This is a genomic window from Actinoallomurus sp. NPDC052308 (assembly GCF_040679195.1).
Classification (GTDB): Bacteria; Actinomycetota; Actinomycetes; order Streptosporangiales; family Streptosporangiaceae; genus Actinoallomurus; species Actinoallomurus liliacearum.
The window spans coordinates 151,806-206,520 of record NZ_JBFAUM010000002.1; the positions used below are offsets into that span (position 1 = coordinate 151,806).

Here is a 54,715-nt window from a genome sequence, read left to right on the forward strand (position 1 = left end):
TCTGGGGCGCGTAGCCAGGACCGCCCTGCTCGAGGCCCGGCCGGCCGTTCTGGCCGGCGTAGGCCGGACGGCCCTCGTCCAGGCCCGGCTGACCGTTCTGGGGCGCGTAGCCAGGACCGCCCTGCTCGAGGCCCGGCCGGCCGTTCTGGCCGGCGTAGGCCGGACGGCCCTCGTCCAGGCCCGGCTGACCGCCCTGGGCCGCGTAGCCCGGACCGGCCTGCTCGAGACCCGGCCGGCCGTCCTGGTCCGGCATGGTCGTCGGACCGCCCTGACTCGGAACGCCGGCCGATCCGTACGGCCGGCCCTCCTCGCCGTACGACGACGCCTCCGGGTCCGGCGGCGCCATGCCCTCGTACCTCGGCGGACCGGACACCAGAAGCTGGTCCGTCAGGCTCGGGGCGGCGTCCTCGTCCCCGGCGTTCGGCCCGTGCACACGCCCGTCATCCGGCGTGGCCCCCCCGGGCGCGCGGCTGTCATCCGTCATCAACAAGCTCCTTGCGTACCGCGCATGGACTTTGCTTCAGCGCTCCACACTGCCGGGCATGGCATGTGGCGAGCATAAGCGACCCCGGCCACCAAACCATTCGGGTCACGGCTTTACCCCACCCGAGACCACATCCACCTGAACGCCCTAGAAAACGCGATCTTCACCGATCAGTCAAACGGGTTGGCCCAGGATGTCAGCCGGTCGAGGCCCCGGCCGATGCGGCCCCAGAACCCCGTGTCACCGTGCGGCAGCGCCGCCACGGCCTGGTCGACGACCGGAGGCGGCGCGTCCGCCACGATCGTGTAGACGTAGCCCCGGCTCGCCCACACGGCCCGCTGCTGGACGGTGTCGCGGAGGTAGACGGTCCGGCCGCCGCGAGTGGTCTTGTGCCAGTGCTGCACGCTGCTCGGATCGAGCACGCCGCGCTGCACGAACACCGAGACGACCGAGAGCCCGTCGGAGTAGCTGAGGTGCACGACGGGACCACCGGTGTCGTGCTGCCGCGCGTCGTACAGGCTGAGGTGCCCCGGCAAAGCGGACGCCACCGGCCAGCCGCGGTACCGAAGCGCGCCCAGGTCGGCGCCGACGAGCTGGTGCGTCCAGGGCGCCTCGATCGTCTGTGGCGTGGAGGCCGCCACGAACATCGTCTTCGGCACCGACGGCCGCATCTCGGTGAAGAACGTGAGGTTCACCGCGCGCCCCTGCTGGTCGAGCAGCTCGCGGCGGAGCATGAGGCCGGTGGCGCGGTCGATGTGGAACCGGCCGGCGGCGGTACCGTCGGCGCGGCGCGCCTCGATGATGGTGGTCGGCCGCCCGCAGACCTGCCCCTCACCGGCCTGGACGACGGCGTAGTTGCGGGCGAGCAGGTCGAGCATCCTCGACGTGTACCCGGTGAGACCGCCCTGGGCCTGCTGGGGGCCGTCCGCCTCGAACATCTGCCCGCCCTGCTCGGCGGTGGTGCTCTGCACCCGCATCCGGGTGCCCTGGCCGGGCACGTGGGCGACGTTGACCAGCGACGTGGTCGACATGCCGCTGCGGCTCCAGGACGTGATGTACTGCACGCCCTCGTACGAGGTGTCGCGCGCGGCCCCCTCGGCGCCGCGCAGGAGCCGCAGGGCCTCCGGGTCGGAGCGCAGCCGGGCGCCGCTGGCGGTGTCACCGGTGGTCACGAACCACAGCAGCAACAGCGCGGTGGCGAGGCCACCCGCCAGCCACGCGTTGTGCGAGGTCCGGCCGCTCACGGCTGATCGCCGGCCGTGACCTCGGGCCGCGGGTCGGTCAGCGGGACGTCTCCGGAGGTCAGGGCGTGCTCGACGGCGAACTGCTCGACGGACGGGGTGACGCGGGGCAGGGAGCGCGGGTCGGCGCCCGCGGCGAACGCCGCCGAGCCGACGCCGAGGACCGCGAGCGCCGCCGCGCCCGCGACGAGATAGCGCCCGCGCGGCAGCCGGCGCCGCGCGGCGGCCGCGCGACTGGGCCGGTTGTCCGACGGCCGGGTCCTGACGGGACGCACGTCACCGGGGCGCGCGACGGCCGGGGAGCGGGCCTGGCCGGGCAGCCGGGGAACGGGCGGCGGAAGGGGATCCCCCGGCTCGCCCATGGCCTCCAGACGGCGCAGGAGGGCCTCGGAGGGCATCGTGTCGTTGAGCGCCCGCAGACGCTTCTTGAGGGAACGCAGCGCCTCGGCCTCGGCGCGGCACTCCGCGCAGGCGGCGAGGTGGCGATGCGCCTTCTCGCGCTCGTGGTGTCCGAGCTCACCGTCGATCAGCGCGGTGAGCCGCTCCCCCAAATGATGCCCACTCATGGGGCCTCCTGCGTCGGGGAGGTGACCAGAGACGCTGCGCTTACGATTCGCTCGCTCATGGGGCCTCCTGCGCGGCGCGGCGGGGGCCGCGGTGCTCCAGCGCGGCGCGCAACTGCGCCCGGCCACGGTGGATGCGGCTGCGAACGGTGCCGATCTTCACGCTGAGGGTCGCGGCGATCTCCTCGTAGGACAGGCCCTCGATGTCGCATAGGACGACGGCGGCGCGGTAGTCCGGCGCCAGCGCGTCGAGCGCCGCCTGGACGTCGGCGTCGAGCTTCTTGTCGTCGTAGGCCTGGGCGGGTGTGGGCTCCGGTCCGTGCAGGCGCTCGGCCGCGTCATCGGCGAGCCCCTCGAACCGGATGCGCTGCCGTCGGCGCGCCTGGTCGAGGAAGAGGTTGGTGGTGATCCGGTGCAGCCAGCCCTCGAACGTGCCGGGCTGGTAGTTGGCGAGGGAACGGAAGACCCGGACGAAGACCTCCTGGGTGAGATCTTCGGCGTCGTGGGGGTTGCCGGTGAGCCGGAAGGCCAGTCGGTAGACGCGCGCGGAGTGCTCCCGCACGATCTCGTCCCACGTCGGAGGAGTCCAGGCGATGCCGGGGTCGTGCACCGACACTCCCCTTTCACGTACGAGTTCTGCCACCGACATACTGCCCCGATTCTTCCTCTCCGCCTAGCGGTAGCCACGCCCTCTGAAGAACGTGACGGTACGCGGCGGAGTTCCCCCTCCGTACTAGTGTTTGCCCTGCAGGCTCATGCATCCCAAGGAGGAAGTCATCGACGCGGTGAAGGCCACCCTGGCCTACGTGGACCAATACCTCCCGGAGGACGAGCCGCTGCGCGAGGCCCGGCAGCGCGGCATCGACGTCGGGGCCACCCCGATCGGCCCGGCGGGCGGCGCGGTCCTGCGCTTCCTCGCCGCCGCCATCAGCGCGCGCACGGTCGTGGAGATCGGTTCCGGGTGCGGCGTGTCCGGCATCTGGCTGCTGCGCGGGATGCGTCCCGACGGCGTGCTCACGAGCGTGGACGTCGAGCCGGAGAACCAGCGGCTGGCCCGCGAGGCGTACGCCGCGGCCGGCTTCCCGACCTCCCGGGCCCGCATGATCGCCGGCCGCGCCCTGGACGTGCTGCCCCGGCTCACCGACGGCGCGTACGACATGGTCTTCTGTGACGCGGTGAAGCAGGAGTACCCCGAGTACCTCGGCGAGGCGCTGCGGCTGCTGCGGCCCGGCGGCGTCGTCGCTTTCGACAACGCCCTGTGGCACGACCGCGTCGCCGACCCGGCGAACCGGGACCCGGACACGGTGGCGATCCGCAGCCTCGGCCGCATGGTCCGCGAGGACGACCGCCTCTTCCCGCTGCTGCTGCCGGTCGGGGACGGGCTCCTCGCCGCCGTCAAGAGCCGGTGAGCCCACACCACCGGGCATGACCTCGGTCACCGGGACGCGCGCCCTGGCCGCGGTGGCGTCGTGATCAGCGTACGGGCGCGGACCTCGCCGCAGGGCGTCGCCTCGGTCGCCGGGACGCTCGTGCTGACCGGGGTGGCCGTGGCGTTCGCGGTGAGCGGGGCACTGAGCGTGCCGGCCGTGGGCGGCCTGGTGGCCCTCGTCATCGGCGTGCTGGGGCTCGCGCTGTTCGGCGCCCGCCTCGTCGTGGCGGCCGGGCGGGCGGTGAGCGGCCGGCCTGTGCTGGAGGTCGACGAGCACGGGGTGTGCCTGCCGGCGGCGTGGCCGTGGTCGCGCGCCCGGGACCGGAGGCTGTCCTGGCCGGACGTGGCCTCGGTGGTGGTGTGGAACGAGACGCTCCCGCGCGGGCGGATGCGTTCGGTGCGATACGTCGCCTTCCTGCCCACCGAGGAGCGCGCGGCGGAGGCAGGGGCCGTGCCCGGTGTGGAACTGCTGGCGCTGCACCTGGAGGACGTGCCCGGTACGGCGACACCGCACTGGTCCACGGCGTTGCCGCCGCGCGCGACGGTGCCGCCGGAGGCGGTCCTGGAGGAGGTGCGCCGCCTCGGCGGCGTGCGGATCGTGGACGCCGGGTCGCGCTGACACTTCGACGTCGTTTTCCCGTTTTCTCCTTAATTAACGTGGGTTCGCTGAATAAACCCTGACTTAGGACCTCACGCGCCCGACGTAGGCCGCTCACCCCTTTGCGGGGTTCGTACGGGGATAGAGCACGACAACATGCTTTCTGCCGCCCTTTCGGCAATCCCCCCGAAGTGAGGCCCCAAGATGTACATCAGAAGAACGTGGCATTTCGCGGCTGTTCTCCCGAGGCCGTTAATCAAGGTCACCGGGGAGCCCGCGGAGGTCGTCACATGACCGGGCGACGCGAGGGAATCGACGAGCACAGCACCTTGGTCATGAGGCCGACGAAGGAGGCCGCATGACCAGCGCCGCACCGGACCTCGACGCCCACGCCCCGGCGTCCGGCGCGTACGACGTCGCCATCGTCGGGCTCGGGTACGTCGGGCTGCCGACCGCGCTGGCGTTCCACGCCGCCGGCGCCCGCGTGCTCGCCATCGACGCGAGTGCCGAGCGCCTCGCCAGGATCCGGTCGCGCCGGGTCGACCTCCTCCCCTCCGACCACACCCGGTTGGAGACGGCGCTGGGCGACGAGGCCTTCGCCCTGGTCGCCGACCCGTCGTACGCGTCCTGGGCCCGTGCCGTGGTGATCTGCGTGCCGACCCCGGTCACCGCGCACCTGACGCCGGACCTGTCCGCCCTGGACCGGGCCTGCGCGTCGGCGGTCCTGCACGCGGTACCCGGGCAGGTCGTCATCCTCACCTCGACCAGCTACGTCGGCTGCACGGAGGACCTGCTCGCCGGGCCGCTGCGGCGGCGCGGGCTCCAGGTGGGCCGGGACGTCTTCGTCGCCTTCAGCCCGGAGCGGATCGACCCGGGCAACGACCGGTACGCCCATGAGGTCGTCCCCCGGGTCGTCGGCGGGGCCACCCCGCAGTGCACGGCCGAGGCGGTCAAGGTCCTCGCCCACTGCACCGGCAACCTGCACGAGGTGTCCTCCGCCGGCGCCGCCGAGATGACCAAGCTGTTCGAGAACACGTTCCGGGCCGTCAACATCGCGCTGGCCAACGAGGTCGCGGAGATCAGCCGGACCCTCGGCCTGGACGTCATGGAGGTCATCAACGCGGCGGCGACCAAGCCGTACGGGTTCATGCCGTTCTTCCCGGGGCCGGGGGCCGGCGGGCACTGCATCCCCTGCGACCCGCACTACCTGCTCTGGCAACTGCGCAAGACGCGGCTCCCGACCCCTGTCGTCACCCAGGCCATGTCCGCGATCGCGGGGCGTCCCCGGCGGGTCGTCGACCGTGTCCGCGAGGTGCTGTCCGAGGCCGGGATCGGCCTGGCGGGCGCGCGCGTCCTGGTGCTGGGCGTGAGCTACAAGCCGGACGTCGAGGACGTCCGGGAGTCCCCCGCCCTGGAGATCATCGAGGGTCTGCTGGCGGCCGGCGCCCAGGTCGCCTACCACGATCCCCTCGTCCCGGAGATCCGGCTGCCGGAGGGCGGCGTGCTCGGCAGCGTCGACCCGCCGCAGGCCGGTGAGACCGACCTCGTCATCGCGCACACGACGCACCGGTCCCTGGACCTGTCCTGGTTGCCCGAGGACCAGCTCGTCCTGGACGCGACGTACCGCCTCACCGGCGCCGGTCGCCGCGTTCCCCTCTGAGCCCGTTCCCCTCCGCCCCCGCCGTGTCGAAGGGCGGAGGCGGCGCCGAGCGGTACCCGGCGCCGTCCCGTCCCGTCATGCCCATCGAGCACGAGGAGAGTCTTCGTGAGCACGCCACCCCTCCCGGGGGACCGAGCCCGGCCCGGGCGGCTCGCGTCCTTCGGGGCGTTCGCCGGCGTCACGGTCATCTGCCTGGTCATCGCCTGGCACGTCGGGATCAAGGTCGCATTCCTGCGCGGCGACCCGTTCACCCCCACCTACACGATCGCGGTCAGCGGCTACGTGCTGAGCCGGTTCCTGCTGGCGGCCTTCTACCGGCCGCCGCGCGACGTGGGCCTCACGCCCACGGTCGCGATCATCGTCCCCTCCTTCAACGAGGGCGAGGCGGTGGTCCGCACCATCGACTCCTGCATGGCGCTGGACTATCCCCGCGACCGGCTGGAGCTGGTCGTCGTCAACGACGGGTCCAGCGACGACACCTGGGAGCACATGCTGCGGGCGGCCGCCGCCCATCCCCCGGGAGCGGTGCGGTGCGTCGACCTCGGGAGCAACCAGGGCAAGCGCGCGGCCATGGCGGCCGGCATCCGCGCGACGTCGGCGGAGATCCTCGTCTTCGTCGACTCGGACTCCATGCCGGCGCCCGAGGCCGTCCGCAAGCTCGTCCAGGGCTTCGCCGACCCGAAGGTCGGCGCGATCTCCGGCCTCACCTACGCGCGCAACGCCGGGACCAACACGCTCACCCGCATGCAGGCGGCGCGGTACTACGTCTCGTTCCAGCTCCTCAAGAGCGCCGAGTCCGTGCTGGGCGCGGTCACCTGCTGCTCCGGCTGCTTCGCCGCCTACCGCCGCGCGGCGGTCGAGCCGCTGCTGGACGCCTGGGAGAACCAGCGGTTCCTCGGCGTGCAGTGCACGTACGGCGACGACCGGGCGCTGACCAACCGGGTGATCAAGACCGGCTGGATCACCCGGTACGACTCCCGCGCCGAGGCGTGGACCGACGTCCCGGACGCCTACCGGAAGTTCTTCCGGCAGCAGCTGCGCTGGAAGAAGTCCTGGAGCCGGGAGGGGCCGCTCCTGCTGTCGCACATCTGGCGGAGCCGCACCCGTGCGCTGCCGTCGGTCGCCGTGCAGACCTGCGCCGGGCTGCTCAGTCCGATCGTCATCTTCCTCACCGTCGTCCGGGCCGTCGTGGAGGGGCACTCGCCGCTGATCTATTTCCTCGGCCTGTACCTCGTGTCGATGGCGTACGCGTTCGTCTACCGAATGCTGCGCAAAGACGGCCTGTGGCTCTACGCCTTCATCGGAACGTTCTTCTACATCACCTTTTCGCCGCAGTTGTTGTGGGCCATCGCCCGCATTCGCGACGGGAAATGGGGCACCCGCTCGGTGGACCGGCGGCGGCCCCCGGCGTACCGGATCACCCCCTCCCCGCAGGTGGCGCAGGATGGCTGAGCCGACCCGCCTCAGGCGGCTGGGCGAGGGCGTCAACAGCACGGTGTTCATCGCCGCCCTGGCCCTCGTGCTCGTCGTGTGGGTGGCGATGAGCCGTCCGTTCGATCCGCCGCGGCAGGCCCCGGCGCCGGTGCGGCTCGACACGGCGACCGCGCGGACCGCCGCCGGCCTGCCCGGCTACCCCGGCTCGGTGGTGGTGCTGACCTACCACGCGGTGTCCGACGGCGACCACGCCGGCAGCACGCTGACCCGGCGGCTGTTCGGCGAGCACCTGGCCGCCCTGGCCGCCGCGGGCTACCGCACGGTCCGGCTCGCCGACGTCGAACGGCTGATCGCGCACCAGCCCGTACGGCTGCCGCCGAAGGCGCTGCTGCTGACGTTCGACGACGGGACGCTGACCGACTGGACGACGGTCGACCCGATGCTCGAGCGCTACCACTTCACTGCGGTCGCCTTCCTCACGACGTCGAAGGTGGTGGCCGCCGGGACGCCGTCGTACTACCTGTCGACCCGGCAGCTGCAGGCGCTGCGCGCGACGGGCCGCTGGGAGTTCGGCTCGCACTCGCACGCGATGCACGAGCAGGTGCCGGTGCCGGGCGACCTCGCGCCGCCGCTCGGCAACCGGATCCTCCTCCACGGACGGCTGGAGTCCCCGGCGGCGTGGCGGTCCCGGGTGCGCGCCGACCTGGCCCGCAGCCAGGCGTTCTTCCGGCACGTCCTCGGACGGCCCGCGAGCGCGTTCTCGTACCCGTTCGGCGACACCGGCAGCATGGGCGACTCCCCGGCGCTGGCGAAGGAGTTGCCCGGCCTGCTGCGCGACGCCGGGTTCGGCGTCGCCTTCATCGGCGAGAACGTCCCGACCGAGCACGTCAACGCGGTCAGCGCCCAGTCGCCCCGCTGGACGCTGGACCGCATCGGCGTCCGCGCGACGACGTCGGTGTCGGACCTGCTGGAGATGGTCCGCGGGGCGGTGCCGGTCGCGCCGCCACACGACCTGGCGGCCCTGCGGTGGATGGGCGACCTGGCCGACTGCGCCCACCGGTCCGGCGGTCTGGCCGTGCGCAGCGACGGCTACGGCACCTGCCTTCTCGACGGCGGCGTCAACACCAGCCAGTGGGTGGACTACACGGTGCGCACCCGCGTGACCGGCGTGAACCGCCACGCCGCCGCCGTCATCGCCGTACGGGACGGCGCGGGCGCGGGCCACCGCGGCCGGCTCGAGGTCGTCCTCGGGGAGAGCTCGATCGTCGTCCGCCAGCAGATCGGCGACGCGGCACGGGTCGTGCTCGCCAAGGCGGTCCTCCCCGCGAGCCGCACCGGGCGGGCCGTACTGATCCGGGTCCACCGCGACACCGCGGACGTCACCGTCGACGGCCACCGGCTGCGGGCGACCTTCGACCGGCGCCTGCACGAAGGCGGGATCAAGTTCGGCATCGCCGCGGACGGCGGCCGCCGGATCGTCGTGTACGAGCGCCCGACCCTGACCCCGGACCCCGAGCGGAAACGATGAGAGAAGGACCGATGACCCACAGACCTCCCCCGGCGGCCGTTCGCCTCGCGGCGCTGTTCGCCCTGCTGTGCGCGGCGCTCGCCGTGCCCGGCGTGAGCGGTACCGCGCACGCCCTGGGTACGAACACCGTCGTCACCCTCGGCTTCGACGACGGCGTGAAGGACCAGTTCACCAACGCCCGCCCGATCCTGCAGTCCCACCACATGCGCGGGACCTTCTACATCAACAGCGGGCAGACCAACCTCACCAACTACATGACGCAGGCCGACATCGCGGCCCTCGCCTCGGACGGGGACGAGATCGCCGGCCACACCGTCGACCACGCCGACCTGACGACCCTGTCCTCCGACGACGCCAAGCGGGAGGTCTGCAACGACCGGGTGACGCTGCTCGGCTGGGGCTTCAAGGTCAAGAACTTCGCCTACCCGTACGGCTCGGAGAACGCCGCCACCGAGCAGATCGTGCGCGACTGCGGCTACAACAGCGCCCGCGCGGTCGGCGGCGTCGTGTCGCCCGGCTCCTGCGACGGCTGCGGCTACGCCGAGACCATCCCGCCGGCCGACGTGTACAACATGCAGACGCCCGACTCGATCAAGTCCGACACGAGCCTGGCCACGCTCAAGAGCCTGGTCACGAACGCGGAACTGCACGGCGGCGGCTGGGTGCAACTGGTCTTCCACCACGTCTGCGACGGCTGCACGGACACCTACTCGGTCAGCCCCAGCACGCTGTCGGACTTCCTCGACTGGCTCTCCCTCCGTGCCCTGCTCGGCACGACGGTCAAGACGGTCGACCAGGTGATCGGCGGCGCGCAGCAGCCGCCCGTGAACGGCCCGCCGCTGAACCCGCCGACCCACGGCAACCTCGTCCAGAACCCCTCGCTCGAGTCGGCGTCCAACGGGCTGCCGGCCTGTTTCCAGTACGGCGGGTACGGGACGAACACCTACACCTGGACCCGGTCCACCGACGCGCACACCGGCTCGTACTCCCAGCAGCTCGACGTGACCGCTCTGACGAGCGGGGACCGCAAACTCGTCACCAAACAGGACGCCAACACCTGCGCCCCGGTCGCCACGCCGGGCCACGTCTACAACGCGTCGGCCTGGTACAAGGGCAGCTGGGGAGCGGACGTGCAGGTCAAGCTGACGCTGTACTACCGGACCAGCGCCGGCACCTGGGTGTACTGGACGAGCGGCCCCGCGCTGCCCGCGACGAGCACCTGGACGAAGACCCCGGCCTTTACGAGCCCGGCCGCGCCCGCCGACGCCACCGGCCTGTCCATGGGCATCTCCCTCGCGGGCACCGGCACCATCTACACCGACGACTACGACGTCACGGACCCGGCCAACCCATGACCGAGCGAAGCGAGGGAATCGGCGAACACAGCGCCTCTGGCCACTCCTCCGACGAAGGAGGACGCATGAGCAGCAAGAGAGTCCTAGGGGAGCTCGGCCTGGGAGTCGGGCTGCTGGCCCTCACCGCCGGGCTCACGGTCGACGTGCTGTCCCCGCCGGGCAAGGCCGACACCGAGAAGGCCCGTACGGTCGTGACCACTGCCATGCTGCAGGCCGCGCGGACGGACAACCGCTGCACGCGCGGCCGGGTCGCGCTGACCTTCGACGACGGCCCGGACATCTACACGCCGCAGGTGCTGAAGGTCCTGCGCGCGTACGGCGTCCGGGCGACCTTCTTCGTCATGGGCCAGAAGGCGGCCGCGCGGCCCGCCCTGATCAGGGCGGAGGTGGCGGGAGGCCATCTGGTCGAGAACCACAGCTGGAACCATCCGCACATGGCCGACCTCGACCAGGCGCAGATCGACTGGCAGCTGACCGCGACGCAGCGGGCGATCACGGCGGCGGGGGCGCCGGCACCGACGCTGTTCCGGCCGCCGTTCGGCAACACCAACACCACGGTCGACGGGGAGGCGAAGCTGACCGGGATGCGGGTGATCCGCTGGTCGATCGACACCGCCGACTGGCACGGCCGCGAGCCGGGCGACATCGCCGCGTCCGTCCTCGACCAGGTGGTTCCGGGCGCCGTGGTGCTCATGCACGACGGCGTCCGCCAGTCCGCCGCCACGGTCCAGGCGCTGCCCACGGTGATCCGCGGGCTGCGCGCCCGTGGGTTCTGCACCGCCCTCGCCACCGACTGACCGGGAAGGACGCGTCGATGCATCGGCACAACGGGCGTACGCGCGACGCCCTCCGCACGGCGGGCGAGCCGCGTTCCGACGCCGTCCCGCCCGCCTCGGCGCCCCCGGGCCGCCCCCGGCGGCGGCCCGGCGTCCGGACCGCGTTGCTCCTCACCGCGGTCGCGGTGGTCGGGACGGGCGGCTGGGCGGTGTGGTCCCGGCCGCACCCGGCGGCGTTCGCGCCGCGGCTGACGGGGCCGGACCGGCTCGTCACCAACGAGTTCGCGCACTGGAACCCGCAGACGCCGGGCACCCACGTCTCCCGGGACTGGGACGTCAGCAGCGGGTCGCTGTTCGTCCACCGCGGCGTCGCCTGGTCCGGTGTGCCGGACGCGTCGGTCCCGGACGCGGGATCGTCCCGGGGCACGGGGTCGAGCGTGTTCCGGATGACCACGCGGCGCCGGGACTTCGAGGACGTCACGGTGTCCCTGCGGGTGCGGAACCTGGGGCTGACGGCCACCGGGCGAGCGGCCGCGTCGGAGATCGACGGGGTGCACCTTTTCTTGCGCTGGCAGAGTCCGGAGAAGCTCTACGTCGTCTCGCTGAACCGCCGGGACGGCCTCATGGTGGTCAAGAAGAAGCTGCCCGGCGGCGACGCCAACGGCGGCACCTACTACACCCTGGGCCAGGCCCGCTACGCCGTCCCGTACGGTCGCTGGCAGTCGTTCCGGGTCCGGATCAGGACGTCCGGCGGCGGCCTGGTGACGATCACGGCCGCCCAGGACGGCCGTGAGGTGCTGTCGGCGACCGACGACGGCAGCGAGGGGGCGGCGATCCTGTCCCCGGGCGCGGTCGGGTTGCGCGGTGACAACTGCGACTTCGAGTTCGCCGGCTTCCGCGTCACGCGGACCTAGGGCGTGTCTGACAGCGGATCGGTCAGACACGCCCTGGACGATCCGGCTGCGGAGCCGGCCTCAGGTGCTGCGCCCGCTGAGCCAGCGCAGCAGGAGACGGACGCCGTAGCCGGTCGCGCCGCGGGTGACCTCGGCGTCGTCGGAGCCGGCCCGGGCCGGACCGGCGACGTCGAGGTGCGCCCAGGCGCGCCGGCCGGTGAACTCCCGCAGGAACAGCGCCGCGACGATGGAGCCCGCGCGGAAGCCGCCGCGCCCCATGTTCGCGAGGTCGGCGACGTCGGAGTCGATCGCCGCGCGGTAGTCGTCGGTCAACGGCATCCGCCACAGCGGCTCGCCGCTGTCCGCGCCCGCGCCGAGCAGCTCGGCGGCGAGGGCGTCCTCGGTCGCGTACAGCGCGCCGTGCCGCTGGCCCAGCGCCACCTTGGCCGCCCCGGTGAGCGTGGCGATGTCCACCAGCACGTCGGGGTCGAGCTCGGCGTCGGCGTAGGCGAGGGCGTCGGCCAGGACCAGGCGGCCCTCCGCGTCGGTGTTCAGCACCTCCGTCGTGGTGCCGCCATAGTGCCGGATGACGTCGCCGGGGCGCATCGCGGAGCCGGACGGGAGGTTCTCGGCCGCCGCGACCAGCCCGGTGACCCGCACCGGCACGCGGAGCGCCCGCAGCGCGGTCATCGCGCCGATGACCGCCGCGCCGCCCGCCATGTCGGTCTTCATGGTCTTCATGCTCTCGTTCTTCTTCAGCGACAGGCCGCCGGAGTCGAACGTGATCCCCTTGCCGACGAGGACGACGTGCCGGTCTGCGGGACCGGTCTCCGGCTCGTACGTCAGCTCGATCAGGCGCGGCGGGCGGGCCGACCCGGCGCCGACGGCGACGATCCCGCCGAAGCCCGCGGCACGCAGCTCCCGCTCGTCGCGGACGCGCACGGTGAGCCCGGCCTCGGCGGCGAGGCGCTCGGCCTGCTCGGCCAGCCACCGCGGGGTCTTCTCCAGTGACGGGGCGTTCGCCAGGTCGCGGGCGGCCGCCACGGCACGGGCGACGACGGCACCGCGCTCGACGGCGTCGCCGACCGCCCGCTCCACCTCGGTCAGCAGGGTGATCTTCTCCGCGGCCGGTCTCCTCGGCGGGCCGCCGACGCGGAAGTCGTACGACGCCAGCAGCAGGCCCTCGGTGAACGCCGCGAGCGCCGCGTCATCGGCGCCGGACGGCACGGCGACGGCGAGGTTCGCACCGCCCCGCCCGCGCCGCGCGACGGCCGCGCCGGCCCGGCGCAGGGCCGCCGGGGAGCCGTCGCCAACGCCGTACAGCAGCAGGTCGGTGATGCCGTCGCCCAGCCGGCACGGGGCGCCGACGAGCTCTCCCGGACCGCCCTTCGCCTCCTCGTGGGCGAGCAGGTCGGCCGCGCCCAGCGGGAACACGCCGGTCACCTCGTCGGCGTAGGCGGGGTCGATCTCGGGGCCGGCCTGCACGGGCACCGCGACGACCTCGGCGGTCGTGGCGATGTCCCGGATCCTGCCGTGGACGATGTGCAGCTCGGTGGAAACCGGCAAGACCTCTCCTTCGGGGGCGGTCCCGTACGGGTCCGGAAAGGGTCTACGGACAGCGAGACCCCGGCGCGGAACGCCGGGGCCGTCGCGGAACCTCAATGAACGGGTGACGTCGTCTCAGCCCACGACGTCCTTCAGCGCGTCCCCGAGCTCGCCTGCCTCATCCGCCGACAGTTCGACAACGAGCCGCCCGCCGCCTTCGAGCGGGACACGCATGACGATTCCGCGCCCCTCCTTGGTAACTTCGAGCGGACCATCGCCTGTCCGCGGCTTCATCGCCGCCATGCGTGCATCCCCTTCCTGCCTAGGGCCGCGTGGGGCCGCCGGGCTTCTTTGGCCGCTGACCCGTCTGCCGCATCAAGTCAACTGGTGGTGGTCCATTATCCCGTTTTCCGGACGCTAAGTGGTAACGATCAGCTTCGAGATCATGCTGAGACCTGGCAACCGGCCGTCCAGGAGGCGGGCGGCGGCTCCGGATTCCGGGCCCGCGGGCCCGTCTCCCCCACTCCATTTTCTCCCACCGGCCACGGCGCGGCTCTTGCCCCCGGCCTCCGGCTTCACCGATCGTTGGCCTGGAACATCGGACGGACCGAACCGGGGCAAAGGAGCCTGAACGTGTCGGAGAGCGTGCTGTACGACCTGGCGGACGGGGTCGCGACGATCCGCCTGAACCGCCCGGACGCGATGAACTCGCTGACCACGGAGACCAAGAGCGCGCTGCGCGCGGCGGTGGAACGGGCACGCGACGACTCGGCCGTACGCGCGGTGCTCCTGACCGGTAGCGGCCGCGCCTTCTGCGCCGGGCAGGACCTGCGCGAACACGCCGCCAACCTCGAGGCGGGCCGCGGTCTGGACGGCACCATCCAGGACCACTACAACCCCATCGTGCTCGCGCTCGCCACCATGCCCAAGCCGGTGGTCGCCGCGGTGAACGGCGTCGCGGCGGGCGCGGGGCTCTCCTTCGCCCTGGCGTGCGACCTCCGGATCGCGTCGGAGAAGGCGTCGTTCGCGTCGGCGTTCACGCGGATCGCGCTGGCCCCCGACAGCGGCCTGTCATGGACGCTGCAGCGCCTCGTCGGCCGGGCGAAGGCCACCGAGCTGCTGCTGCTCGCCGAGCCGTTCCGCGCACCGGAGGCCCTCGAACTCGGTCTCGTGAACCGCGTGGTGCCCGCCGACCGGCTCGACGCGGAGGCGCGGGAGCTCGCGCGGCGGCTCGCCGCCGGCCCCACCTACGCGTACGGCGCGGTGAAGGCCGCCCTCGACCACGCGGCCACCGCCGACCTGGCCGGTGCGCTGGCCAAGGAGGCGGAGCTGCAGGACGCCTGCGCCGCGACCGCCGACCACGTCGCCGCCACCAAGTCCTTCCTCAAGAAGGAGGAACCCGTCTTCGAAGGGCGCTGACCCGATGGGCGTCGCCGCCCCTCGACCGGCCCGCAGCCCTTAGCCTCGGCATCGTGACCGAACGCGAATGGCTGTCGACCGAGGACTGGTACGCCTCCCTGCCCACCGTCTACCTCGCGGCGGGCGGCCTGATCACCGACACGTCCGGGCGGATCCTGCTCGTCAAGCCGAGCTACCGCCCGTACTGGCTCTTCCCCGGTGGCGTCGTCGAGGCGGACGAGGCCCCGCACCGGGGCTGTGAACGCGAGGTCCTGGAGGAGGTCGGGCTCAGCGTGCGCGCGGGACGCCTGCTCGTCTCCGACTGGGTGCCGGCCGACGCCGAGCGCCCGCGCCCGAACATGTACTTCCTGTTCGACTGCGGCACGTACCACGGGGACGCGCCGATCCGGTTGCAGGAGGAAGAGCTCGTGGACCACGCGTTCGTGACGGTCGAGGAGGGCGTGGGCCTGCTCTCCGCCGCCTCCGCCGCCCGCCTCCCCGCCGCCCTCGAGGCCCGCGCGACCGGCGAGACGCGCTACCTCGCCGCGTCGCGGCCCACCGACGCGGACGTCCCGCGCTGATATCGCAGCCGGCATTCGGCGCGCAGGTCGACCGCGATCTGCCGACCCGGTTCGGTTCAGCCGCGACCGCCGTTCCTTGACGACGTTGGAGATCCGGCCCGCGCACCCTCATCTCTGTACCGAGCCCTGAACATGACCGGCGGCGATGTAACGACCGTGTCACGACCATGCCGAGCAGGTTGCGTTCAACCCATTCCTTTGGACGGTCCGTCGTGCTTCTCGCAAATAAATTCGAGAGGTCGCGGCCTTAACGGCTGCTGCCTGAAACCAGAGAGGATGGCCCCGATGGCCGAGAGGAACTTCTTCATCGGGAACACGCTGGGTGACTGCCTGGGCCACCTCAAGGAGGTGGATGAGAAGGGCGGAGAGGTCGGCGTCCCGATCTTCTACGAGCTGGAGGACGGAGGCCGCGAGGTCACCTACGGGCACGGTTCCGAACCTCGGGATCGCTGAACGACCACAGCCGACGTGCCGGGCGAGCGGTGATCCACTCGGACGGCGTGTTCAAGATGAACCAGGGACGCGAGTACCTGGTCAAGTAGGCGACGGCCTGGTGTTCTGACAGGCCTCCCGACTCGGGGGGCCCGCTGCGCATGCGCAGGCGGGCCCTTCCTTCGCACCGGCTCGGCTCCGTTCGAGGCCTGCTCAGCGGGTTGAGAGCTGACCCCAGGCTCGCGGATGACCAGATCGCGATCCTCTCGGCCTGCCGCATCAGGGACTTGGCACGGGCTATGGACCTGACAGAAACCTCTACATAACCTTGACCGGCACGCTTGCCGATCAAGGGAGTGTTCATGGCCATGTCGTCGGTGCCGCCCGATGTCCTGTCCCCCGAATTCGCCGCGGATCCCTATCCGTTCTACCGAACGATGCTGGAAGAATTCCCGCTGATCAGGCAGGAGTCGAGCGGCGGTTACGTCATCTCGCGCTACGAGGACGTGCAGCGCGCCTTCCGGGACCCGGTCTTCACCACCGACAACTACGAGTGGCAACTCGAGCCCGTGCACGGGCGGACCATTCTGCAGATGAGCGGCCGGGAGCACGCCGTGCACCGCGCACTGGTGGCACCGGCGTTTCGCGGGAATGAGCTGCAGGAGAAATTCCTGCCGGTCATCGAACGCAACTCCCGTGAACTCATCGAGCGTTTCGCGGGCCGTGGAACCGTCGATCTGGTCGCGGAATTCTCGACCCGGTTCCCGATCAACGTGATCGCCGACATGCTGGGCCTGGACAAGGCGGATCACGACCGGTTCCACCGGTGGTACACCTCGATCATCGCGGTCTTCGGCAACCTGGCCGGCGATCCGGAGGTGGCGGCGGACGGCGAGCGGACCCGCCGCGAGCTGGGCGAGTACCTCGTTCCGATCATCCAGGAGCGCCGGGCGAACCCCGGGGAGGACCTGCTGTCGACGCTCTGCGCCGCCGAGATCGACGGCACCAGGATGACCGATGACGACATCCGGGCCTTCTGCAGCCTGCTGCTCGCCGCGGGCGGCGAGACCACCGACCGGGCCATCTCCGGCCTCTTCCGGAACCTCCTCGCGCACCCCGACCAGCTCGCCGCCGTCCGCCGCGACCGCACGCTCATCCCGAAGGCGTTCGCCGAGACTCTGCGGTACACCCCGCCGGTGCACATGGTCATCCGTCAGGTGGCCGAGGACGTCACGCTCAGCGGCGGCACCGTGCCCGCCGGCGGCACCGTCGTGTGCGCGGTCGGCGCCGCCAATCGCGACCCCCGGCGCTTCTCCCGCCCGGACGTGTTCGACGTCTTCCGCGACGACCTCGCCGCCTCGACCGCGTTCTCCGCGGCCGCCGACCACCTGGCCTTCGCCCTCGGGCGTCACTTCTGCGTCGGCGCGCTGCTGGCCAAGACGGAGGTCGAGGTGGCGGCCAACCAGTTGCTGGACGCCATGGACGACATCGCGTTCCGGGACGGTGCCGCGCCGCCTGAGCAGGGAGTGTTCACCCGCGGCCTCGTGACGCTGCCGCTGGAGTTCCGGCCGGCGTCCGTCGGCTCCTCCTCCGCGGCGGCCCCGGCCGTCTCCGGCTGATCAGCCGACCACGTACGACGGGGCGAACCTCACCGGCAGGTCGACCAGGCCGCGCATCCACACGGACGGCGACCACTCCAGATCCGCCGGGTCCACCGCCAGCAGCACGTCCGGCAGCCGGTCGAGGAGCACCTCGACGGCGGCCTCGCAGATCACCTCGGCGAGCTCCGGTGCCGGAAACGGGCACCGGTGCTCGCCGTAACTGAACGACATCATGGCCTGGTTGCCGATCGCCGGGGCGTCGGTGGCGGGCCGTACCCGCGGGTCGCTGTTGGCCGCCGCCAGGCCCAGGACGAGCAGGTCGCCGGTGTTGATCTGCTGCCCGCCGAGGTGGACCGGCCGGGCGGCCCACCGGCCCAGGTAGTTCTGCGTGGGGGTGTCCTCCCACAGCACCTCGTTGAGCGCCTGGCCGACGCTGCGGCGGCCGCCCGCGAGGTTCAGGGAGAACCGGTCGTCGGTCAGCATCAGCCGGACGGTGTTGCCGATCCAGTACGCCATCGGCTGCTGGGCCGCGGTCATCACGAGGACCAGGTCCGCGATGAGCTCCTCTTCCGTCAGGTCGGCGGAATCGTTCATCATGCGCGTGACGAAGTCCGCGCCGGGCCGCTCGGCCTTGTGCGCCACCAGCCGCTCCATGGTCGCGCAGATGCCCTGGTACGCGTCGAGCGCGCCCTCGTCGCCGTTGACCGTGGTCATCATGTCCCGCAGCAGGCCCGGCGTCTCCGCCTCGGGCAGGCCGAAGATCCTGGCGAGGACGAGCAGCGGCAGCGGGTGCGCGTACTCGGCCATCAGTTCGGCCTCTCCCCGCACGGCGAACGCGTCGATCAGTTCATCGGCGATCTTCTCGGACTGGTTCCGCAGGTTGAACTGGTCGACGACGAACAGGCTGTTGCTGATCGCGCCCGCGCGGCGCCGGTGCTCGTCGCCTTCGGCGAACAGCGTGGAGGGCTGGTAGCCGACGAAGGGCCGCAACGGCCAGTCGGGCGGGATGTTGTCCCATTCGTTCCAGCGGCGGCAGTCGCGGGCGAAGACCTCCGGGTGGCTCAGCACGTGATGGACCTCCCGGTAGCCGATCACGAACCAGGCGGGGATGTCCCCCTCGAGCACCACGGGCACGACCGAGCCGTGCTCCTGTCGCATCTCGCGGTACAGCTCCGACGGATTCCGCAGGAACCGCGGCCCGTACAGCGGCAGTACGTCGGCGTGGGCGGGACAGCCGCCCGGCGACACGTCGGCGGAGGCGGTGGCAGGCGCAGGTTCGGTCATGGCCTTCTTCCACTATGGGCTCTGGATCCGCCGACGGCGCGCGCCGGCGGGAGGTCACGGCTTGTTCGCGGGAGACTACGGTCAAGAGTCACCACAGGGCCAGCATCGGGACGAATCTCCCCCGAAAAACACGACCACCCCGCACCCGAAACTTCGCTTTCCGGTCTATTTCGCCGCACGCAGACGGCCCTTCGGAGGCAGGTAGGTGCGATTTATCCAGCGGTACCGGTCGCGGATGCCCGGGGCCCGGAGGACCGCTCAGCGGTCGACGGTCACCTCGAACAACCGTTGCAGCAGAGTGTGCAGCGCGAGCTGCTCGTCGCCGGTCAGGCCGTCGAGGATGTCCCGCTCGATCCCCTCGCCCGCGCGGCGCAGCGTCTCGACCGTGGTGCGGCCTTCCGCGGTGAGCCTGATCGTGTGGCGGCGCCGGTCGGCGGGGTCACGGGTCCGCTCGATCAGCGCCTGGCGCTCCAGGAAGTCGACCACCGAGACCGCGTTCCGCGGATCCACACCGATCAGTTCGGCGAGGTGCTGCTGGTGGGTGACCTTCACGTTCTCCAAGGTCATGAGGGCGCCATAGTGGTGCGGCGTCATGCCGTGCGCGGCCAGCATGCGCGCCCATCGCCGCCGCGACTCGGCGCCGAGCCGGGTCAGCAGGTAGCCCGTACTGGCACGGAGCTCAGGCGGCGCAGCAGAAGCACTCCCTGCTGATTCGTGGCTATTGTCCGCCATATCGGTGATCATACGCTCTTGCGGACATCCACCATGATGGTCGTACTTAATGAGCATTCTGCCGAGGCCGCGTGATCGGAAGTTCAGGGAACGCGGCCCGCGTACGAGCCGTCTCACCGACCATGACACCCAGTTCCGGGACAGCAGAACCCGACCACTCGGCCCCCACGCCCGCCCTGGCGGCCATGCCGGGCCGTGCCTGGTGACGGCCGCGCCCGAACAGGCCGCCGCCGAGAGGGTGCTGCGCAGTTGGCGCACCGGGCGCGTCGCCCTCTCCGTGTACGGGGCGGCCGCGATGGCCCTCCTTTGGATCCTGGCTCCGTTGGACGGCAACGAGTCCGACCTGCTCACGGCGATCGGGATCGCATTGGCCGGTGGGGTGGCCCTCCTGTCGGGAGTCACCGTTCGTAACGGGTGGCGGGGCGAGGATTTGGCGCTTTGGGAACCGGAGCTGCGGGACCCGGCGACGCTGGTGAATGACCGGCGCGTCGCCCGCAGTGGCGGCACCGCCTTCGTGACAGCCCTGTTCGCCATCTCCGGCTTCGCCGTGCTCGTTCAGGTCCTGGGCGCGAACCACGCGGCGAAGGCCGAGGCCGTGGCAACCGTCACCGGCTGCAGTAGCGGCTACAAGGGCAGCTCCTCCTACTGCTACGGGCGCTGGACCGTGGCAGGACGCACTTACTCCGGGAGACTGCCGGGCGTACAGTACGCGTCCTTCGGCGACACCGTGCACATCCGCTACGACTCCGAAGACCCCTCCTCCCTCGGCGACCGGTCGACCACCAGGCCGCTCTTCATCTTCCTCATCTCGAGTGTGCTGTCGGGGACGATGGCCTGGCGGTGGGTCGAACGGGCGCGATACCCCTACATCCAAGAGGTCGAGCGGATCGCCGCGAGGTCCGCCCGGGACACTCCGGCCGACTGAGGCCCTCGTCCCGTTCGGCGGCACCGTACGCCCGAGTCAGAAGCGTCGCAGACAACGCCGCCCTTCCCCATTACCGTCTGCACTGATACACAACAGGACAGATCACAACGGAAGAACGCGGAGCGGACGATGGCCCCTCACCCCCCGGCGCCAACCGTCACAGGCCGACCCGTCGGCGACCGGTATCGCGGCGCCGGTCTGCTGCTCACCATTCCCGCCGCCCTCCTGGCGCTCGTCACCCTGGTCGTGCCGACCGGCCAGACGATCGTGCGAAGCCTCCAGGACTCGCAGATCTTCGGGCCTTCCCACAAATTCGTCGGCCTCGAGAATTACTCCAAGCTGCTCGAGCAGGGCTACTTCTGGCGCGCGCTCGGCTTCTGGCTCCTGCTCGCCCTCGTCCCGGTCCTCGTCGCCGTACTGGTCGGCCCGGCACTCGCCGCCGCCCTGGACGGGGCGGGCACCTGGCCCCGGCGGATCGGCCGGGTGCTGATGTCCCTGCCGCTCGTGGTGTTCTCCCCGGTGGCGGTCGCCGTCGCCTGGCACATGGGCCAGGCCGGCGCCGGCGGGAGCGGGATCGCGAAGATCTTCGGGCGGATCGACAGCCCCGACAAGGCGTTCGGCGTCATCCCGCTGGTCACGGCCGCCGCCACGTTCGGCGCGGTGTGAGGCCTGGCGCTGCTGGTCTTCCTGCCCGTCCTGCGCGGCCGCGGCGAAGGCCGGCGGATCGCCCCGGCCATGCTCGCGGTCGGGGCGATCGTCGCGCTCGCGCTGATCGCGACGAGCATGCAGGCGTTCACCTTCCCGGCGGTGCTGAGCGACTCGCCGAGCTCGACCACGCCCGTCGGGCTGGAGTACAACGTGGCCTTCCTCCGGGCCGAGTTCGGCTTCGGTTCGGCCCAGGCCACCATCGTCGGGGCGACCGTGGCGGTCCTCGGCGTGGCCGCGGCCCTGATCGCGATCAAGACGAGCCTGGGCGTCAAACTCGCCCCGGCTCCCCCGCGCGGAGCACCGGAGCCCGGCCCACAGCCGGACGCGGGCCGTGGAGTGCTCGGACTGCTGGCCGTGGCCCTCGTCCTGATCCTCGCCGTCCTTGGCTCCTGGCCCTGGCTCTCCGCGCTGTTCTCCCACGGGCCCAAAGGCTCGTCCACCGCGTCCACGGCCCGCCTCTACGTGAACACGTGGATCCCGCCGCTGCTGGGCGCCATCGTCTCCGTCGGCGCGGCGTTCCTGGCCGCTCTGGGCATCGGCGGCCTCCGCCCGCTCGGCCGCCGCAGCGAATGGCTCCTCCTGCCGTTCGCCCCGTGGCTGTTCGTGGGCATCGGCCCGCTCGGCATCGCCGACTACCAGAACGAGCGGGACCTCCACCTCCTCGGGAAGTTCCCCTCCCTGTTCTCACCGATCCTCGTGAGCGTCCCCGCGCTGTTCATCCTGACGCTCTTCTGCCGGAGACACGCGGCGCGCTGGCGGGCGCAGCGCGCCACCGGCGCCCCGGCCGGGCCGTCGTTCTTCGCGACGGTCGTCGTCCCGGCACTGCCCCTGGCGGGCCTGCTCGTCGGTGCGATCACCCTGATCGGCGGGCAGGGCCTGCTGTGGCCGTACCTGATCGGCGACCGTCCCGGCACGCGGACGGCGCCGATCGAACTGGTGGTCCGCGTCGAGCAGACGTTCAGCGCGAACGCGAAGGTCGGGCTCACCACGCCGATCGTCGTGGTCGTCCTGGCCCTGATCGCACTGGCCGCGCTGCAGATCCTCTATCTGGACCGGCTCGTCATCACCACCGGCCCCGACGAGGAGGCCGTGGGCCTCTCCCAGCCGGTGCGACCCATGGGACGGCCCGTTCCGGTCCCGGGCCACGGCGGTCCCGGCCTCCCGCCGCCCTCCGGACCGGCGTTCGCCTTCCCTCCCCCGCCCGGCCAGGCGCCGCCGCCGTACGGGCCTCCCCCTGGATACGCGCCGCCACCGGGGTACGCGCCCCCGCCCGGCTACGGACCACCGCCGTCACCCGGGACGACACCGGCCGGGCCGAAGCCGTCAGCCGATTCGGAGCCCCACCCCGGCCCCGCTGCCGAGGAGCGCACGAGAGGCGACGCGGAGACGCCCGCCGCCTCGAGAGAGGACTCGGCTCCGGAGAACACGCCCGCCGACGACCCGCCGCAGGACAAGGACGACTGAGGCGGTCCGCAGAATCGCGCGGCGTCGGATCCGCCGTCTCGGGCCGCCGTCATGCCGTGATCTTCTCGCCGATCCCGTCGGCGGCGGGTGTGCTCGCTTGACCATCCGCGGCGTTCCGCGTGCGCAGGATCGCCCAGCCGACGAGCGCCGCGGCCACGGCCGTGAGGGTGAGGCCGGCGATCGTGACCGCCTCGTGGAACTGCGTGGTCTGCCGCGGGCTCCAGTTCGAGGCCGCGATGTCGCCGGTGAACAGCGCCGCGAGAATGGTGCCGCTGACGGCGATGCCGACTCCGGAGGTGACCTCGGTGGCGGTGTCGGTGAGCGCCGCGCCGATCGAGGTCCGGTTCTTCGGCAGGCCACGGAACACGTTGACCGCGGCGACAACACCGACGACGCGCATCCCGGCGGCCACGAGTACGAGTGCGATCGCCACCCATACGTATCCGAAGCCGTTCAGCAGACCGTAGACGGCAAGCCCGAACACGACCGCTGTGGCGCCGAGCCATGCGGCCCGGCCACCACCGACCCGTTCCACGAGTGGATTGACGAACGGGCCGGCTGCGACCAGGACGATGACCTGCGGCAGCATGCCGATGGCGGCAAGGCCGGGCGTCCACCCCCAGTCGAGCTGCAACTGCAGCGTCACCAGGTAACCGAGACCGGCGGTCGCCAGCCCGGCCGCGGCCTTGTGGGCCAGGCCGCTCGAAACGAGGGGACGAGCGACGAGCCGAAGATCGAGGAGCGGATGGCGCGCCGAGAGCTCGCGGAGGAGGAAGAGAACCGCCCCCACGGCGGCCGCGGCGGTGACCGTCCACGGCTCCCAGGAGCCGGTGCCTTCGTTCACGAACAGCGTGGGCGCGACGAGCGCCAGCACGATCGTCGCCGTGCCCAGCGCCGCGCCGCGCCGAGGAAGTCCACCGGGTCGCGGTGCAGATCAGCCGCTTCGTCCTCAGCGACGCCCGCCCGTACGCCCATGATCGCGAGCACCGCGATCGGCACGTTCACCAGCAGCAGGACCTGCCACGGAGCGATCACGAGCACGAAGCCGCCCACCGTCGGGCCGATCGCAAGACCGACCAGACCAACGGTCGAGACGAGCGTCGTCGCACGGATGCGCAGGCCGTCCTCGTCGAACAGCCGGAAGGCCAGCGCCATCGACCCCGGCGTCGTCATCGCCGCCGCGACGCCCATCACCGCGCGGACCACGATCAGTTGCTCCGCGGTCGTGACGAAAGCGGTCGCCAGGCTCGCGACGCCGAGCAGCACCAGACCGATGAGCATGATCCGCCGTCGGCCGAACCGGTCGGCCAGCACGCCGAAGACCAACATCAACCCGCCGAACACGACCCCGTACGCGCCCGTCACCCACTGCAGCGCGATCGTCGAGGCGTGCAACTCGCGTCCGATCGTGGGCAGCGCGACGTTCAAGATCGAGTTGTCCAGCATTTCGAACAGGAAGACCGCCGACAGTCCGACCAAGGCCACCCAGGCCTCGCGCAACGACCTGGGGCCTCGACGGTCGGGGCCCGCCGCCGTGGGCGCGGATCCGGTCCCGGTGGGAGTGCTCACGAACAGCCGCCGCCTAAGATATAGGGATCTATCTTACGGCGGCCAGAGTAGGGCGTTAGGATAAGATAGGCAAGTCTATCCAAAGGAGGCGCGGATGCCCGAGCGGCGCCGCGGAGCGGCACTGGAGAAGGCGCTCCTCGATGCGGCCTGGGAAGAACTCACCGACAGCGGCTACGCCAGGTTCACCATGGACGCCGTCGTTCAGCGCGCGGGTACCAGCCCTCCCGTTCTCTACCGCCGCTGGTCCGACCGCGACGAGCTCGTCCGGGCGACCATCGTCCACACCCTGCGGGAAAGCCTCCTCGACATTCCCGACACGGGAAGCCTGCGGGAGGACGTCCTCACCCTCATGCGGGAGATCAACGCCACCCGCGTCCGGTTCATCACCGTCATGAGCGTGCACCTGGGCGGCTACTACCAGGAGACCGGGACCAGCCCCGGTGACCTGCTCGACCCCCTCGCGACGGGGCGCACGGAATCTCTCGACGTGCTCTTCGACCGCGCCGTCGACCGCGGCGAGATCAAACCGGAACTCCTCACCGAACGCATCAAGTCCCTCCCCTTCGACCTGCTGCGCCACGAGATCCTCACGACCTTCGCCCCCGTGCCCGACCACGTCCTAGAAGAGATCGTCGACACGCTCTTCCTCCCCCTCGTGCGCTGACCGCAGACCCGGCGCCCCGCCGCCGGGCCGTACGAAACACTCGGCGAAGCGAGTCATAGGCAGGGATGTTTCGGGATGATTCGCCGTCGCCGATCACCTTCACCGAGCACTGCGTACGCCACACCGACCGACCGCCACTACGACGCGAAGGCTGCCCGAGCGATCAGTACGGAGAGGGTCGACGCGCGGGCCGGAGCGGGCAACTCCGACGAGTCGCACGTCTGGATCGCGCCCCACCCACCAGGGGTGTCCATCTAGCCGAGACGATTCATCGCCCAGGTAGACAGCGCCAAGCGTTATGGATCACTCGGCGGGCGAGTGGGCGAGGTAGGCATCGTCGAAGTCGCCTCGGTGCTCGCCAAAGCCACTTTTCCCTGGACAGTTCTCACTAAGACGTCCCACAGCTTGTCGGGACCTAAAGAGGGAGAAGATCAGCATGAGCCTCAAGAAGCACCTCGAGGATTTCGGTGACGCCTGGAGGATGCATTCGGCGATCAGCGGGGCCGAGCGACAGGTCTTCGCCGACAGCGTAGCGGCGGCGCCGAGGAAGGCGAAGGAGAAGCTGTCGAGCCGCTGGGGGAAGAAGCCCCCGAACTCCGGCAGCTGATCCGGCAAGAGGCCCGGCCCGAACTGCGGTGATGGCGGACGCCTGACGGCGTCCGGCTAAGCCGTCGCGGGCGGGGCCAACGCAAACGGTGGCCGGGCATGTCGCCCGGCCACCGTCTTTCGCATGCTGGATCGACCGACCCGTGACTCGCTCGCAGCGATCAAATGATCATTACGCTCGGTCGACTGTTGTCACACTCGTGCCGTCACTTGGGCTGGTCGCCCTGGCGGCCGCTGGGCTGGCGGCCGTAGTTGGGCTGGGGCGCGGTCTTCCCGTAGTTCGCGACGATGCGCTTGAACTCACGGCCCTCGCCGTCGTCCATGGCCAGCGCGGTCTTGACCTTGGTGGGCATGGAAAGCCCCTTTCGGTTGTTGAACGACCTCCGCGAATCCGCGGAGCAGCTGACCCTCTTTTGGGGTGCTACAGAGGGACTGTCCACAGAACCGAAGATCATCAAGGCCGAACCGCCCACTATCGAAGGCGAAAGAGGGGCACTGGCCCCTCCCTCCCTCCGGGCTCAGGAGGGATCCGGGTCGGTGGGGCGGCGTAGGCCGGCGATGAGGAGCTCGACGAGTCGGCGTGCGTCGTAGCGGGTGTCGCTGTCCGCGCCGATGCAGAGGTTCCCGACGCCGCGCATGAGCTCGTAGGCCTCCAGGTCGGAGCGGATCTCGCCCGCGTCGGCTGCGGCGTCGAGCAGTTCGGTGCACACGGGCACGAGCCGATCGAGGAAGTAGGAGTGCAGGGCGTCGAACTGGGCGCTGTCCGACCGCAGCGCCGCGGCCAGTCCGTGCTTGGTCACGAGGAGGCCGACGAACAGGTCGATCCATCGCGCCAGGGCGGCGTACGGGGTGGTCGCGTCGGCGAGGCAGGCCGGGCCGGCCTCGGCGCATGCCTCGACCTGGTGCCGGTAGACGGCGACGACCAGGTCCGCTCGCGTCGGGAAGTGACGGTAGACCGTGCCCAGCCCGACGCCCGCCCTGGCCGCGATGTCGCGTACCGGCGCGTCGACGCCCGAGGTGACGAAGACCGCCGCGGCGGCGTCGAGCAGAGCCTTCTCGTTGCGTCGGGCGTCGGCCCGCCTACGGGGGGCCTGTCCTGCCATGTCCGTCACTGTGCCGCTTCCCTGCTGCTGCGTCATCGTCGGCTTGCCAACCGGAACATTGTTCCGTATGTTTAGCGGAACATCGTTCCGCATAGCTCAGTATGGCAGGCGGACGAGGAATGACACAGCCAGGGGCTGCGATCACTCGCAGCCCCAGTAAGGAACGCGCTCATGCAGTACCGGACCTTGGGCCGCACCGGTGTGCAGGTCAGCACACTCGTTCTCGGCGCGATGAACTTCGGCGCGATCGGGGGCACCACCCAGGACGACGTCACCGCCATCGTCGATGCCGCCCTCGACGCGGGGATCAACCTCATCGACACCGCCGACATGTACAGCAACGGCCAGTCCGAGGAGATGGTCGGCAAGGCCATCGCCGGCCGCCGCGACGACATCGTGCTGGCGACCAAGGCGAACATGCCGATGGGCGAGGACCGCAACCGGCGGGGCAGCTCGCGCCGCTGGCTGGTCACCGCGCTGGACGACAGCCTGCGCCGCCTCGGTGTCGACCACGTGGATCTGTACCAGATCCACCGGTGGGACCCGGCCACCAGTGACGAGGAGACGCTGTCGGCGCTGACCGACCTGCAGCGGGCCGGAAAGATCCGGTACTTCGGCTCCTCGACCTTCCCCGCCTACCGCATCGTCCAGGCCCAGTGGGCCGCCCGCGAGAATCACCTGAGCCGTTACGTCACCGAGCAGCCCAGCTACTCCATCCTGCAGCGCGGGATCGAGGCGCACGTCCTCCCCGTGACCGAGCAGTACGGACTCGGTGTCCTGGCCTGGAGCCCGCTGGCCTCGGGCTGGCTGTCGGGCGCGATCCGGGAGGGCCGGGAGGTCGCCACCGCCCGCTCCACATTCATGCCGGAGCGCTTCGACACGTCCATCCCGGTCAACCGCGCCCGGCTCGAGGCGGTCGAGCAACTGGCCAAGGTCGCCGACCAGGCCGGTCTGACGATGATCCAGCTCGCGCTCGGGTTCGTCACCGCGCATCCCGCCGTCACCAGCGCGATCATCGGCCCCCGAATGCCGGCCCACCTGCACTCGCAGCTCGCCGCCGCCGACACCGTGCTCTCCGCCGACGTGCTGGACGCGATCGACGCCATCGTCGCGCCCGGCGTCGACCTGGCCGCGCACGAGAAGCACGACACGCCTCCCGCCCTGCTCGACCCGGCACTGCGGCGCCGCTGACCGCCCGAGGAACGACGTCCCCCGCCGGAAAGGAGCACGTCCCAATGCCGCATGCCCACTTCGGAATCGCGACCGCCCCGATGCAGGTCGACTACCACGACGTCCTACGGGTCTGGCGCGAGGCCGACACGATCCCGGAGATCGAGCACGCGTGGGTGTTCGATCACCTCATGCCGATCGGCGGCGACCCGGACGGACCGACCTACGAGGGCTGGACGCTGCTCTCGGCCCTCGCCTCACAGACCCGGCGACTGCGCCTCGGCGTACTCGTGACCAGCAACCGCTTCCGGCCGCCCGCGATGCTGGCCAAGATCGCCGCGACCGTCGACGCCGTCTCCGGCGGGCGGCTCGACTTCGGCATCGGCGCCGGCTCACGACCCGGCCACCCGCTGGCCCGGCGCGAGTACGAGGCGCACGGCCTGCCCTTCCACGACTTCGCCCACTCGGTGGAGAGCCTCGCCGAGGCGTGCACCGTCATCCGGCGGCTGTGGACCGAGACCGAACCGTTCGACTTCCACGGCACCCACGTCCGGCTCACCGGAGCGTTCTGCAACCCCAAGCCCGTCCAGCGCCCCCATCCGCCGATCCTGATCGGCGGGCGCTCCGCCGCGACGCTGCGCGTGGTCGCCGAGCACGCCGACCTGTGGAACATCCCCGGCGGCGACATCGACGACGTCGTCCGCCGCAGCGCGCTGCTGGACCGCTACTGCACCGAGATCGGCCGCGACCCCGCCTCGATCGTCCGCTCGATCCACCTGCCGGTCTCCTATGACCGGCCCGGCACCACCCGGGACGCGATCGGCGAAGCGGTCGAGGCCGGCTTCCGGCACATCGTCCTCGGGCTGCCGACGCCCTACCCGCCAGGCGTCGCCCGCTGGGTCGCCGACGAGCTCATCACCCCGTCGGCCTAGTCGAAGTCGGTCAGGAGCCGGGGCGGGGGCGGTCGTGGCGGGGGGCGGGGCCGAACTCCTCCTCCAAGCGGGACAGCAGCGCGCCGAGCAGGGAGTTCAGCCGGTCGACCTGGTCGGGGTCGAGCGCGCCGCCGAACAGGCGCTGCTCCTCCAGCGTCCGCTGGGCGGTGGCCGCGCTCCAGAGGCGGCGCCCCTCCTCCGTCAGCCGGACAGGGCGGCTGCGGCCGTCCGTGGCAGGGACGGGTTCGACCAGGCCGCTGCGGGTGAGGCGGTCGATGCGGACGCTGACCGTGCCGGAGGTCAGGCCCAACGCGTCGGCCAGTTGCTTGGGGGTGCGCTCGTACGGGGGGCCGGAGCGTTGCAGGACCGACAGCGCCGCCCAGTCGCCGACGGTGATCGACTCCCGCCCCGCCGCCCGCTCGAGGATGTGCTCGAAGAGGCGGGCGATCCGGCCGATCCGCTGGCGGGCGGCCTCCACGCCGGGGTCGACGCCGGTGGGCATCTGTCCGATCCACTGGGGCAGGTCGGTGCCCACCGAGTCGGGCGGCGTCTCCCCACGATCTTCGGTCACTGGACACATCCTTGAGTCTCAAGCTACTTTCCCTTGAGTCTCAAGCTATCCGATTCGAAGGATCGACCATGCCTGAAACCGCGAACGACCCCCGCGTGTGGTTCATCACCGGCACCAGCACCGGCCTCGGGCGGGCGATCGCCGACGCCGCGCTGGCCCGCGGTGATCGCGTCGTCGCCACGGCGCGGGACCCGCAGAGCGTCAAGGACCTCGTCGAGCGGGCGCCGGAGCTGGTCCGCGCGGTCGCGCTGGACGTCACCGACCCGGCCCAGGTGACGGCCGCGGTCGGCACCGCCATTGAGGAGTTCGGCCGGATCGACGTGCTGGTCAACAACGCCAGACACGGGTTGATCGGCGCGCTGGAGGAGCTGTCCAGCGAACAGATCGACGCGGTGCTCGCCACGAACGTGCTCGGCGTCATCGGCGTGACCCGTGCCGTGCTGCCGCACATGCGGGCCCGGCGGCGGGGCCACATCGTGCAGATGTCCTCGGTCGGCGGCGCGGTCGGCAACCCCGGCCACTCGATCTACGCGACCTCCAAGTTCGCGCTGGAGGGGATGTCCGAGGCGCTGGCCGGCGAGGTCGGGCCGCTGGGCATCCGGGTGACCATCGTCGAGCCGGGCCCGTTCCGTACGGACTTCGCCGGCCGGTCGATGCGGTTCGCCGACCCGATCGACGACTACCGCGACACCCCGGCCGGCGCGTTGCGGCGGCGATTCTCCGACCAGGACGGCGTGCAGCCGAACGACCCGGTCAAGGCCGCCGAGGCGATCGTCAAGGCGGTCGACGAGCCGGACTCGCCGCTGCGTCTCCCGCTCGGCCCGGAGGCGGTGGAGCGGATCCGGCAGAAGCTTCGGCGGCAGCTCGCCGACCTGGACGCCTGGGAGCAGGTGTCGCTGGACACCCGGTACTGATCAGCGAAAGCCGTCGGCGTGGCGGGCGGCCCATTCGGCGTACGTGTGAGGCGCCCGCCCGATCAGGTCGGCCGGGGCGGGCGACACCTCGGCCATCTCCTTCGACTCCGCGCGCATCGCGATCAGGGCGTCGACGACCGGAGCGGGCACGCGCGCGGCCATGGCGGCGCGGTACTCCTCGGCCGACAGCCCCTCGAACCGCAGCTCACGGCCCAGTACGTCACCGAGTATCGCCACCCGCTGCGGGTCGGTGAGCGCCTCAGGCCCGGTCAGCAGGTAGGTCCGGCCGGCGTGACCGTCGTCGAGCAGCGCGCGGACGGCGACGGCGGCGATGTCGCGCTCGTCGATCGGCGTCCCGGCCGCGCCGTCTCCGAGCCCGCGGACGACCCCGGTGGCCCGGATCTGCGGGGCCCACCACTGCAGATCGTTGGCCATGAACGCGCCGGGCCGCAGGATCGTCCACGACAGGCCGGAGTCCGTCACCGCCTGCTCGATGCCCGCGTGCAGACGCCCGATCGGGTTCGGCCGCTCGTACATGACCGCCGAGGCGGACAGCAGGACCACGTTCCGGAGCCCGGTCTCCCGCGCCGCGGCGAGGAAGCCGGCGGTCCGGTCCGGCACCGGGAACAGGAACGCCCGCTCCACGCCGCGCAGCGCTTCGGGCAGGGTCTCGGGCTCCGCGAGATCGCCCCGGACGACCTCGACCCCGTTCGGCAGGTCCGCCCGGTCGGGCCGGCGGGTCATCGCCCGCACCTCCGCGCCCTCCTCCAGCAACTGCCCGACCACCTGGCGGCCGACGTTCCCGGTCGCTCCAGTCACGAGGATCATGGACGACTCCCTTCGACTTCCCAAATACTTTGGATTTCCGAATATATACACTGGGCGTCGTGACCGAGCACGCACCACCGCAGGCGAGCCGCCGCCCCGAACCCGCGGAGATCAGGGAGGTCCTGGCCCACGTCCCCCTGGTCGCGGCGTACTTCCAGCGAGCGCGCGGCGACATGCCGCCGGAGTTCTACGAGGCGTTCCGGAAGCACGGGCTCACCGCCCGGCACGGCGCGGTGCTCAGCCACCTGTTCGTCGAGGAGTCCCTCAGCGTCACCGAGCTGTCGCGGCGGATGGGCGTCTCCCTGTCCACCGCCAGCGAACTCGTCGGTGATCTGAGCCGGGCCGGCTGGGTCGAACGCCGCGAGGATCCGGCCAACCGCCGCCGGACGCTCGTATCGATGCCGGACCGGCAGCGCCCGGTGATGGAGGAGTTCATCGCGCGCCGATCCGCACCGCTCCTGCGCGTGCTGGAGAGCCTCTCCCCACGGGACCGCGCGGGGTTCGTCGCGGGCCTGACCGCCTGGGCCCACGAGGTGCGCGACTGGCAGAGCACGGGCCCCTGACCCGTGCGCGCCGTCAGCCGCGCAGGTGGGCGAGGACGGCGAGCACGCGACGGTGGTCGTCGGGGGCCGGTGGCAGGTCCAGCTTCATGAAGATCGAGCCGACGTGCTTGACGACGGCGGCCTCGGTGACGACCAGGCGGCGGGCGATCGCGCCGTTGGAACGGCCCTCGGCCATCAGCTCCAGCACCTGGCGTTCCCGGTCCGTCAGCCGTCGCAGCGGTGAACCGTCGTGCCGGCCGGACAGGAGCCGCCGGACGACCTCGGGATCGATCACGGTGCCGCCCTCGGCGACCCGGGTCAGGCCGTCCAGGAACTCGTCGATGTCGCCGACGCGGTCCTTCAGCAGGTAGCCGACGCCGCCGCCGGTCTGCAGCAGGTCGGCGGCGTAGGACCGCTCGACGTACTGCGACAGCACCAGCACCGGCAGCCCGGGATGGTCACGCCGCAGCTCCAGCGCGGCCCGAAGCCCCTCGTCGCGGTGGCCCGGCGGCATCCGCACGTCGGTGACGACGATGTCCGGCGGGTCGGCGGCGACGGCGGCGACCAGGGCCGGCGCGTCGGCGACCGCCGTCGTCTCGTGGCCGAACCGGCCGAGGATCTGGATGAGGCCCTCGCGCAGCAGCACCGAGTCCTCGGCGAGCACTACCCGCACGGCATCTCCACTCGGACGATCGTAGGGCCGCCCGGCGGGCTGGACAGCCGGAGGGTTCCATCGTGGACCGCGACCCGGTCGGCGAGGCCCTGCAGTCCCGTGCCCTGCCCCGGATCCGCTCCGCCGGACCCGTCGTCGTGGATCTCGACGACGAGCAGCCGGTCGAGCATCCGCGCGGACACCCGGGCGTGCCGGGCGTCGCCGTGCCGGGCCGCGTTGGTGAGAGCCTCGGCGACGACGAAGTACGCGGCCGACTCGAGCTGCTCCGGCGGACGTACGGGCAGGTCGACGTCCACCTCGACGGGCACCGGGGAGCGCTCGGCCAGTGCCTGCACGGCCGCGTCCAGGCCGCGGTCGGTGAGGATCGAGGGGTGGATGCCCCGGACGAGGTCGCGGAGTTCGGCCAGGGCGGCGCGCGCCTCGTCCTGCGCCTTGCCGATCAGCTCGCGGTCCCCGTCGAGCCGCGCGAGTCCGAGCAGCATGATCAGCCCGGTGAGCCGCTGTTGCGCTCCATCGTGCAGGTCGCGTTCGATGCGCCGCCGCTCGGCCTCGAACGCGCCGGCCATCCGGGCCCGCGACGCGGTCACCGCGACCAGCCGCTCCCCCAGCTCCGCTTCGCCGGACCGTACGAGGAGCGCGCGGGCCAGCGCGGCCCGGGCGCCCGCGAGCAGCGTCAGCGCGTAGAGGCCGGCCACCGCCACCGCGACCCCGACCGGCACGAGCGCCCACGCCTCGCCCGGCGTGTCCACGGTCACCAGCGAGCCGTACTGGATCCGGTCGCCACCGCCCACCAGCGCCGGCGCGGCGATCTGCACGGCCGTGACGGCGATCAGGTTCGAGACCACGGCGCCGTCGAACACCGACAGCGCCCCGTGCAGGAGTCCGTAGCCGAGTTCCCGCCAGGACGCGGTCTCCCGCAGCCGGTACCGGATCCAGGGCCGTAGTCCCGGGCGCGGCACGGCGCCGTGCGGCGACGGCGCCGGGCGCGGGTCCAGCCAGCGCAGCCTGCGGCGTTCGACCGCGGCCAGTGCCATCGCGAGCAGCGGAACGCAGGCCAGCAGCACCACCCCGGCGACGACGGGCGTCAGGAGCAGGCCCAGGCCCAGCAGCGCGAGGGTGAACGCCAGCCAGATCAGGCCGATCGGCACGCCGGTGACGACGTACGCGAACGCCCGCCAAGGCCACGCCGAGAACAGGAAACGCAGCGGGTTCCGCGCCATCGCCCGCCAGACCGTCGTGCGCCCGCCCGCACCGTGGTCCCCCGTCCCGCTCACGCCACGACCGTACGCGACCATGCCGCCAGCACGGTCGGGTAGAGCAGGTAGCCCCAGCGGGTGGCGGGCAGCAGGCAGATGGCCAGGCCGAAGCCGAGCGCCGTACGGCGTGCGGCGTCCGCGGCGTCCCGGGGCGGGCGGAGACACAGCCAGGCGGCGATCGTCACGCCGGTCAGGCCGAGCAGCGCCAGGGCCGCCGCGTGCCCGACCGGCCCGAGGCCGGCGAGCAGATGCCCCGGCAGTGGGCTGTCCGCGGGCGAGGTCACCGGTGTGAGCCCGAGCGGGAACAGCACGACGTTGGTCAGGAAGGCGGCGGGGTCCAGCAGGGCGGGCACGCCGATGACCGGGACGAGCACGGCGGCCGCGGTGCCGGCGTACCTCGGCGCGCCGGACCGCCCCGTCAGGAACAGCGCCGTCACCAGGACCGGCCAGGCCGTCGGCTTCAGCGTCGCGGCGACGCCCAGCACCGGCCCGGCCCATCCGGGGCGCCGCCGGGCCAGTACGAGGCCCAGGCAGGACAGGCCGAGCACCGGCAGATCGTCGCCGCCCACCGCCACCGGCAGCGCGACGACCGGCGAGACCAGCACGAGGACCGGCAGGCCTCCCCACCCAAGACCGCCCCGCCCGCGGCCGATCAGGCCGGCGAGGACGATCGCGACGGCGAACACGGCGGTGAACAGGAGACGGGGGTCGAGCCCGGTGGTCCCGAACACGGCCATGCCCGGCAGGTACGGGTCGTACGCGGTGTACGCGCCGACCGGCACCGCGCTCGCCGGGTACGGCGTGCCGTGCCGCAGGAGGTGGGCGCCGGACCGGGCCACCACGGCCACCTCCTCCTGCGCCGTTCCGGTGGCGACCAGCACGACGAGCGGGACCAGCGCCGCACCGGCGAACGCGCAGCACCGACCGGCGGTACGGCTCACGGCGGAGACACCGGCGGCCACCGCGTACCCGACCGCCGCGACGACACCCCACGTGCGGTGCGCCGCGGGACCGGCGACGGCCGCGAACACGCCCGCGAACCCCGAGAACGCCGCGAACCAGAGGGGTTCCGGCGGGAGACGACGCGGTGGGCCGCCGGTGGGGCGGGGTGTGGTCCGCCGTGCATCGGGCGGCGGCGCGGTGATCGTCATGCCGGTGCTCTTCCGTCGAGGGTGGGTCACCACCAGCGAACCGGCGACGCGCGGAAAGATCAGTAGAGCGGGATGCCGAGGTGAGGTAGGCCCTGCCGGATGGGGGCAGCCCTACCGGGAAGCTCCAGACCGCGCCAGTGCGGCCGGGCTCCGCCACGGGTTGGCTTGAGGCATGACACAGACGACCGCCCTGCTACCCGTCGCCCGGGCGGACTCACTCGTGAAGACGTACGGCTCCGGGGAGAACACGGTGGCCGCGCTGCGTGGCGTCTCGGCCGCGTTCGCCCGCGGCCAGTTCACCGCGATCATGGGCCCGTCCGGGTCGGGTAAGTCGACGTTCCTGCACTGCCTCGCCGGGCTGGACACCGTCTCGTCCGGTGCCGTCGTCATCGACGGGGTCGACATCACCAAGCTGTCGCGGACGCGGCTGACGAGGCTGCGCGGCGAGAAGCTCGGCTTCGTCTTTCAGTCCTTCAACCTGCTGCCGATGCTGACCGCCGAGGAGAACATCCGGCTCACCGCCCGGATGGCCGGGCGGCGGGTGGACCGCGAGTGGTTCCGGATCCTCGTCGACGCGCTCGGGCTGCGGGAACGGCTCGGCCACCGGCCCGCCGAGCTGTCCGGCGGGCAGCAGCAGCGGGTCGCGGTCGCGCGGGCCCTGCTGACCCGGCCGGAGGTGGTGTTCGCCGACGAGCCGACCGGCAACCTCGACTCCTCCGCGGGCGGAGAGGTGTTGCGGTTCCTGCGCGCGGCGGTGGACACGTACCACCAGACCGTCGTGATGGTGACCCACGACCCGCTCGCCGCGTCGTACGCCGACCGGGTGCTGTTCCTGGCCGACGGCTGGATCGTCCACGAGCTGGCCGGTCCGACGATCGACGCGGTGCACGGCGTCATGCGCCGGATGGAGGGCTGACCATGTGGCTGATCGCCCGCCGGTCGTTCGCCCAGGACTGGGCGCGGCTGACCGCGACGGTGCTCGCCGTGCTGTTCTCCGTGGGGCTGATGTCGGGAGCGCTGCAGTTCGCGCTGCGGGCGCAGGCCGCGGTGTCCGGGTCGGACGCGAGCGAGTACGCCAAGGCGGACGTGGTCGTGCAGCCGCCCGGCGCCGACACGGAGGAGTCGTTCGCCGTTCCGCGGGGTGAGGTGCGGCCCGGCGCGATCGGCTCCGTGCCGGGCGTCGCGGCGGTCGCCGGTGACGCCGCCGTGCCGGTCACGGCCATCGGGGCGCGCGGCCGGCCGGTGCTGCCTCCGGCGGGCGCGGGGACCATGCTCCGTCCCTGGATCGCCGACCCGCGCCTGAACGCCTACCACCTGGTGGCCGGGCGGGCCCCGGCCGCCGACGACGAGGTGGCCGTCGTACGGCACGTCGCGACGGCCGGGCACCTGGCGACCGGGACCACCATGACGTTGCTGCTGCCCGAGACGTCGAGCAGGGTGCGGATCGTCGGTGTCGTCACCGTCCAGGGCCGGGGGGCCGTGGCGTCCGGCGACCTGGTCCTGGGCACGCCCACCGCCGTTCAGAAGGCGGCGGGCCTGGCGCCGGGCACGTGGCAGAGCCTGTGGGTGAAGGCCGCGCCGGGCGTTCCGGCCGGCGAACTCCGGAACCGGCTGACCGCGCCGATGCGCCCGGCCGTCGTGCGCACCGCCGCCGGCCTGCGGCGCCACCAGTCGGCGGAGCTGCAGAGCATGGGCACGTCGGTGGGCGGGGCGATCGGCATGCTCGCCTCGGTGGCGGTGTTCACCGGCCTGTTCGTGGTCGCGAACGCCTTCGGGACGATGGTCCGCCAGCGGACCCGGCGTCTGGCCCTCCTGGCGGCGATCGGGGCCCGGCCCCGGCAGATCAGGCGGCTGGTCCGTCTCGAGGCGCTCGTCCTGGCCGTGGTCGCGTCGGCGGGCGGCCTCCTCGTCGGGTACGGCGTGTCGGACGTCCTCACCCGGCTGTTCGCGCAGGACGGCTTCGACATCTCCGCCGGTGAGGTCACGGTCGGCTGGATCTCGCTGGTCTTCCCCTTCGCGGCGGGCGTCGTGACCACTCAGTTGGCGGCCTGGCGGCCCGCCCGCCGCGCGTCGCGGGTCGCGCCGATCGAGGCGCTGCGGTCCGCGACGGCGGAGAACCAGAGCCGGAGGTGGCCCCGGATCGCGGGCGCCGTCGCGATCTTCGGGGCGTCCTGGATGTTCTTCGGCCCGGTCTTCGCGGTGGCGAACGACCCGACGTCCGTCGGAACCGACCGGACCGTGGGGATCATGATGCTCATCCTGGTCGGATGCATGGTGTGCGTGTCCGCGCTGGCCGTGCTCGCGCCCTTCTTCGTCGGCCCGCTCGGCGGCCTGGTCGGACGGCTCGGCATGCTCGTCAGCGGCGAGGCGGGCCGGCTCGCCCGCGCGACCATCGTCCGCAGCCCGCGCCGGGTCTCCTCGGCCGCCGCCTCGCTCATGCTCGGCGTCGCGCTCGTCGTCACCACCGGGCTGCTGATCACCTCCATCAACGACCGGTCCCGCGCGGCCGGGGCCGAGGCCCTCGCCGCCGACCACGTCATCGCGGGGACCGGCCGGACGTCGAACGGGGCCGCGTCGCTTCCCGCCGACACGGCGGCCCGCGCCGCGCGCGTGCCCGGCGTGACCGCCGCGGTCGCGCTGACGCGAACGGAGGTACGGCTCGTGTCACCGAGGGTCAAGGCGTTCGACAGCGATCCGGGCATGCCGATCTTCCTGGCCGTCACCGGCGCGTCCGACGTACGGCCGGTGCTGCGCTTCGGCGGGCACCTTCCCGCGCTGCGGCCCGGCGAGATCGGCGTCACGTCCCCGCTCGTCAAGGCGTACGGGCTGCGTCCGGGCCGCCGGATCGTCGTGCACGGCACGCGCGGCGATGTGACGCTCACCGTGGCCGGCCGGTACCACGACCCCTCTCACCTGTTCGCCGACCAGGCGCTGGTCGCGCCGGCCACGATGGCGACGCTGGATCCGGGAGCGAGCACCTCGGCCGTCCTCGTCCGGGGCACCGCGTCGGCGGCGGCCCTGACGGCGGCCGTCTCCGACGTGCCGGTGGCCCGGGTGTACGACCGGGCGGCCTACGTACGGGTGGCGGCGGCCGCCATGCGGCAGGGCGTGCGCGTGATCTACGGGTTCATCGCGATGTCCCTGGTCATCTCGCTGTTCGGCATGGCCACGACGGTGGCGCTGAGCGTGTCGGAACGGACGAAGGAGTTCGGGATGCTCGGCGCGGTCGGGACCACCGTCCGGCAGATCCGGTCGATCGTCCGCTGGGAGGCCGCGACGGTCGTCCTGCTGGGGGTGCTGCTGGGCCTGGGCGCCGCCGTCGGCACCGTCGCGCTGCTGCACGTCGCCACCGGCAGTTCCTTCATCCGGGTGGACCTGCCGTGGTGGCTGCTCGCCGCCGTGGTGCTGGGCGCGGCGGTCGTCACCTGGGCGACGTCGGCGCTGCCCGCCCGGCGCGCCGCGGGAGTGCCGGTCCTGGAGGCCGCGAAGGCGGAGTGACCCTTACCCGCGCGTCGCCGTGGTGCCGCGTGCCGGTCGTTCTCTACCGGTAGGCGCCGCGGCGGTGGCAGTCGACGAGGTGGTCGTCGACCAGGCCGCAGGCCTGCATGAGGGCGTAGACGGTGGTCGGGCCGACGTGTCGGAAGCCGTGCTTCTTGAGCTTCTTGGCGAGCGCCGTGGAGCCGGGCGTGGTGGCGGGCACGTCGCTGCTCGTCTTGGGCGCGGGAGCGGCCGGGTCGGCGTGCGCCCAGACGAGGGTGGCCAGGCCGTCGGGCAGGTCGAGCGCCGCCCGGGCGTTCGCGATCGTCGCGTCGATCTTGCGGCGGTTCCGGACGATGGCGGCGTCGGCCAGCAGCCGCTGGACGTCGGCCGGGCCGTACGCCGCGACCTTCTCCAGGTCAAAGCCGTCGAACGCCCGCCGGAAGCCCTCGCGTTTGCGCAGGATCGTCAGCCAGGACAGCCCGGACTGGAACGCCTCCAGGCACAGCCGCTCGTACAGCCCGTGGTCGTCACGGACCGGGCGGCCCCACTCGTCGTCGTGGTAGGCGATGTAGTCGGGAGCGGAGACGCCCCATGGGCACCGCGCCAGCCCGTCCGGTCCGATGACAGTCATTCGAACATGTTAGCGAGGCGGTGCAGCGATGTCCGCAACATGACCCGGGCGGCCGGTCCGACCGCGAACCAGCCGACGCGGCCGAGCGGCCCGAGCGGCAGGTCGAGCAGCTCGGCCCAGGTGACGCGGCACCGGCCCTCGGGCAGGTCGAGCAGGTCGAACCGGCCCTCGCCGCGTACGAGCCCGCCGGTGTGCCGCACGCGGACGCGGTGCGGTGGCAGCCACTCGCTGATCACCATGGTGTCGAGGAAGCCGACGGGACCGACGCCCGTCCACGCCTCGACGCTCGCGCCGTCACCCGCCCCGCCCTCCGCGCGGGTCAGCGGCACCCAGTCCGAGTGCCGCGGCCAGTCGACGAGGACGTTCCACACCTGCTCCGCCGTCGCCGGGACGTCGGCCGACGCGTGCACCGCCACCCTGCTCATGCGTCCTCCTTCGTCGGAGGAGTGACCAGAGGCACTGCGCTCATGATTCGCTCGCTGCGCTCGCTCATGCGCCCTCCTTCGTCGGAGGAGAGACCAGAGGCACTGCGCTCATGATTCGCTCGCTGCGCTCGCTCATGCGTCCTCCTCCCGCCGCTCGGTCTCGCCCGCCGGTTCCGCGGCGTCCTCGTGGTCGGCCGTCGGGCCTCCGTCTGCGTCGCGGTCGGCCCGCGGGTCGAAGACGACCTTGTCGACGATGGTCTGCGGCGGACTCGCGGGCCGGTCCTGCACCGTCTGCGGCGGGTCCGCGGGCCGGTCCCACTCCGTCTGCGGCGGATCCGCGGGGCGGTCCCGGGGCTCCTCGCGGGTGTGGTGCGGAAGCGGCGGGAGGTCGCCCTCGCGCAAGGACGGCGGATCGGACGGCGCGAACGGATCGCGCAGGTCCATGGAGTCGGGCGCCGGGGAGGCCGACGGGACGGCCGGGCGCCAGGTCCGCTCCGGCGGCTCGTTCAGGCGCCGGCGCGCCTCGGCGAGCTCCTGCTCCAGCACGGCGATGCGCGTGTCCCGCTCGGTCAGCTCGTGCGCGAAGCGTTCCAGCGCCTCGTCGGTGATCTGCTTGTGGTAGCCCCAGAGCCCCATCGGCAGGCGGAGCAGCACGGCGTCCGTGCCGCCGACCGAGCGCCGGCCCGGCAGCGACAGCCGTGGATGGTCCGGATGCTCGACGGAGAGCTCTCCGCCGCCACCGGTGGCCACGACGACGATCGCCGCCAGGACGGCCAGCGCGGCGAGGGCCACGGTGATGGTGACAAGCATGTACCGATCGTGCCACAACCACGCGGTACGGTGGGTCAACCCGCTCAGCGGACGCCGCAGGCGCCGCATATGCCACGATCAGGACCATGGAGCTGCGTCTCGGAACCCGGGTCATCTTTCCCGGCGCTTTCACGGTGATGACGGAGGGCCCCGCGGAGGGCGCCGACATCGCCGAGGTCGCCGCCGACCCGGAGATCGTCCGCGCGGTCCGGGCGGATCCGCGGGCACCGGTCATCGCGGTGACGCCGTCCTCGGAGGAGCAGGCCGCCGCCTGCGTACGGGCCGGGGCCGACCTGCTGATCGGGGACGCGTTCGCCGGCGTGGCCGCGGCCACCGGGGCCGCGCTGCTCTGCTCGGCGCCCGAGCGGGCCGTCGGGGTGCGCCCGGACGGTGTGCTGGTCCGCGTCACGGAACCCTACGAGGCCGAGCGCCTCGCGGAGGCCGGGCAGGCGGTGTTCGTGGACGCGGCCGAGCCCGCCGTCGCGTCGGTGTTCGCCTGGGCCGGCGCCCGGGTCTTCCGTGCGGCCGACGCCGACGCGATGCGGCAGGTGCTCGACATGGTGGCCTCGATCAAGGGCACCCGTCCACCCGCCGTATCGCGGCGCGGCCTGGCCTGACGGCGGATCAGGGCTCGGACTCGACGTAGTCCTCGGCGGTCGGCTGCATGCGCACGGGCGTGCGCTCCAGGTGGTCGAACGCCTCCTCGACCGTGGTGGCCCAGCCGATCGCGTCGAAGATGCGCGGCCGGGCGAACCCCTCGTCTAGCAGGTGCTTCATCAGGTCGCGCAGCGGCTCGTACAGGCCGTACGGATCCAGGATCGCGATCGGCTTCTCGTGCATGCCGAGGACCCGCGAGGTCCAGATCTCGAAGAGCTCCTCGAGCGTGCCCAGCCCGCCGGGCAGGACGAGGAAGGCGTCGGACCGGCGGTCCATCTCGCCCTTGCGCGCCCGCATGTCCTCGGTGACGACCAGCTCGGCGGAGTCGTCGTCGGCGATCTCCACGTCCACGAGCGCCTTGGGGATGACGCCGACGGTCTGGGCGCCGCCCTCGCGCGCGGCGCGGGCGACGGCCCCCATGCAGGACACGGTGGCGCCGCCGCTGACCAGGCTGTGTCCTCGCCGGGCCAGCTCGGCGCCGGCCTCGGCGGCCAGTTCGACGTAGCGGCCGTCGATGCGGCCGCTGGACGAGCAGAAGACGCAGACGCGCATCAGCTTCCGTTTCCTCCCGCCTCCGCGTCGGCCTCCTGGGCCGCGCGCTCCTCCAGTTCCCGCTCCTGCGTCTCGTGGGCGCGTTTGATGCGCTCGACGACCTCGTCGGGGTCGTCCGTGACGTACATCAGCTCGAGGTCCTCCGGGGAGATCTTGCCCGCGGGCAGCATCTGATCCTTGATCCACTGGATCAGGCCGCCCCAGTAGTCCGTGCCGAAGAGCACGATCGGGAAGCGGGTGATCTTCTTGGTCTGCACGAGCGTGATCGCCTCGAACAGCTCGTCCAGCGTCCCGAACCCGCCGGGGAGCACCACGAACGCCTGGGAGTACTTGACGAACATCGTCTTGCGGACGAAGAAGTAGCGGAACTCCACGCCGATGTCGATGTGGTCGTTCAGCTTCTGCTCGAACGGCAGCTCGATGCCGAGCCCGACCGACAGGCCGCCGGCGTCGTCGGCCCCCTTGTTGGCGGCCTCCATGATCCCCGGCCCGCCGCCGGTGATCACGGCGTATCCGGCCTCGGCGAGCAGCGCGCCGATCCGTTCCGCCAGCTCGTACTCCTCCGAACCCGGCTTCGTACGGGCGGAGCCGAAGACGCTCACCGCGCGCGGCAGCTCCGCCAGCAGGCCGAACCCCTCGACGAACTCCGCCTGGATGCGGAGCACCCGCCAGGGGTCGGTGTGCAGCCAATCCGAGGGGCCGCGGGAGTCGAGCAGGCGCTGATCGGTGGTGGTGGCGGGGATCGCGTTGCCGCGGAGGGTCACGGGACCCTGTCGTCTCCTGCGCGGCGTCTCGTCAGGTCGCATGGCCTAACCGTAGCCAGCGACGCGACCGCTTTCGGCCGACCTCGGCGTATACCCGTCGGTGAGGAAACGATGCTTTCGTAATGTATGTCGATTTGTCGGGTTCTAGACTCCCTCCGTGAACCAAGCGACTGAGGTCCTGGAGCAGGACCCCGTTTTCGTCGATCCGACGGGCCGTCGGGGACGGATCATGCGCCGTGCCGGGATCGCGCTCGGGTGCCTCGTCGCCGGCTACCTCATACTCGTCGGGGTCGGGCTGGCCATCGGGGCACGGGTGCCGCTCACTCCGTGGCCCCATGCGCGTCCCGCCACGTCCGGCCACGGTCACGCCGCACAGCTGCTCATGCCCCGCGGCGGGACCCGCGGCTCGCTCCCGACGCTGGGTTCGACCGATCCCCGGTCGCCGAGCGGCCCGACGCGGACCGGCGGCGCGTCCGGCTCCCCGAAGGCCGGTGCCGCTCCCGCCGGTACGAAGCCCACCCCGGCATCCGCGACCCCGACCACCGGGCCGACCACCTCCGCTCCGGCCGCCACGCGGACCACCCACGGCAAGGGCAAAGGCGTCGGGCTGACGAAGAGCCCGCACCCGAAGCACTCATGATCGCCCGCGACAAGCGGCGGCGTGACCCACGCGGCCACTGGATCCTGTTGTTCCTCGGCGCCCTGACGCTCGTCGGCGGTCTCCTGCTGGGGGGATACGCCCACGGCGTCGTCGGCGAGTCGACGCAGCACGAGTACACCAAGAGCGGTTCGGCGCCGGCCGCCGTCGCCGACGGCGGTCCCGTCGTCAACCTGTCGGGCGGTGCCCCCGAGAGCGTCCGGGCCCCCCGCCGTACGATCGCGCTCACCTTCGACGACGGACCCGACCCCCGCTGGACCCCGCAGATCCTGGACGTGCTGCGACGTCACGGGGCGCACGCGACGTTCTTCGTCATCGGCGCGCACGTCGCCGACCATCCCGACATCGTCGACCGGGCGATCCGCGAGGGCGACGAGATCGGTTCGCACACCTACACCCACGTCGACATGGCGAGTTCGTCGCCCTGGCGGATCCGCTTCGAGCTGGACCTGACCCAGCGCGCGCTCGCCGGCGCGGCCGGGATCCACACCCGGCTCATGCGGATGCCGTACTCCTCCGTGCCGGACGGCCTGTCGGCACCGGAGTACCGCGCGGCGCAGGAGGCCGGGCGGCAGGGCTACGTCGTGGCGCTCACCGACCAGGACACCGAGGACTGGCGGCGCCCGGGCGTGGACAGGATCGTGCAGGCCGCGACGCCCCGGAAGGGCGCCGGCGCGGTCCTGATGTTGCACGACTCGGGTGGTGACCGGAGCCAGACGGTGCAGGCCCTCGACGTGCTGCTGACCCGCCTGTCCGCCAAGGGGTACCGGTTCACCACGCTCAGCCAGGCGATGCGGCTGCCGTCCGCCGACGTGCCCGCCTCGACCCTCGACAAGGTGACCGGAACGGCGCTGATCGACGGCCAGCGCTGGTCCGGCCGGCTGACCGGCTGGCTCGGCGTCCTCTTCGCGATCGCCGGTGTGCTGACCACCCTCCGGCTGCTCGCCCTCCCGCTGTTCGCGCACGTCCACGTACGGCGGGTGCGTCGCGAGCGCCGTCGCCGCGCCGGCGTGCGACAGGACGTTCCGCCGCCGGTGTCGGTGATCGTCCCGGCGTACAACGAGGAGGTCGGACTGGCGGCGACGGTGCGCTCCCTCGTCGCCACCGACTACCCGGCGCCCATCGAGGTCCTGATCGTCGACGACGGGTCCAGCGACGACACCCCGGTCATCGGCGCGCGGCTGGAGCGGGAGCTCGCGAACGTCCGGCTCATCCGGCGACCGAACGGCGGCAAGCCGGCCGCGCTGAACACCGGCATCGCGCACGCGTCCCATGAGGTACTGGTCCTCGTCGACGGCGACACGGTCTTCCAGCGCGACACGATCGGCAACCTCGTCCGCCCGCTGGCCGACCCGCGCGTCGGAGCGGTCAGCGGCAACACCAAGGTGGCCAACCGCAAGGGCCTCATCGGCCGCTGGCAGCACCTCGAGTACGTCATCGGGTTCAACCTCGACCGGCGGATGTTCGACGTGCTCGAGTGCATGCCGACCGTGCCCGGCGCGATCGGGGCGTTCCGGCGGGAGGCGCTCGCGTCGGTCGGCGGCCTCAGCACCGAGACCCTGGCCGAGGACACCGACCTGACCATGGCGATCTGCCGGGCGGGCTGGCGGGTCGTGTACGAGGAGACCGCCCTCGCCTGGACCGAGGCGCCGTCGTCCCTGCGGCAGCTCTGGCGGCAGCGGTACCGGTGGTGCTACGGGACCCTGCAGGCGATGTGGAAGCACAAGCGGGCGCTGGTCGAACGCGGCCGGTCGGGCCGGTTCGGCCGCCGTTGCCTGCCGTACCTGACCATCTTCCAGGTCGCGCTGCCGTGCCTCGCCCCCGTGGTCGACGTCTTCGCCGTGTACGGCATGTTCGTCATGAACCCGTTGACCGTCGCGGTGTCCTGGGTGGCGTTCACCGCGGCGCAGGCGGCGGCCGCGACGTACGCGCTGAAACTCGACGGCGAACGCCTCAGGACGCTGTGGGCCATGCCGCTCCAGCAGGTCGTCTACCGGCAGCTGATGTACCTGGTCGTCATCCAGTCGCTGGTCACGGCCGTGCTGGGCGCCCCGCTGCGCTGGCACGTCATCCGCCGGACCGGGACGTTCTCGGAGGGAGACCCCCTGCCGTCCCGGGTCGGCGTCTGACGGCCAGCGGTCACCGGCCGAAGCGGGTGCGCTCGATCTCCTCGTACGCGTTGATCTTGTGGTCGATGAGCTCGAGGTCATGCTGCAGCTCGTCGATGTGCGCGGCCACCTCCGCGCGGTGCGCCACGAGCAGCGCCTTGCGGTCGGCGGCCGTTCCGTTGCCCTCCCGGGCCAGCTCGGCGTAGCGCAGGAGGGTCGCGATGGGCATCCCGGTCGCGCGTAGCCGGGTGAGCAGGGTGATCCAGGACAGGTCGCGCTCGGTGTAGCGGCGGTGCCCGCTGGCGTCGCGCTCCGGGGGCTCCCGGAACGCGCCGATGCGCTCGTAGTAGCGCAGGGTGTGGGTGGAGACGCCGGTGCGCTCGGCCGCCTCCGCGATCGTCAGTCCGTCAGCCAGGACCTGGCTCATCAGGCCACCTTCCCGCGTCGATGCCGCTCTGGGGTCCGGGGGAACTCGTCGGTGTCGTCGATGCCGCGGCTCACGTCGTTGAGCCGCGCCGCTCGGGTCTGGGCGGCGGCGCTCAGGTCGTGAGCCAGGCTCGCATCCGCTCCTCACTCGCGAAGATACGCGGAATCTCGACGTACTCATCACGGGTGTGCGACAGGCTCGGTTCACCGGGGCCGTAGTTGACGGCCGGGATGCCCAGCTCGGAGAACCTCGCGACGTCGGTCCAGCCGAACTTGGCACGCACCGCGCCGCCGGTGGCCTCGGTGAACGCCGCCGCGACCGGATGCGTCAGGCCCGGGCGCGCACCCGGCGCGCCGTCGACCACGGTGACCTCGTAGCCGTCGAACAGCTTTCGGAGGTACCGCTCGGCGTCGGCCAGGGACTTGTCGGGCGCGAACCGGTAGTTGATCGTGACGACGCACTCGTCGGGGATGACGTTGCCCGCGACCCCGCCCCGGACGAACACCGCGTTGAGCCCCTCGTGGTACTCCAGGCCGTCCACCACGGGCCGCTCCGGCTCGTACGCGCGCAGGACGTCGAGCACCGCGGCGGCCTGGTGGATGGCGTTCGTCCCCATCCACGACCGCGCGCTGTGCGCCCGCTCGCCGGCGACCTTGACCTCGACGCGGATGGTGCCCTGGCAACCGCCCTCGACGATGCCGCCCGACGGCTCCATCAGGACCGCGAAGTCGGCCTGCAGGAGCTCGGGCCGGGTCAGACCGATGCGCCGGAGGCCGTTGCGCTCCTCCTCGATCTCCTCGCACTCGTAGAAGAAGTACGTGACGTCCCGGGTGGTCTCGGGGATGGTGGCCAGCTTGAGCTGGACGGCGACGCCCGCCTTCATGTCCCCGGTCCCGCAGCCGTACAGCCGGTCGCCCTCCACGCGGGAGGGCAGGTTGTGGTTGATCGGCACGGTGTCGAGGTGCCCGGCGATCACGACCCGCTCGCTGCGGCCCTGCGACGTCCGCGCGATGACCGTGTCGCCGTCCCGCTCGACGGACAGGTGGGGCAGGGCGCGCAGCGCCTCCTCGACCGCGTCGGCGAGGGCCTTCTCGTTACCGCTCACCGATTCGATGTCGACGATCGCCGCGGTCAAGGACGCGACGTCCTGAGTCAGATCAAGCCGCATGGGGCCTGAGCCTACGCCAGTGATGCCCGGATCCGGCCAGCCGCCCGGCGGTCTGCGGCCGCGCCGTTAATCAGCCTGAACTGCGCGGATCTGCCGACCTGCCAACGAAGGCCGCAATATTGGGGGATTTTTCCACTTACTTATGGCTTGATTCGTTGGTTATTTACCTGTGAGAGGGAGCGGAACGCCGTTTGTTTTCGCCCGGGAAGGACCTCCCCCGCCATGGACCATCCCCCCGCCCACCCCCGCAGCCGGCCCGCCGCCCCGCTGGGCCCCGCCACCACCGGCCCCGACCTCGCCCGCCGCGACGTGCTCATGCGCGCGGCCGCCGTCGCGGGCGGCGCCGTCCTCCTCGGCGCCGCCGGCCTGACCCGCCCGCGCTCCGCACACGCCGCCACCAGGCCGTACATCTACACGCGCGCCGAGTGGGGAGCACGGCCCCCGACCTCGCCCGCCACCATCATCAAGGCGCCCGATCACCTGATCGTGCACCACATGGCCTTCCCGAACTCCACCGACTACTCGCTCACCCACGCCTTCCAGCTGTCCCGCGACTGCCAGGACCTCCACATGGACACCAACGGCTGGAGCGACACCGGGCAGCAGCTCACGATCAGCCGTGGCGGCTACGTGATGGAGGGCCGCAACCGCTCCATCGAGGCCATCGGCAAGGGCGCGAACGTGATGGGCGCCCAGTGCGCGAACGAGAACGGCCACACCCTCGGCATCGAGAACGAGGGCACCTACACCACCGAACTGCCGCCCACCGCCCTGTGGAACTCGCTCGTCCAGACCCTCGCCTGGCTCTGCGACCTCTACGGGCTCTCCCCGGCCACCGCGATCGTCGGCCACCGCGACTACAACACCACCGAGTGCCCCGGCGACGCGCTCTACGCCCAGCTCCCCCGGCTCCGGTCGGAGGTCGCCGGTGCGCTCGGCCTGGCGTACGCCGCGCGCGCCGAGGCGCCCATCACCCGATCCGGCCTGCCCGGACCGCGGGCCCTCGGCGACCACGGCCCCGCCGTGGGCGCCGCCGACCGCCGCCCCTGATGGCCGGGCCACTCCGCCCCCGGCCGCCCGAGTCCACCCGCCCGCACGGTAGTCCCACCCCCGCCACTCCCGATCCCCAGGAGGAATCCGTGGCCCCGTCCCCCCGCCACCGCATCGTCCGCAGGCTGACCACGGCGTTCGCCGCGCTCGCCGTCGCCGGAGGCGTCCTCGCCGCCGCGCCCGCGGCCGGCGCGTCGCCGAACCCGATCACCCACCCCGACAAGGACCACGCCGGCTCGGGCCTCGCCGCCCGGAGCACCTCCGACGGCACGGTCAGCCCGCTGGTCGCCGGGCTCCCCGGCCTCGACGTCTCCAGCCACCAGGGCAACGTCGCCTGGAGCACGGTGAAGAGCAACGGCGCCAAGTTCGCCTACGTCAAGGCCACCGAGGGCACGTCGTACCAGAACCCCTACTTCTCGCAGCAGTACGTCGGGTCCTACAACGCCGGCCTGATCCGCGGCGCCTACCACTTCGCCACGCCGAACACCTCGAGCGGCGCGGCGCAGGCCGACTACTTCGCCGCCCACGGCGGCGGCTGGTCCAAGGACAACCAGACGCTGCCCGGCGCGCTCGACATCGAGTACAACCCGTACGGGGCCACGTGCTACGGCCTGAGCCAGGCCTCGATGAAGAGCTGGATCCACGCGTTCATCAACGAGTACCACGCCAAGACCGGCCGGTATGCGGTCATCTACACGACCCTCGACTGGTGGACCTCGTGCACCGGCAACAACGACGCGACCTTCGCGACGAACAGCCCGCTGTGGATCGCGAAGTACAGCAGCTCGGCCGGCACCCTGCCGTACGGCTGGAGCTTCTACACCATCTGGCAGTACGCCGACAGCGGCACGTTCCCGGGTGACCAGGACACCTTCAACGGCGACGCGTCGCGCCTGCTCGCCCTCGCCAACAACACCTGATCAGAACCGACCGAGGTGCCGGGGCCGTGCCCCGGCACCTCGCGCGTTCGGCGGGATGCGGGTCAGGCGCTCAGGCCGTGGTCCCGCAGGACGTCGTTGAGCTGCGACTTGTCGTGCCGCACACCGGGCTCGAGACGCTTGATCACCAGCACGGCGGGCATCCCGAAGGTGCCGCCGGGGAACTCCTTCAGCCGCGTGCCGCCGACCGCGACGCACCAGTCGGGGATGCGACCGCGGCCGAGCTCCTCGCCGGTCTGCACGTCGATGACCGGCATCGAGGCGGAGAGGTTCGTCCCGGAGCCGACGACCGCGCCCGTGCCCACGCGGGCCCCCTCGACGATCATCGAGCGGCTGCCGATCATGGCCTCGTCCCCGATGATGACGGGCTTGGCGTTCGGCGGCTCGAGCACGCCGCCGATGCCGACGCCGCCGGACAGGTGGACGTTCTTGCCGACCTGCGCGCAGGACCCGACCGTCGCCCAGGTGTCGACCATCGTGCCGGAGTCGACGTACGCCCCGATGTTCGTGAACGACGGCATGAGGACCACGCCCGGCGCGAGATAGGAGCCCCAGCGGGCGATGGCACCGGGCACCACGCGCACCCCGTCGAGACGGGTCTTCAGCGGAATCCGGTCGTGGTAGTGGAAGTCGCCCACCTGCGCGCGGGCCATGCCCAGCACCTTGAAGCTCAGCAGGATCGCCCGCTTGGCACGCTCGTCGACGATCACCTCGTCGGTGGCCTCGTCGACGAACGCCACACGCGCCTGCCCGGCGTCGATCAGATCGACCGCGCCCACAATGGCGGATCGGGCGTCGGTGTCCTCGGGGCTCAGGTCGGCCCGGCGCTCCCACAGCTCATCGATGACGCTTGAGATCGGGCTGGTGAACGTGTCGGTCATGCCGGTGAGAATAGCGGCGGCACCGTCGATGAATGTCCGGCAGGGTGTAAGGAACGGGTACCTTCGTGCCCGTGAGTCGGACGAGTGGGAGGCGGCTGCGGCTGGCCGTCATCGCGTTGATCACCACGCTGGTCATCGTCGGCGGCGGTGCCGCACTGTACGTCCACTTCCGTCCGTATCTCCACGGCACCAACTGCGAGGCCCGTACGAGCACCGGAGTCATGCCGCTCGACCTCGACCAGGCCGCCAACGCCGCCACGATCGCCGCCGTGGCACTGCGCAAGAAGCTCCCCGAAGAGGCCGTCGTCATCGCGTACGCGACGGCGCTGCAGGAGTCGCACCTGCGCAACCTCGAGAGCGGCGACCGCGACTCCGTCGGCCTGTTCCAGCAGCGCCCGTCGCAGGGCTGGGGCACGTCCGCCCAGCTGAAGGACCCGGTCTACGCCGCGAACCGGTTCTTCAGCGCGCTCGTCAAGGTCAAGGACTACACCGGGCTGCCCGTCCACGACGCGGCCCAGCGGGTGCAGCGCAGCGCGGACGGCAAGGCGTACGCCCGGCACGAGGAGGACGCCCGGATCATGGCCGCGGCCTACACCGGCCGCGTGCCCGGCGCCGTTCGCTGCTGGTACCCGCCGAACAAGCGCAAGAAGCAGGACCAGTCGGCGCAGGCCCTCGACACCCTGCGCAAGACGCTCAAGCGCAAGGACACCGGCGACGGGATCACCGCGGCCAACGCCCGCAGCGGGTGGACGATCGCGACCTGGATGGTCGCGCACGCCCAGCCGTACGGCATCCACGAGGTGCGCTACGCCGGCCGGCGCTGGCGATCGGCGCAGGGCCATGACGGCTGGACCAAGGACTCCGACGCCCCCACGGACCGCGTCCTGATCAACTGAGACCGGCGCCGCCGGTCGCGCCTCATCGCCCCAGAACCCGATGACGTCCGCTCTGTGTAGATGGCATCTACGTAGATGCGATCCACCAAGGGAAGACGGTCTCGTGGGGCCTACCGTGGGGTGGCGAGGGCGCGCTGGTGGATCTCGCTGACGACGTAGCGGGCGGACAGGAACGCGCCCGCCTGCCAGCCCATGAAACGCGTCAGCCACTCACCGGCGAAGTACACGCGGCCGTGCGGCTGGTTCAGCAGTTCGTACTGGCCACTCGTCCAGGACGGCCAGGCGACCCACCCGGTCTCGATGTGCGGGATGCGGTCCCACGCCACGGCGAACGCCGAGACGACCTCCTTCGCGTACTTCGGGCCATGGATCTTCACCCCCTGGGCGAGGGCGTGCTTGATCCGGTCCGCCGGCGACATCCGGTCGAAGGCGTCGGTGCCCGGCCCCTGCGTGTAGTAGCCGAGCAGGACGCCGCCCTTGCCGTGGTACCCGTGGGAGGGGTACCAGATCTGGCTGATGTCCAGGTCGGTGTTGGTGATCCCGCCGTAGATGCGGTCGTCCTCCTCCCACCACCGCCGCCGGTACTCCAGGCCCAGCTTGCCGACGTGGACCCGGGTCGGGTACTCCAGGGCCGCCTTCACCGCCGCGCCCAGGTTCGTGGGGATCCGCGCCATGAGATAGGCGGGCAGGGTCGCCACGCAGTAGTCGCCCTGCGCCATCCGCTGCCGGCCCTTCGCGTCGCGGTACCGCACGTGGACGGCGTCCGGCTGGTCCGTCACCTCCAAGACCTCGGCCTGGTACTCGATGCGGTGCCCGCCGATGCGGTCGGCGAGGGCGTACGGGATGCGGTCCATGCCGCCGATCGGCTGGAACATCATCATCGCCTGGTCCCAGCCGAGTTCGAACGACAGGTTCCGGCCGAGCCGGGAGGCGAGCACGTTGTGCAGGGACGGCGGCGGCCCGAGGACCGTGCCCGGCTGGTCGGCCGCGTCGGGCAGGACCGAGTATCCCCGGCGGTCGGTGCCGGTGTACCTCCACTCGCCGCCCGTGCGGGTGAGGGCGCCGAAGTCCTCGAGGAACGCCATCAGCCGGTCCTTGTCGTCGGCGGACAGCTCCGCGTCGAGCGCGCCCTGGCTGGTGGCCTTGGCCAGCAGCTCACTGATGTAGCCGTACGTGTCGGCCTTGACGGCGCGGTCCGTCGTCCGGACGTCGGACATCGGCCCGGCGTTGTCGTAATAGACGTAGGCGTCGGCATTCTGATTGACGAACGGCTCGATCGCGACACCGAGTTCGCGACAGTAGTCGAGCGTCAACATGAACTGCGCGATCCGCGCCGGACCGGCGTTCATATAAAGCCCGGGCGCGAACGTGGCGCGCTGTTCGTAACCGCCCAGTTCGCGTTCGACGGTGCCGCCGCGGACCGTCCAATTGCGTCCGCCGGGACGGTTCTTCGCCTCCAGGATGCGGCAGTCGTATCCCGCCTTGCCCAGTTCGTACGCGGTGGCGAGCCCGGCGATGCCGCCGCCGAGGATCACGACCTTCGGGGCCTTGCGGCCCGACAGCGCGAAATCCGCGCGGCTCGGCGGGACGAACGGGCGTCCCGCCGCGTCCGCCGCCGTCGGCGCCAGGCCGAGTGCGCCCATCGTCTCGAACAGGACTCCGGCTCCGCCGGCGATGCCGACGGCCCGCAGGAATGATCTTCTGGTGACCGCACTCCCCATGACGCCCTCCGGCCGATTGCCCATCAGCTGGGGACGATAATCGCTCTGCGTTTCCACTTTAAGGAATCGCAATAATTGTCATCCGGGATTCATCGATCCGACTATCCGGCGCGTCCGCCTCATCGTCGTGATTACCCACCGGTCATCCGGATGACGAATATCGGCGGCGCTCGGAACATGCCTTTTTCGGGCGGTTACCGTGGACCCTCAAGGAGGGAGCTTATGCGATTTCCAACGAGAAGACCTTTGCAAAGACTGTGGGCCGCACTGGCCGGGGCATTCCTGGTCGTCGGCGCGCTGGCGGGCGCCGTGGCGTGCACCTCCCATTCCGCCTCCGACGTCTCGGCGCATGACACCGTCGCGCCACAGCGGACCGCGGGCGAGTGGCCGTCCGGCGGCCAGAACATCTACGACACGCATGGCAACCCGTACGAACACCAGATCAACGCCTCCAACGCGTCCCGGCTGACGACGCGCTGGACGGCGACCATGCACGGGGACGTCTCGGCGACCCCCGCGGTCGTCGGCGGCGCGATCTACGTGCCGGACTTCGGGGGGTACTTCACCAAGTACGACGCCCGGACCGGCCGGGTGATCTGGTCGCACAAGGTGTCGGAGTACACCGGGGACCAGAAGAGCTTCTCCCGGACCAGCCCCGCCGTCTCCGGCGACACCGTCTACATCGGCGACCACTACGGCCTGCACGCCACGGGATCGGCGCCGCCGGTCACCGCCGACGCCGCCCGGCTGCTCGCCGTCGACGCCGCCACGGGCAAGCTGCGCTGGAAGCTCGTCCTGGACAAGCAGTTCGCCGCCTGGCTCACCCAGTCGCCGCTCGTCCATGACGGCGTCATCTACGAGGGCATCGCGTCGGGCGAGGAGGACCAGGCGGCCGCGCCGAACTACCAGTGCTGCAAGTTCCGCGGCAACCTGGTGGCGATCAGCGAGCGCACCCACAAGGTGCTGTGGCGGACGTACTTCCAGCCGCCGAACGGCGGGACGACCGGCGGCTACAGCGGTGCGGCCATCTGGAGCGGCACCCCCGCCATCGACCCGGTGAACAAGACGGTCGTCATCACCACCGGGAACAACTACGCCGTCCCCGCCAGCGTGGAGAAATGCCGCAAGGCCGGCGGCACACCGGAGAAGTGCTTCTCCTCGGAGAACCGCATCGACTCGATCATCGCGGTTGACATGCGCACCGGAAAGATCCGGTGGTCGACCGGCGCGAAGATGTTCGACGACTGGAACTCCGGGTGCCTGCCCGGCGCACCGCCGAACAACTGCAAGCCCGACCACGGCCCGGACGCCGACTTCGGCGACGGCGCGCACGTCTCGGTCGTCAATGACCACGGGAAGCAGCGGGTGCTGGTCGGAGCCGGGCAGAAGAGCGGCATCTACTGGCAGCTCGACGGCGCCACCGGCAAGATCCTCTGGAGCGCGGCCCCCGGCCCGAGCGGGCAGCAGGGCGGCATCCAGTGGGGCAGCGCGACCGACGGCAAGCGGGTCTACGTCGCCGAGTCCAACGCAGACTCCCACCCGTACAAGCTGCCGAACGGCAAGACGATCGACTACGGCTCCTTCTCCGCGCTCGACGCGCTGACCGGAAAGCTCGTCTGGCAGATCGCCGATCCGTCGAAGGGGCATGACAAGGCGCCGCTCACCGTGGCGAACGGCGTGGTGTACGCCGGTTCGACGACCGGCCACATGTACGCCCTGGACGCGGCCACCGGGAAGGTCCTGTGGGACCGGAAGGGCCAGGGCTCGTCACTCGCCGGCCCGGCCGTCGTGGACGGACTCGTCTACTGGGGGAACGGCTACACCGCCAAGTGGGCCACCCCCGGCACGACGTTCTACGTCTTCGGGCTGCCCGGGCACTGAGCGAAGGGTCGCGGAACGACCGGGCGGCGGCGCGGCGGACGAACTCCCAGTCCGTCCGCGCGGCCGCCCGGTCTCGTCGTCCGGGCGATCCCGGTGGTGCGTTCGGTCATCTCCGCGTCCGCGCGGCCCTGGCGGAGTGTTCCGTCTTGTCCGCCCGGCCGTTGACCATCCCGCTCCCGGGTGATCCGTCGTGGGACGGACGACCGTTCATGGGCCGCCGGTTCACCGACGTGCCCCGGACCGGCCCGTCCACCGGCGGACGGCCGTTCGCCCCCCGCCCGTCCACCGGCGGGCGGCCGTTCGCCACCCGCCCGTCCACCGGCGGGCGGCCGTTCGCCACCCGCCCGTTCACCGGGGCCCTCCGGCCCGGCCCGTCCACCGGCGGGCGGCTCTTCCGGTCGGCTCCGGGCGCGGTACGACGGCCGCTCGGGCCGTCGGCCGCTGAGTGGTCGTTCCCTCCCGGGCCCAGGCGCCGGGCCTCCTGCATCAGGCCGGCGCGGTAGGCGAACGAGACGAGCTGCGCCCGGTCCTTCAGTCCAAGCTTGCAGCGCAGCCGGTAGACGTGGGTCCGTACGGTGGTGGTGCCGATGAACAGCTCGGCGGCCACCTCCTCGATCGTCAGTCCCCGCGCGAACAGGGTGAGCACCTCGCGTTCGCGGGCGGTGAGCGACTCGACCTCGGACTGGAGAGGGGTCTCCGTCGGCGCCTCCTGGCGGCGGAACCAGTCCACCAGCCGGGTCGCGACCTGGGGGGCCAGCATGGTCTGGCCGTCGGCCGCGGCGCGCACCGCCGAGCCCAGCTGCTCGCGGGTGACCTCCTTGACCAGCAGGCCGTTCGCCCCGGCGTGCAGGACCCGCGAGATGGTGTCCTCGTTCTCCATCATCGACAGGACGACGACCCGCGGCTTCGGGTCGAGGTCCTCCTGGTTGAGTCGCCGTACGAGCTCGAGACCGGAGATGCCGTCCAGGGCCAGCCCGGTGACCACCACGTGGGGCTGGTGCCGCCGCGCGAGGACCATGGCGTCGATGCCGCTGCCGGTCTCATCGATCACCTCGATG

56 protein-coding genes and 1 pseudogene (1 of these 57 running past the window's edge) are annotated in these 54,715 nt (G+C 71.9%); 30 read left to right on the forward strand and 27 right to left on the reverse strand.

Going from position 1 to position 54,715, the window contains the following annotated elements; all coding sequences use genetic code 11:
- From AB0L00_RS06720 to sigE, 4 genes and pseudogenes are all read right to left on the reverse strand, one after another.
- A pseudogene (locus AB0L00_RS06720) lies at positions 1-484 on the reverse strand (hypothetical protein); the annotation flags it as partial.
- Between the two features lie 170 nt (positions 485-654).
- On the reverse strand, positions 655-1,728 hold the full coding sequence (locus AB0L00_RS06725) for a sigma-E factor regulatory protein RseB domain-containing protein (protein WP_364429379.1): 1,074 nt from the start codon (positions 1,726-1,728) through the stop codon (positions 655-657).
- Positions 1,725-2,291: a zf-HC2 domain-containing protein gene (locus tag AB0L00_RS06730; RefSeq protein ID WP_364429382.1), complete on the reverse strand. Its 567-nt coding sequence runs from the start codon at positions 2,289-2,291 to the stop codon at positions 1,725-1,727. Before AB0L00_RS06730 ends, AB0L00_RS06725 begins: the two co-directional genes overlap by 4 nt.
- 55 nt (positions 2,292-2,346) lie before the next feature.
- The gene (gene sigE / locus AB0L00_RS06735) at positions 2,347-2,937 is read right to left on the reverse strand and encodes an RNA polymerase sigma factor SigE (RefSeq protein ID WP_364429384.1); all 591 of its coding nucleotides are present in this window, start codon (positions 2,935-2,937) and stop codon (positions 2,347-2,349) included.
- Between the two features lie 106 nt (positions 2,938-3,043).
- On the opposite strand from sigE, the gene AB0L00_RS06740 reads away from it, so the two are divergent.
- From AB0L00_RS06740 to AB0L00_RS06775, 8 genes are all read left to right on the forward strand, one after another.
- Positions 3,044-3,697, forward strand: coding sequence for an O-methyltransferase (locus tag AB0L00_RS06740; RefSeq protein ID WP_364429387.1), 654 nt, complete (start codon positions 3,044-3,046; stop codon positions 3,695-3,697).
- Positions 3,698-3,757: 60 nt separating this feature from the next.
- The gene (locus tag AB0L00_RS06745) at positions 3,758-4,336 is read left to right on the forward strand and encodes a hypothetical protein (protein WP_364429389.1); all 579 of its coding nucleotides are present in this window, start codon (positions 3,758-3,760) and stop codon (positions 4,334-4,336) included.
- Positions 4,337-4,673: 337 nt separating this feature from the next.
- Positions 4,674-5,975: a nucleotide sugar dehydrogenase gene (locus tag AB0L00_RS06750; protein WP_364429391.1), complete on the forward strand. Its 1,302-nt coding sequence runs from the start codon at positions 4,674-4,676 to the stop codon at positions 5,973-5,975.
- Positions 5,976-6,080: 105 nt separating this feature from the next.
- Complete coding sequence (locus tag AB0L00_RS06755) at positions 6,081-7,427, forward strand: glycosyltransferase (RefSeq protein ID WP_364429394.1); 1,347 nt, start codon at positions 6,081-6,083, stop codon at positions 7,425-7,427.
- The gene (locus AB0L00_RS06760; RefSeq protein ID WP_364429396.1) at positions 7,420-8,937 is read left to right on the forward strand and encodes a polysaccharide deacetylase family protein; all 1,518 of its coding nucleotides are present in this window, start codon (positions 7,420-7,422) and stop codon (positions 8,935-8,937) included. The genes AB0L00_RS06755 and AB0L00_RS06760 overlap by 8 nt, the downstream gene beginning before the upstream one ends.
- Positions 8,938-8,948: 11 nt before the next feature.
- Positions 8,949-10,292, forward strand: coding sequence for a polysaccharide deacetylase family protein (locus AB0L00_RS06765; protein WP_364429398.1), 1,344 nt, complete (start codon positions 8,949-8,951; stop codon positions 10,290-10,292).
- Between the two features lie 65 nt (positions 10,293-10,357).
- Positions 10,358-11,089, forward strand: a complete 732-nt coding sequence (locus AB0L00_RS06770) for a polysaccharide deacetylase family protein (RefSeq protein ID WP_364429401.1) — start codon at positions 10,358-10,360, stop codon at positions 11,087-11,089.
- Positions 11,090-11,106: 17 nt separating this feature from the next.
- Positions 11,107-11,982 carry a hypothetical protein gene (locus AB0L00_RS06775; RefSeq protein ID WP_364429404.1) on the forward strand — a complete coding sequence of 292 codons (876 nt, stop codon included), beginning with the start codon at positions 11,107-11,109 and terminating at the stop codon, positions 11,980-11,982.
- A gap of 60 nt (positions 11,983-12,042) precedes the next feature.
- Here the strand turns inward: AB0L00_RS06775 and AB0L00_RS06780 are convergent, their stop codons facing one another.
- The gene (locus AB0L00_RS06780) at positions 12,043-13,527 is read right to left on the reverse strand and encodes a leucyl aminopeptidase (RefSeq protein WP_364429406.1); all 1,485 of its coding nucleotides are present in this window, start codon (positions 13,525-13,527) and stop codon (positions 12,043-12,045) included.
- A gap of 114 nt (positions 13,528-13,641) precedes the next feature.
- Complete coding sequence (locus AB0L00_RS06785; RefSeq protein WP_345354103.1) at positions 13,642-13,809, reverse strand: DUF3117 domain-containing protein; 168 nt, start codon at positions 13,807-13,809, stop codon at positions 13,642-13,644.
- A gap of 324 nt (positions 13,810-14,133) precedes the next feature.
- On the opposite strand from AB0L00_RS06785, the gene AB0L00_RS06790 reads away from it, so the two are divergent.
- From AB0L00_RS06790 to AB0L00_RS06805, 4 genes are all read left to right on the forward strand, one after another.
- Positions 14,134-14,925 carry an enoyl-CoA hydratase-related protein gene (locus AB0L00_RS06790; protein WP_364431564.1) on the forward strand — a complete coding sequence of 264 codons (792 nt, stop codon included), beginning with the start codon at positions 14,134-14,136 and terminating at the stop codon, positions 14,923-14,925.
- Between the two features lie 53 nt (positions 14,926-14,978).
- On the forward strand, positions 14,979-15,485 hold the full coding sequence (locus AB0L00_RS06795; protein WP_345354105.1) for an NUDIX hydrolase: 507 nt from the start codon (positions 14,979-14,981) through the stop codon (positions 15,483-15,485).
- Between the two features lie 285 nt (positions 15,486-15,770).
- On the forward strand, positions 15,771-15,938 hold the full coding sequence (locus AB0L00_RS06800) for a hypothetical protein (RefSeq protein WP_364429409.1): 168 nt from the start codon (positions 15,771-15,773) through the stop codon (positions 15,936-15,938).
- Between the two features lie 347 nt (positions 15,939-16,285).
- Positions 16,286-17,536: a cytochrome P450 gene (locus AB0L00_RS06805; RefSeq protein WP_364431567.1), complete on the forward strand. Its 1,251-nt coding sequence runs from the start codon at positions 16,286-16,288 to the stop codon at positions 17,534-17,536.
- Here the strand turns inward: AB0L00_RS06805 and AB0L00_RS06810 are convergent, their stop codons facing one another.
- Together AB0L00_RS06810 and AB0L00_RS06815 are read right to left on the reverse strand one after the other, a co-directional pair.
- Entirely contained in the window at positions 17,537-18,802 is a 1,266-nt protein-coding gene (locus AB0L00_RS06810) for a cytochrome P450 (RefSeq protein ID WP_364429411.1), read from the reverse strand.
- A gap of 258 nt (positions 18,803-19,060) precedes the next feature.
- Positions 19,061-19,534, reverse strand: a complete 474-nt coding sequence (locus tag AB0L00_RS06815) for a MarR family winged helix-turn-helix transcriptional regulator (RefSeq protein WP_345354109.1) — start codon at positions 19,532-19,534, stop codon at positions 19,061-19,063.
- Between the two features lie 49 nt (positions 19,535-19,583).
- Between AB0L00_RS06815 and AB0L00_RS06820 the strand changes: the two genes are divergently transcribed.
- The 3 genes from AB0L00_RS06820 to AB0L00_RS06830 all read left to right on the forward strand — a co-directional run bounded on the left by AB0L00_RS06820 (position 19,584) and on the right by AB0L00_RS06830 (position 22,631).
- Complete coding sequence (locus AB0L00_RS06820) at positions 19,584-20,459, forward strand: hypothetical protein (RefSeq protein WP_364429413.1); 876 nt, start codon at positions 19,584-19,586, stop codon at positions 20,457-20,459.
- A gap of 129 nt (positions 20,460-20,588) precedes the next feature.
- Positions 20,589-21,125 (forward strand): hypothetical protein, encoded by a 537-nt coding sequence (locus AB0L00_RS06825; RefSeq protein ID WP_364429415.1) that lies wholly within the window; start codon positions 20,589-20,591, stop codon positions 21,123-21,125.
- A 69-nt stretch (positions 21,126-21,194) separates the two neighbouring features.
- On the forward strand, positions 21,195-22,631 hold the full coding sequence (locus AB0L00_RS06830) for a hypothetical protein (RefSeq protein WP_364429418.1): 1,437 nt from the start codon (positions 21,195-21,197) through the stop codon (positions 22,629-22,631).
- 49 nt (positions 22,632-22,680) lie between these two features.
- On the opposite strand, the gene AB0L00_RS06835 is transcribed toward AB0L00_RS06830, so the two are convergent.
- Both AB0L00_RS06835 and AB0L00_RS06840 read right to left on the reverse strand, forming a co-directional pair.
- Complete coding sequence (locus tag AB0L00_RS06835) at positions 22,681-23,505, reverse strand: hypothetical protein (protein ID WP_364429421.1); 825 nt, start codon at positions 23,503-23,505, stop codon at positions 22,681-22,683.
- A complete protein-coding gene (locus AB0L00_RS06840) occupies positions 23,472-24,200 on the reverse strand; it encodes an MFS transporter (RefSeq protein ID WP_364429423.1) in 729 nt (242 codons plus the stop codon). Before AB0L00_RS06840 ends, AB0L00_RS06835 begins: the two co-directional genes overlap by 34 nt.
- Positions 24,201-24,294: 94 nt before the next feature.
- Between AB0L00_RS06840 and AB0L00_RS06845 the strand changes: the two genes are divergently transcribed.
- Both AB0L00_RS06845 and AB0L00_RS06850 read left to right on the forward strand, forming a co-directional pair.
- On the forward strand, positions 24,295-24,864 hold the full coding sequence (locus AB0L00_RS06845) for a TetR/AcrR family transcriptional regulator (protein ID WP_364429426.1): 570 nt from the start codon (positions 24,295-24,297) through the stop codon (positions 24,862-24,864).
- Positions 24,865-25,300: 436 nt separating this feature from the next.
- The gene (locus AB0L00_RS06850; protein ID WP_364429428.1) at positions 25,301-25,471 is read left to right on the forward strand and encodes a hypothetical protein; all 171 of its coding nucleotides are present in this window, start codon (positions 25,301-25,303) and stop codon (positions 25,469-25,471) included.
- Positions 25,472-25,676: 205 nt separating this feature from the next.
- Here the strand turns inward: AB0L00_RS06850 and AB0L00_RS06855 are convergent, their stop codons facing one another.
- A complete protein-coding gene (locus AB0L00_RS06855) occupies positions 25,677-25,823 on the reverse strand; it encodes a hypothetical protein (protein ID WP_364429431.1) in 147 nt (48 codons plus the stop codon).
- Between the two features lie 165 nt (positions 25,824-25,988).
- On the reverse strand, positions 25,989-26,573 hold the full coding sequence (locus tag AB0L00_RS06860; RefSeq protein ID WP_364429434.1) for a TetR/AcrR family transcriptional regulator: 585 nt from the start codon (positions 26,571-26,573) through the stop codon (positions 25,989-25,991).
- A gap of 171 nt (positions 26,574-26,744) precedes the next feature.
- Between AB0L00_RS06860 and AB0L00_RS06865 the strand changes: the two genes are divergently transcribed.
- Both AB0L00_RS06865 and AB0L00_RS06870 read left to right on the forward strand, forming a co-directional pair.
- Positions 26,745-27,764 (forward strand): aldo/keto reductase, encoded by a 1,020-nt coding sequence (locus AB0L00_RS06865; RefSeq protein ID WP_364429437.1) that lies wholly within the window; start codon positions 26,745-26,747, stop codon positions 27,762-27,764.
- Between the two features lie 44 nt (positions 27,765-27,808).
- On the forward strand, positions 27,809-28,675 hold the full coding sequence (locus AB0L00_RS06870) for an LLM class flavin-dependent oxidoreductase (protein ID WP_364429439.1): 867 nt from the start codon (positions 27,809-27,811) through the stop codon (positions 28,673-28,675).
- Positions 28,676-28,685: 10 nt separating this feature from the next.
- Here the strand turns inward: AB0L00_RS06870 and AB0L00_RS06875 are convergent, their stop codons facing one another.
- A complete protein-coding gene (locus tag AB0L00_RS06875) occupies positions 28,686-29,246 on the reverse strand; it encodes a MarR family transcriptional regulator (RefSeq protein ID WP_364429442.1) in 561 nt (186 codons plus the stop codon).
- A gap of 68 nt (positions 29,247-29,314) precedes the next feature.
- Here AB0L00_RS06875 and AB0L00_RS06880 point away from each other — a divergent pair, with 68 nt between their 5' ends.
- A complete protein-coding gene (locus AB0L00_RS06880; protein ID WP_364429444.1) occupies positions 29,315-30,160 on the forward strand; it encodes an SDR family oxidoreductase in 846 nt (281 codons plus the stop codon).
- Here the strand turns inward: AB0L00_RS06880 and AB0L00_RS06885 are convergent, their stop codons facing one another.
- A complete protein-coding gene (locus tag AB0L00_RS06885) occupies positions 30,161-30,988 on the reverse strand; it encodes an NAD(P)H-binding protein (protein WP_364429448.1) in 828 nt (275 codons plus the stop codon).
- A 59-nt stretch (positions 30,989-31,047) separates the two neighbouring features.
- On the opposite strand from AB0L00_RS06885, the gene AB0L00_RS06890 reads away from it, so the two are divergent.
- Positions 31,048-31,551 carry a MarR family transcriptional regulator gene (locus tag AB0L00_RS06890; protein WP_345354125.1) on the forward strand — a complete coding sequence of 168 codons (504 nt, stop codon included), beginning with the start codon at positions 31,048-31,050 and terminating at the stop codon, positions 31,549-31,551.
- 13 nt (positions 31,552-31,564) lie between these two features.
- Here the strand turns inward: AB0L00_RS06890 and AB0L00_RS06895 are convergent, their stop codons facing one another.
- From AB0L00_RS06895 to AB0L00_RS06905, 3 genes are read right to left on the reverse strand one after another with little or no spacing between them, the layout of a single operon-like run.
- A complete protein-coding gene (locus AB0L00_RS06895; protein ID WP_364429451.1) occupies positions 31,565-32,203 on the reverse strand; it encodes a response regulator transcription factor in 639 nt (212 codons plus the stop codon).
- The gene (locus AB0L00_RS06900; protein ID WP_364429453.1) at positions 32,194-33,477 is read right to left on the reverse strand and encodes a sensor domain-containing protein; all 1,284 of its coding nucleotides are present in this window, start codon (positions 33,475-33,477) and stop codon (positions 32,194-32,196) included. The genes AB0L00_RS06895 and AB0L00_RS06900 overlap by 10 nt, the downstream gene beginning before the upstream one ends.
- Positions 33,474-34,610, reverse strand: a complete 1,137-nt coding sequence (locus AB0L00_RS06905; RefSeq protein WP_364429456.1) for a glycosyltransferase 87 family protein — start codon at positions 34,608-34,610, stop codon at positions 33,474-33,476. Before AB0L00_RS06905 ends, AB0L00_RS06900 begins: the two co-directional genes overlap by 4 nt.
- Before the next feature lie 172 nt (positions 34,611-34,782).
- Between AB0L00_RS06905 and AB0L00_RS06910 the strand changes: the two genes are divergently transcribed.
- Together AB0L00_RS06910 and AB0L00_RS06915 are read left to right on the forward strand one after the other, a co-directional pair.
- On the forward strand, positions 34,783-35,526 hold the full coding sequence (locus tag AB0L00_RS06910) for an ABC transporter ATP-binding protein (RefSeq protein WP_364429459.1): 744 nt from the start codon (positions 34,783-34,785) through the stop codon (positions 35,524-35,526).
- A 2-nt stretch (positions 35,527-35,528) separates the two neighbouring features.
- Positions 35,529-38,108 carry an ABC transporter permease gene (locus AB0L00_RS06915; RefSeq protein WP_364429462.1) on the forward strand — a complete coding sequence of 860 codons (2,580 nt, stop codon included), beginning with the start codon at positions 35,529-35,531 and terminating at the stop codon, positions 38,106-38,108.
- A gap of 43 nt (positions 38,109-38,151) precedes the next feature.
- Here AB0L00_RS06915 and AB0L00_RS06920 read toward each other — a convergent pair whose 3' ends face one another.
- From AB0L00_RS06920 to AB0L00_RS06930, 3 genes are all read right to left on the reverse strand, one after another.
- Complete coding sequence (locus AB0L00_RS06920) at positions 38,152-38,721, reverse strand: DNA-3-methyladenine glycosylase I (RefSeq protein ID WP_364429464.1); 570 nt, start codon at positions 38,719-38,721, stop codon at positions 38,152-38,154.
- The gene (locus tag AB0L00_RS06925) at positions 38,718-39,146 is read right to left on the reverse strand and encodes an SRPBCC family protein (protein WP_364429467.1); all 429 of its coding nucleotides are present in this window, start codon (positions 39,144-39,146) and stop codon (positions 38,718-38,720) included. The genes AB0L00_RS06920 and AB0L00_RS06925 overlap by 4 nt, the downstream gene beginning before the upstream one ends.
- Before the next feature lie 132 nt (positions 39,147-39,278).
- Positions 39,279-39,956 (reverse strand): hypothetical protein, encoded by a 678-nt coding sequence (locus AB0L00_RS06930; protein WP_364429469.1) that lies wholly within the window; start codon positions 39,954-39,956, stop codon positions 39,279-39,281.
- An 86-nt stretch (positions 39,957-40,042) separates the two neighbouring features.
- Here AB0L00_RS06930 and AB0L00_RS06935 point away from each other — a divergent pair, with 86 nt between their 5' ends.
- The gene (locus AB0L00_RS06935) at positions 40,043-40,573 is read left to right on the forward strand and encodes a hypothetical protein (RefSeq protein WP_364429472.1); all 531 of its coding nucleotides are present in this window, start codon (positions 40,043-40,045) and stop codon (positions 40,571-40,573) included.
- Positions 40,574-40,580: 7 nt separating this feature from the next.
- Here AB0L00_RS06935 and AB0L00_RS06940 read toward each other — a convergent pair whose 3' ends face one another.
- Together AB0L00_RS06940 and AB0L00_RS06945 are read right to left on the reverse strand one after the other, a co-directional pair.
- Positions 40,581-41,165, reverse strand: a complete 585-nt coding sequence (locus AB0L00_RS06940; protein ID WP_345354144.1) for a TIGR00730 family Rossman fold protein — start codon at positions 41,163-41,165, stop codon at positions 40,581-40,583.
- Positions 41,165-41,971, reverse strand: a complete 807-nt coding sequence (locus tag AB0L00_RS06945; protein ID WP_364429474.1) for a TIGR00730 family Rossman fold protein — start codon at positions 41,969-41,971, stop codon at positions 41,165-41,167. The genes AB0L00_RS06940 and AB0L00_RS06945 overlap by 1 nt, the downstream gene beginning before the upstream one ends.
- A gap of 115 nt (positions 41,972-42,086) precedes the next feature.
- On the opposite strand from AB0L00_RS06945, the gene AB0L00_RS06950 reads away from it, so the two are divergent.
- Positions 42,087-42,569, forward strand: a complete 483-nt coding sequence (locus tag AB0L00_RS06950; protein WP_364429477.1) for a hypothetical protein — start codon at positions 42,087-42,089, stop codon at positions 42,567-42,569.
- The gene (locus AB0L00_RS06955) at positions 42,566-44,716 is read left to right on the forward strand and encodes a bifunctional polysaccharide deacetylase/glycosyltransferase family 2 protein (protein ID WP_364429480.1); all 2,151 of its coding nucleotides are present in this window, start codon (positions 42,566-42,568) and stop codon (positions 44,714-44,716) included. Before AB0L00_RS06950 ends, AB0L00_RS06955 begins: the two co-directional genes overlap by 4 nt.
- 10 nt (positions 44,717-44,726) lie before the next feature.
- Here the strand turns inward: AB0L00_RS06955 and AB0L00_RS06960 are convergent, their stop codons facing one another.
- Positions 44,727-45,122 carry a MerR family transcriptional regulator gene (locus AB0L00_RS06960; protein WP_364429483.1) on the reverse strand — a complete coding sequence of 132 codons (396 nt, stop codon included), beginning with the start codon at positions 45,120-45,122 and terminating at the stop codon, positions 44,727-44,729.
- A gap of 112 nt (positions 45,123-45,234) precedes the next feature.
- A complete protein-coding gene (gene dapE, locus AB0L00_RS06965) occupies positions 45,235-46,290 on the reverse strand; it encodes a succinyl-diaminopimelate desuccinylase (RefSeq protein WP_364429485.1) in 1,056 nt (351 codons plus the stop codon).
- A gap of 222 nt (positions 46,291-46,512) precedes the next feature.
- Between dapE and AB0L00_RS06970 the strand changes: the two genes are divergently transcribed.
- Both AB0L00_RS06970 and AB0L00_RS06975 read left to right on the forward strand, forming a co-directional pair.
- Positions 46,513-47,340: a peptidoglycan recognition family protein gene (locus tag AB0L00_RS06970; protein WP_364429488.1), complete on the forward strand. Its 828-nt coding sequence runs from the start codon at positions 46,513-46,515 to the stop codon at positions 47,338-47,340.
- Positions 47,341-47,429: 89 nt separating this feature from the next.
- Positions 47,430-48,260 (forward strand): lysozyme, encoded by an 831-nt coding sequence (locus tag AB0L00_RS06975; RefSeq protein WP_364429490.1) that lies wholly within the window; start codon positions 47,430-47,432, stop codon positions 48,258-48,260.
- 62 nt (positions 48,261-48,322) lie between these two features.
- On the opposite strand, the gene AB0L00_RS06980 is transcribed toward AB0L00_RS06975, so the two are convergent.
- A complete protein-coding gene (locus AB0L00_RS06980; protein WP_364429492.1) occupies positions 48,323-49,159 on the reverse strand; it encodes a 2,3,4,5-tetrahydropyridine-2,6-dicarboxylate N-succinyltransferase in 837 nt (278 codons plus the stop codon).
- A 71-nt stretch (positions 49,160-49,230) separates the two neighbouring features.
- Between AB0L00_RS06980 and AB0L00_RS06985 the strand changes: the two genes are divergently transcribed.
- Positions 49,231-50,055 (forward strand): hypothetical protein, encoded by an 825-nt coding sequence (locus tag AB0L00_RS06985; RefSeq protein ID WP_364429495.1) that lies wholly within the window; start codon positions 49,231-49,233, stop codon positions 50,053-50,055.
- 110 nt (positions 50,056-50,165) lie between these two features.
- Here the strand turns inward: AB0L00_RS06985 and AB0L00_RS06990 are convergent, their stop codons facing one another.
- Positions 50,166-51,800 carry a flavin monoamine oxidase family protein gene (locus tag AB0L00_RS06990; RefSeq protein ID WP_364429498.1) on the reverse strand — a complete coding sequence of 545 codons (1,635 nt, stop codon included), beginning with the start codon at positions 51,798-51,800 and terminating at the stop codon, positions 50,166-50,168.
- Between the two features lie 222 nt (positions 51,801-52,022).
- Between AB0L00_RS06990 and AB0L00_RS06995 the strand changes: the two genes are divergently transcribed.
- Positions 52,023-53,657, forward strand: a complete 1,635-nt coding sequence (locus AB0L00_RS06995; protein ID WP_364429501.1) for a PQQ-binding-like beta-propeller repeat protein — start codon at positions 52,023-52,025, stop codon at positions 53,655-53,657.
- Between the two features lie 106 nt (positions 53,658-53,763).
- On the opposite strand, the gene AB0L00_RS07000 is transcribed toward AB0L00_RS06995, so the two are convergent.
- Positions 53,764-54,715 carry the 3' portion of a response regulator gene (locus tag AB0L00_RS07000; protein ID WP_364429504.1) on the reverse strand. It continues 74 nt past the right edge of the window, so 952 of the gene's 1,026 nt are visible here — the last part of the coding sequence; the start codon falls outside the window, past its right edge — the gene reads right to left on this strand; the stop codon is at positions 53,764-53,766.

What these genes read in the sequence shown, in the direction of transcription:
- AB0L00_RS06905 (WP_364429456.1), bottom strand. Translation starts at nt 34,610, where the DNA reads ATGACGATCACCGCGCCGCCGCCCGATGCACGGCGGACCACACCCCGC.
- AB0L00_RS06920 (WP_364429464.1), bottom strand. Translation starts at nt 38,721, where the DNA reads ATGACTGTCATCGGACCGGACGGGCTGGCGCGGTGCCCATGGGGCGTC.
- AB0L00_RS06860 (WP_364429434.1), bottom strand. Translation starts at nt 26,573, where the DNA reads ATGGCAGGACAGGCCCCCCGTAGGCGGGCCGACGCCCGACGCAACGAG.
- AB0L00_RS06815 (WP_345354109.1), bottom strand. Translation starts at nt 19,534, where the DNA reads ATGGCGGACAATAGCCACGAATCAGCAGGGAGTGCTTCTGCTGCGCCG.
- AB0L00_RS06990 (WP_364429498.1), bottom strand. Translation starts at nt 51,800, where the DNA reads ATGGGCAATCGGCCGGAGGGCGTCATGGGGAGTGCGGTCACCAGAAGA.
- AB0L00_RS06805 (WP_364431567.1), top strand. Translation starts at nt 16,286, where the DNA reads ATGTCGTCGGTGCCGCCCGATGTCCTGTCCCCCGAATTCGCCGCGGAT.
- sigE (WP_364429384.1), bottom strand. Translation starts at nt 2,937, where the DNA reads ATGTCGGTGGCAGAACTCGTACGTGAAAGGGGAGTGTCGGTGCACGAC.
- dapE (WP_364429485.1), bottom strand. Translation starts at nt 46,290, where the DNA reads ATGCGGCTTGATCTGACTCAGGACGTCGCGTCCTTGACCGCGGCGATC.
- AB0L00_RS06850 (WP_364429428.1), top strand. Translation starts at nt 25,301, where the DNA reads ATGAGCCTCAAGAAGCACCTCGAGGATTTCGGTGACGCCTGGAGGATG.
- AB0L00_RS06980 (WP_364429492.1), bottom strand. Translation starts at nt 49,159, where the DNA reads ATGACCGACACGTTCACCAGCCCGATCTCAAGCGTCATCGATGAGCTG.
- AB0L00_RS06810 (WP_364429411.1), bottom strand. Translation starts at nt 18,802, where the DNA reads ATGACCGAACCTGCGCCTGCCACCGCCTCCGCCGACGTGTCGCCGGGC.
- AB0L00_RS06910 (WP_364429459.1), top strand. Translation starts at nt 34,783, where the DNA reads ATGACACAGACGACCGCCCTGCTACCCGTCGCCCGGGCGGACTCACTC.
- AB0L00_RS06945 (WP_364429474.1), bottom strand. Translation starts at nt 41,971, where the DNA reads ATGCGACCTGACGAGACGCCGCGCAGGAGACGACAGGGTCCCGTGACC.
- AB0L00_RS06915 (WP_364429462.1), top strand. Translation starts at nt 35,529, where the DNA reads ATGTGGCTGATCGCCCGCCGGTCGTTCGCCCAGGACTGGGCGCGGCTG.
- AB0L00_RS06855 (WP_364429431.1), bottom strand. Translation starts at nt 25,823, where the DNA reads ATGCCCACCAAGGTCAAGACCGCGCTGGCCATGGACGACGGCGAGGGC.
- AB0L00_RS06785 (WP_345354103.1), bottom strand. Translation starts at nt 13,809, where the DNA reads ATGGCGGCGATGAAGCCGCGGACAGGCGATGGTCCGCTCGAAGTTACC.
- AB0L00_RS06775 (WP_364429404.1), top strand. Translation starts at nt 11,107, where the DNA reads ATGCATCGGCACAACGGGCGTACGCGCGACGCCCTCCGCACGGCGGGC.
- AB0L00_RS06750 (WP_364429391.1), top strand. Translation starts at nt 4,674, where the DNA reads ATGACCAGCGCCGCACCGGACCTCGACGCCCACGCCCCGGCGTCCGGC.
- AB0L00_RS06760 (WP_364429396.1), top strand. Translation starts at nt 7,420, where the DNA reads ATGGCTGAGCCGACCCGCCTCAGGCGGCTGGGCGAGGGCGTCAACAGC.
- AB0L00_RS06865 (WP_364429437.1), top strand. Translation starts at nt 26,745, where the DNA reads ATGCAGTACCGGACCTTGGGCCGCACCGGTGTGCAGGTCAGCACACTC.
- AB0L00_RS06845 (WP_364429426.1), top strand. Translation starts at nt 24,295, where the DNA reads ATGCCCGAGCGGCGCCGCGGAGCGGCACTGGAGAAGGCGCTCCTCGAT.
- AB0L00_RS06770 (WP_364429401.1), top strand. Translation starts at nt 10,358, where the DNA reads ATGAGCAGCAAGAGAGTCCTAGGGGAGCTCGGCCTGGGAGTCGGGCTG.
- AB0L00_RS06870 (WP_364429439.1), top strand. Translation starts at nt 27,809, where the DNA reads ATGCCGCATGCCCACTTCGGAATCGCGACCGCCCCGATGCAGGTCGAC.
- AB0L00_RS06830 (WP_364429418.1), top strand. Translation starts at nt 21,195, where the DNA reads ATGCTCGCGGTCGGGGCGATCGTCGCGCTCGCGCTGATCGCGACGAGC.
- AB0L00_RS06765 (WP_364429398.1), top strand. Translation starts at nt 8,949, where the DNA reads ATGACCCACAGACCTCCCCCGGCGGCCGTTCGCCTCGCGGCGCTGTTC.
- AB0L00_RS06825 (WP_364429415.1), top strand. Translation starts at nt 20,589, where the DNA reads ATGGCCCCTCACCCCCCGGCGCCAACCGTCACAGGCCGACCCGTCGGC.
- AB0L00_RS06935 (WP_364429472.1), top strand. Translation starts at nt 40,043, where the DNA reads ATGGAGCTGCGTCTCGGAACCCGGGTCATCTTTCCCGGCGCTTTCACG.
- AB0L00_RS06970 (WP_364429488.1), top strand. Translation starts at nt 46,513, where the DNA reads ATGGACCATCCCCCCGCCCACCCCCGCAGCCGGCCCGCCGCCCCGCTG.
- AB0L00_RS06955 (WP_364429480.1), top strand. Translation starts at nt 42,566, where the DNA reads ATGATCGCCCGCGACAAGCGGCGGCGTGACCCACGCGGCCACTGGATC.
- AB0L00_RS06930 (WP_364429469.1), bottom strand. Translation starts at nt 39,956, where the DNA reads ATGCTTGTCACCATCACCGTGGCCCTCGCCGCGCTGGCCGTCCTGGCG.
- AB0L00_RS06800 (WP_364429409.1), top strand. Translation starts at nt 15,771, where the DNA reads ATGGCCGAGAGGAACTTCTTCATCGGGAACACGCTGGGTGACTGCCTG.
- AB0L00_RS06740 (WP_364429387.1), top strand. Translation starts at nt 3,044, where the DNA reads ATGCATCCCAAGGAGGAAGTCATCGACGCGGTGAAGGCCACCCTGGCC.
- AB0L00_RS06730 (WP_364429382.1), bottom strand. Translation starts at nt 2,291, where the DNA reads ATGAGTGGGCATCATTTGGGGGAGCGGCTCACCGCGCTGATCGACGGT.
- AB0L00_RS06940 (WP_345354144.1), bottom strand. Translation starts at nt 41,165, where the DNA reads ATGCGCGTCTGCGTCTTCTGCTCGTCCAGCGGCCGCATCGACGGCCGC.
- AB0L00_RS06925 (WP_364429467.1), bottom strand. Translation starts at nt 39,146, where the DNA reads ATGAGCAGGGTGGCGGTGCACGCGTCGGCCGACGTCCCGGCGACGGCG.
- AB0L00_RS06820 (WP_364429413.1), top strand. Translation starts at nt 19,584, where the DNA reads ATGAGCATTCTGCCGAGGCCGCGTGATCGGAAGTTCAGGGAACGCGGC.
- AB0L00_RS06885 (WP_364429448.1), bottom strand. Translation starts at nt 30,988, where the DNA reads ATGATCCTCGTGACTGGAGCGACCGGGAACGTCGGCCGCCAGGTGGTC.
- AB0L00_RS06960 (WP_364429483.1), bottom strand. Translation starts at nt 45,122, where the DNA reads ATGAGCCAGGTCCTGGCTGACGGACTGACGATCGCGGAGGCGGCCGAG.
- AB0L00_RS06880 (WP_364429444.1), top strand. Translation starts at nt 29,315, where the DNA reads ATGCCTGAAACCGCGAACGACCCCCGCGTGTGGTTCATCACCGGCACC.